Consider the following 55,459-nt stretch of genomic DNA (forward strand, 5'->3'; position numbering starts at 1 on the left):
CGGCTTCAAAAGCCTGAAAGAAGGCCAACAGGTTTCTTTCATCGCTACCCGCGGTCAGAAAGGCATGCAAGCTGAAGAAGTACAAGTTATCTAACTTGTAGCTTCTTTAGAAAAGAGCCCCGCCCTTAAAAGCGGGGCTTTTTTGTGGGCGCTTGTTTTTCAGGCGCAAAAAAAAGATCGCAGTCTGCGGCAACTCCTACGTTGATTCTTTGTAGGCGCCGCCGCAGGCTGCGATCTTTTGCTTTTACCCTACCAGGCCACGCCAAAGCCTGCGGTGTAACGTGTCTTGCTCAAATCGGCATCATCGGTACCGCTGATGATGTCGCGCTCAGCCTTGAGATTCAGCGAAGCCCAGTCGGTAACCTTGTAGCGCAGCCCCATTTCGGCATCCAGCGCGTAATCCGCCACACCGGACAACGGCTTGCCGACCTCACCGTTAGTGAAGAACTCGACCTTCTTGCCTATCAGGTAGCGGTTGTAGTCCCACTTCATCGCGACGGAGTAAAAGTTGTCCTTGCTGCCATCGCTGTATTCATAGTCCGTTCGGTTCAACAGCGAGCCGAGCGAGAACGCACCCAATTCGTCATCCCAGAACTGGTAGCCGGGGCCGGTACCCACGACTCGCTGACGTGACAACTCCTCAACGTGATCGCGTTTGTAGTTCAGGCGCCCCTGCCAGAACCACTGATCGGTCAAGAACCGGTCGAGTGCATACTCGGCGCGCCAGTTGTCGGTGGTGGTCACGTCATTCTGCACTTCGCGGTTGTATTCGCCTTCAGCGGTATGACGCCAGCGCCCATGACGCGCAGAGGTCTTGAAGCCGATGTCGTAATCATCAGTGTCCTTTTCGGCGCGCTGATAATCGAGTGCCAGGTCGACATTACCCTTCCACACCAGATCCTCAACCACCGGCTTGGGCTTGAGAATTTGCTGAATGCTCGCCAGCTCCACGGTTTTCGGCGCTTCGCCGTTAGCCAACGTGACCTTTCCGTCGCCTGCAGCGGTCAGCGATTTGGCTTTCTCACCGTTATAGGCGTCCTGTTTGACCAGCAACTCCTGGTCACTTTCCAGGGTCTTGACCTCTTTCCAGTTGATCGAGACCGCGCCAGCGTACTGGGTCTGAACCAACAGCTTACCGCCATCGAACAGGGTGATTTTACCGCTCAACTTGTCGCCGTTCTTCATCCAGACGGTGTCGGCAAGCAGGGGCGTGGACGCACTGAAAACAGCAAGGCACAGCAAGGTTCTGGAAAACATAAGCGAATCGAGGGCTCAAGTTTGCGAAAAAGTTCGGCATTATCCGTAGGAATAAGACCCTGACAAGGACTGACCGGACTATTTCTATTGAGTTCATTTCTCAACTGCACGGTCTGCGTTTACCCTTGAAAATATCGAACGAACACATTCAGGAACCGCGTACGTGACAGACCTGATTCACGAAAACGAGAGCGAAGCGCAAATCCGACGCACGGCGCTCTACTCGACCCTCGCCCAAGTGCCCGAGGGCAAGGTCGTCAGCTATGGTCAATTGGCTGACCTTGCCGGGCTGGGGCGTGCCGCGCGCTGGGTCGGACGCACCCTGAGTCAATTGCCCGGCGACACCAAACTGCCCTGGCACCGCGTATTGGGCGCCGGCGGTCGGATCAGCCTGCCGGCAGGCAGCCCATCGGGCGATGAACAACGTGCGCGTTTGCGTATGGAAGGCATCACCATCCTGAACAATCGCGTGGATATTCAGCGCCATGGCTGGCGTCCGGTAGAGCACAGCGGTTAGAGTGCGCGCTTTGTTTTCGCAATCTTGAGGCAGACTTCAGCCCATGCCCCGTAAAACCTGGCGCGCCGCGCTCGCCGCCTATGCCAGTCCTTCGACACTCGTGCTGTTGCTGCTGGGTTTCGCCGCCGGCCTGCCGTACATGCTGGTGTTTTCAACGCTTTCCGTCTGGCTGCGTGAGGCCGGTGTTGCCCGTGAAACTATTGGTTACGCGAGCCTGATCGGCCTGGCCTATGCGTTCAAATGGGTCTGGTCACCGCTGCTCGACCAATGGCGCCTGCCCTTGCTGGGCAAGCTTGGCCGTCGCCGTTCGTGGCTCGTGCTCTCGCAAGTGCTGGTGATTCTGGGCCTGATCGGCATGGGTTTCTGCGATCCGCAGAAGCATCTGTCCTGGCTGATCGCCATCGCCGTTGTTGTCGCCTTCGCCTCCGCCACCCAAGACATCGCGGTGGATGCCTATCGCCTGGAAATCGCCGACGACAGCCGCCAGGCCGCACTGGCCGCCAGTTATATGTCTGGCTATCGCGTCGCCGCCCTGCTGGCGACCGCTGGCGCATTGTTTTTCGCCGAAGGCTTTGGCTCCACCGGTTTCAACTACAAACATTCGGCATGGGCTGGCACGTATGCGCTGTTCGGCGCGCTGATGATTCCCGCACTGCTCACGACCCTGTTCATGCGCGAGCCGCCAGTGCCGCTGCGCACCCAATTGCAGGCCGGCCGCTACACCTTCATGCACCAATTGATGTCGGTATTCGTACTGATCATCTTGTTGGTGTCCGTGCCGGCGATGTTCACTCAGTTGTACAACACCGATTTCGCCAGCGTGCTGTTTGAAGGCGCCAGCCCGCTGGACCTGCTGCTCGAAGACCGCGCTTTCCTGCGCGCCATTCTCTACACCTTGCTCACCTGGATGTGCCTGTCGGCCATGGGGCGCCGTGGGCTTGCGCCCGTACTGACGCCAGTCAACGACTTCATTCTGCGCTACCGCTGGCAAGCCCTGTTGTTGCTCGGACTGATCGCTACCTATCGGATGTCCGACACGGTCATGGGCGTGATGGCCAACGTGTTCTACATCGACCAGGGTTTCACCAAAGATCAAATCGCCAGCGTCAGCAAGATTTTCGGCCTGATCATGACCCTCGTGGGTGCGGGCATGGGCGGCCTGCTGATCGTACGCTTCGGGATTCTGCCGATCCTGTTTATCGGTGGCGCGGCCTCGGCGGGCACCAACCTGCTGTTCCTGATGCTGGCCGACATGGGCCCGAACCTGAAGATGCTGGTGGTGACCATTTCCCTCGACAACTTCAGCTCGGGCCTTGCAACTTCGGCGTTTGTTGCGTACCTGTCGAGCCTGACCAACCTGAAGTTTTCCGCAACGCAATACGCCCTGCTCAGCTCAATCATGCTCCTGTTGCCGCGCCTCATTGGTGGTTATTCCGGGGTCATGGTGGAGAAGTTCGGTTATCACAACTTCTTCCTCATCACCGCACTGCTCGGCGTACCGACACTGGTGCTGATCGCCCTGCACTGGTTTCAGGAAAGCCGCCGCGAAGGCCCGACACCGACGCCGGAGCCCGTACCGACGCCGGTTGCGGAAGAATCGTAAGACGTTTCGCCAACGGCGGGAGGAATCCGGCCGTTACCCCAGTGCGCTGACCACACTTCTGTACGTCAGCAAAACTCGCCGGTACACTGCTCCGTCATTTCCAGTCATAGCAACCGACAACGGCCAACCATGCGCACCAGTCAATTTTTGCTCGCCACACAGAAAGAAACGCCTTCCGATGCGGTTGTGATCAGCCATCAGCTGATGCTGCGCGCCGGCATGATCCGCAAACTCGCCTCGGGCCTGTACACCTGGCTGCCCATGGGCCTGCGGGTTATGCGCAAGGTTGAAGCCATCGTTCGCGAAGAAATGAACGCTGCCGGCTCTCTGGAAGTGTTGATGCCGAGCACCCAACCGGCCGAGCTGTGGCAGGAATCGGGGCGCTGGGAAGAATACGGCCCTGAGTTGCTGCGCATCAAAGACCGCCACGGTCGCGACTTCTGCGCGGGCCCGACCCACGAAGAAGTGATCACCGATCTGATGCGCAACGAGCTGAGCAGCTACAAACAGCTGCCCATCAACCTGTACCAGATCCAGACCAAATTCCGTGACGAAATCCGCCCACGCTTTGGTTTGATGCGCGGCCGCGAATTCATCATGAAAGACGCCTACTCGTTCCACGCCGATCAGGCTTCGCTGCAGGCCACTTATGACCGCATGCATCAGGCGTACTGCAACGTGTTCACGCGTCTGGGCCTGAAGTTCCGCCCTGTTGAGGCTGACAACGGCTCGATCGGCGGCGCCGGTTCCCACGAGTTCCACGTACTGGCCGAGTCCGGCGAAGACGACATCGCCTTCAGCAATGGCTCCGACTATGCGGCGAACATCGAGAAAGCCGAAGCGGTGCCACGGGAAACTTCCCGCCCTGCACCGGCTGAAGAGCTGCGCTTGGTGGACACCCCGGACACCAAGACCATTGCTGCACTGGTGGAAAAATTCAATCTGCCGATTGAAAAGACCATCAAGACCCTGATCGTGCGCGCTGAAGAAGAAGGCAAGCTGATCGCACTGGTGATTCGTGGCGACCACGAACTCAACGAGATCAAAGCCGCCCAGCAACCTGGCGTTGCCAGCCCGCTGGTCATGGCGACCGACTCCGAACTGCGTGACGCCATTGGCGCCGGCGCCGGTTCCCTCGGCCCGTTGAACCTGCCGCTGCCAATCATCATCGACCGCTCGGTCGAACTGATGAGCGACTTCGGTATCGGCGCGAACATCGACGACAAGCACTACTTCGGCGTGAACTGGGAGCGTGACCTGCCGGTTCCGACCGTGGCTGACCTGCGCAACGTGGTGGCCGGCGACCCGAGCCCGGACGGCAAAGGCACGCTGGAAATCATGCGCGGCATCGAAGTCGGACACATCTTCCAGCTGGGCAACAAGTACAGCAAAGCGATGAAGTGCGAAGTGCTGGGCGAAAACGGCAAGCCAGTGACCCTGGAAATGGGTTGCTACGGTATTGGCGTGTCCCGCGTGGTGGCTGCCGCCATCGAGCAGAACAACGATGCAAACGGCATCATCTGGAGCGACACCCTGGCGCCGTTCCAGATCGCGCTGGTGCCGCTGCGTTATGAAACCGAACAGGTTCGCGAAGCCACCGACAAGCTGTACGCGGAACTGACTGCGGCCGGTTTCGAAGTGCTGCTGGACGATCGCGACAAGAAAACCAGCCCGGGCATCAAGTTCGCGGACATGGAACTGATCGGCATTCCACACCGCATCGTGGTCAGCGACCGCGGCCTCGCCGAAGGCAACCTGGAATACAAGAGCCGGACCGAAGGCGAGGCGCAAGCGCTGCCGGTGGCTGACGTATTGTCCTTCCTTCAGGCCCGTATCCGCCGCTGAAACCAGATAGAGACGTCATGTTCAAGCGAAACACCTTAGGCCTCGGTGGCACCGCCCTGTGCGGTGCCCTGCTGGTCAGCGGCTGTGCCAATCACATGTCACAACGCAGCGAGCACGAAGAGCGGGTCGAGCGCAAATTGCTCGATCACAGCCTGCAGATCGATGTCGGTGAGCCTAAGGTGCTTGAGCTGCCGCAGCGACGCGTGAAGATCAACGAGCAGAAAACGTTCGAAGTCACCGAGTTCGACGTCACCCGTCGTTACGATCGCTATACGCCTTACCAGCCCTGGCGGGAAATCTACGAGATCCCGTTGGGGGCAGTGGCGGTGGTCGGTGGCGTCGGCGCGAACGTGGTCAACGTATTCGCGCTCGGTAACTTGCCAGACAGCGTGACCAAGGACTGGCTCAGCTACGGCTTCGCCGGGCTCAACCCGTTCATGAACGTGCAGTCCAACGGTCGTGCGCAACAGAACCTGGCCGGCATCGATGAAGTCCAACGTGACAAACGTACGGAGTATTCGAGCCTGCCGTGGAGCGAGCGCTCGGTACAAGTCAAGGCTGGCAAACAGACTTTCGACATGACCACCGACCGCAACGGCGTGCTGCGTCTCAACCTGCTGGACAGTCCGTTTGCCGAAAATGACCTCAATCATGTCGGCAAATTGCAGATCAGCGTCGAAGACGCCAAGGATGACGTGCACTCTGACTCATCCCTGGTGATCAGCAGCCACCTGCGTGGCAAGTTGCTGGAAGCGCACGGGCTGATTTACGACGACCTTGAAGATGACGAAGTGAGCCAGTGGGTGCACCGAGTCAAACGTCTGTCGGAACTGGGCCTGGAAGAAGAAGCCAGCGAACTGGAACAAAGCCTGATCGAACTGACGCGTAACGATCCCGAGTTGCAGGCTGAGTTTCTCAAGTCCTTGACCAAGGATGCGGGACGCCTGGTGGCGGATCCAGGAGCCAATTAAAAGCTGAAAGCCTCGCGGGCAAGCCCACCCCCACATTGGATCTGTGTCTTGCACAAATCCCCTGTGGGAGCGGGGTTGCCCGCGAAGGCCGACCGATATTCATCGCAAAACTACCGCTCAAACAACTCCATCTGCTCAAACCCGCCACGCAAATCCTCAAGCCTCACGCCAACCCCCAGCAAACGTACCGGTTTGCCACCCCGATTGAACGCCTGCGTGAGCATCAACTGATAACTGCCAAGATCCCGCCCTGCCCCGGCCTGCTCCAGCGTGGTCTGGGTAAAGTCGTGGAATTTCACTTTGACGAACGGTTTGCCCGGCCGATAACTGCTATCGATTCGCGCCATGCGGGTTTTCAGGGTTTCCAGAAGCTCTGGCAGCTTGTCCAGGCAACTGCGCAGATCCGGCAGGTCAACATCGTAGGTATTTTCCACGCTGATCGACTGACGGCGACTGTCATTGTGGACCAGTCGGTCATCGATCCCACGGGCAAGACTCCAAAGTCGCTCGCCAAAACTGCCGAACTCGCGCACCAGCGCCAGCTTGTCCCACTCGCGCAACTGCATACAGTCGACGATGCCGAACTTGCCCAGCTTGTCGGCGGTGACCTTGCCGACACCGTGCAATTTGCTTACAGGCAAGCCGCTGACAAAATCTTCGACCTGGTCCGGCGTAATCACAAACAACCCGTTGGGCTTTTTCCAGTCACTGGCGATCTTCGCCAGAAACTTGTTCGGCGCCACGCCTGCTGAAACAGTGATGTGCAATTGATTGGAGACGCGGCGGCGAATGTCTTGGGCAATGCGCGTGGCACTGCCGCCCAAATGCGCACTGTCCGACACATCAAGGTAGGCCTCATCCAGAGACAGCGGCTCGATCAGGTCGGTGTAATCGGCAAAGATTGTGTGAATTTCCTTTGAAGCTTCTCGATAGGCGTCCATACGCGGCTTGACGATGGTCAGGTCCGGGCACAGCTTCAGGGCATGCCCCGAGGACATGGCCGAGCGCACACCATAGGCACGCGCCTCGTAATTACAGGTGGCAATCACCCCGCGCCGATCTGCCGACCCGCCCACCGCCAACGGTTTGCCGGCCAAGCGCGGGTCATCGCGCATCTCGATGGCAGCGTAGAAACAGTCACAGTCGACGTGGATGATTTTTCGCTGAGTCATGTCAGAAAAGGAAACGTGGCGAGCCGGATCGGCAGTATCTCACTGAGAACTGTATATAGCACCAGTGGTCTGAATGTTCTTTTCCATCTGTAGGAAAAGCCCTATGAATTTATTTTCTCAATCGAAAATAGACAACCAATAGAGCCGAAAGCCTTGCCCCACCTGACCTGTAGCGTGTTCAAACAACCAAAAAAAACGCTAACCAATTGAACCTCAACAGTTTTTATCCGGATTGAAGGTTGACAGCCCAGCGATCCTCTGTAGAATGCCGACACACAGACGCGGGATGGAGCAGTCTGGTAGCTCGTCGGGCTCATAACCCGAAGGTCGTCGGTTCAAATCCGGCTCCCGCAACCAAACATCAAAAAAGGCTACTCGAAAGAGTGGCCTTTTTTGTATCTGTGGAAAAAGTCCTTTCGCAACAATGATCTGTCACAGTGCAGTGAATCGTCCAGGATCATCAGGCCCACCGAGTTGCGACTATGCTTGAGTCGCGAACAAGACGTCTGCCATCCATGACTGCCCTCGCCGATACCCGGTGAGAGGCGTAGTATTTTGTGATTATTTTTTTCTACAGGGATTGGTAACTTGGCTGGATACCTCCATCCTGTCGCGCACAATCCAAGAGGTGATTGATGCGCGCCAACTCGTCTGATCCACAAGACACCGTCACAGCGGAACACCCGATCAAACCTGAGCGTCTGCGCTTGCTGGATCGGTTAAGCAAATACCGGCAACCGATTGGCCTGGCGGTCACGTTGCTGTTGTTTACCATTGCGCTGATTGCCTGTCGTCATCTGCTCGCCGAGCTCGATCTCGATGCCTTGCATGACTCGATTCTTGCCGTGCCCACACCCGCCCTCCTCGGTGCATTCGCCGCGACCGTGGTCGGCTTTATTATTCTGCTGGGTTACGAATGGTCGGCCAGTCGCTATGCCGGCGTGACATTGCCACCGCGCACACTGGCGCTCGGCGGTTTCACCGCGTTTGCGATTGGCAATGCCATCGGCCTGTCGATGCTGTCCGGCGGTTCGGTTCGCTATCGTTTATATGCACGACTGGGCCTGGGGGCGTCGGAAGTCGCGCACATGACCTTGTTCGCCAGCCTGTCGCTCGGCTGCGCCCTGCCCCCGCTGGCGGCTCTGGCGACCCTGAGCGATCTGCCCGCCGCCTCTCAGGCACTGGGCTTGTCCGAGGGACTGCTTGGTACGATCGCTGTGACTGTGCTGCTGCTCGGCGCAATCCTGATGATCGGCATCTATCGCCGGCGCCTGCCGGAACAACCTTATCGTGACAACCTGCTGGTCAAGGCCGGGCGCCGCACCTTGCGCCTGCCGGGTCGCCGCCTGACTTTCCTGCAACTGGTGATCACCGCCCTCGACGTCGCCGCTGCAGCGACTGTCCTGTATCTGTTACTGCCCGAAAGCCCGCCGTTTGGCGCGTTCCTGCTGGTGTACCTGCTGGCGCTGGCCGCTGGCGTACTCAGCCATGTGCCAGGCGGTGTCGGCGTGTTCGAAGCGATCCTGCTCGCCGCGTTTGCCGACAAACTCGGTGCCGCGCCACTGGCCGCTGCGTTGCTGCTCTATCGCCTGATCTACGTGGTGTTGCCGCTGCTGGTCGCCTGCGTATTGCTGTTGATCAATGAAGGCCAGCGCCTGTTCCAGACCCAGACCATGCGCGCGGCGTCCGGTCTGGCGGCGCCGATTCTGGCGGTGCTGGTGTTTCTGTCCGGCGTGGTGCTGCTGTTCTCCGGTGCCACACCCGAGATCGACACACGCCTGGAGCACATCGGTTTCCTGATCCCCCATCGTTTGGTCGACGCTTCGCACTTCGGCGCCAGCCTGATCGGCGTGCTCTGTCTGATGCTGGCTCAGGGCCTGCGCCGTCGCCTCTCAGCCGCGTGGATGCTGACCACCATTCTGTTGCTTGTCGGTGCCCTGCTCTCGCTGCTCAAAGGCTTCGACTGGGAAGAAGCCACGCTGATGACACTCACTGCCGCGTTGCTGGGTGTGTTCCGTCGCTCGTTCTATCGCCCAAGCCGCCTGACCGAACTGCCGTTCTCGCCGCTGTATCTGGTGGCCAGCCTCTGTGTGCTGGGCGCGTCGACCTGGCTGCTGTTGTTCGCCTATCAAGACGTACCGTACAGCCATCAACTGTGGTGGCAGTTCACCCTCGACGCCGACGCACCACGCGGCCTGCGCTCGCTGCTCGGCGCGGCGGTGCTGTTGCTGGTGATCGCACTGACCTGGCTGCTGCGCACCGCGCGCCCGGTGATTAACCTACCAACGCCCGACGAGATCGATCGTGCGGCGAAGATTCTGATGGCGTCCTCGCAACCTGATGGCGGCCTCGCGCTGACCGGTGACAAGGCGTTGCTGTTCCACCCCAACGACGAAGCGTTCCTCATGTATGCCCGCCGTGGCCGCAGCCTCGTGGCGTTGTACGACCCCATCGGCCCCGGCCAGCAACGTGCCGAGATGATCTGGCAGTTCCGCGACCTGTGCGACATCCATCACGCCCGTCCTGTGTTCTATCAAGTGCGCGCGGAGAACCTGCCGTACTACATGGACATCGGCCTGACCGCGATCAAGCTTGGCGAAGAAGCCCGGGTCGACCTGCATCGCTTTGACCTGGAAGCCAAGGGCAAAGAGATGAAGGATCTGCGCTACACCTGGAACCGTGGCACCCGCGACGGTCTGTCGCTGGAAATCCACGAGCCGGGGCAAGCGCCGATGGATGAGCTCAAGGTGATTTCCGATGCCTGGCTGACCGGCAAGAATGTGCGCGAGAAAGGTTTCTCCCTCGGCCGTTTCAGCGACGATTATCTGAAGCATTTCCGCATTGCGGTGATTCGCTTCGAAGGTCGTCCGGTGGCGTTCGCCAATCTGCTTGAGACCTACAGCCATGACTTGGCCAGTCTCGACCTGATGCGCGCGCACCCGGAGGCTCCCAAGCTGACCATGGAATTCATGATGGTCGGCCTGATTCAACATTATAAGAGTCACGGATACGCGCGCTTCAGCCTGGGCATGGTGCCGTTGTCGGGGTTGCAACCTCGACGGGGTGCACCGCTGACCCAACGTCTGGGCTCGATGGTTTTCCGCCGTGGTGAGCAGTTGTACAACTTCCAAGGTTTGCGCCGCTTCAAAGACAAGTTCCAGCCTGACTGGGAACCCCGTTATATGGCCGTGCCCGCCGGACTCGATCCGCTGGTGGCGCTGGCTGATACTGCCGCCCTGATCGCGGGCGGCTTGACTGGATTGGTGAAACGCTGATGATTCAACGCTCCCTGAAGTACATCCTGGCCGCACTGATTGTGCTGGCCGTGATTGCCGGCGGCGGTTACTGGTACCTCAAACGTCCGGCACCGGAACCGACCCTCGAACAACTCACGCCCGCCGATGGCCCGGCCATGACCCGTGTGATTCCCGGCACCAAGCCGAAAGCTCAGGTGTTGGTGGCAGTCAATGACGACCAGAAGCTCAGTGAAAAGCAACTGACCACCCTGAGCCGCAGCGCTTCGGCGCAGATCGTTCAGGTGGTTCTGCCCCAGGACTGCCTGCTGCAAAGCCGCGCCCTGCAGACGGGTCTGCGCGAACTGAACGGCCCGGCCACTCTGGTCAGCGGCATCGGCCCTGGTGCGGTGCTGGCGTGGCGCTGGTTGTCCGAGCAGAAGGACGACAAGGCCCAAGCCGTATCGGTTGGCCTGGCGCTGGAAAAACCCGGCTGCACCCACCTGCTGCCAAAATCCGCTGCCCACGGCCACTGGCTGGTGGCATGGAACGACAACCCGGACGACACCAGCGCCGGTTTCGTGCGCGATCAACCGAACGCCGAAACCAGTATCAGCGACTACGACATCAACCTGCCGCAAGTGCTGAACAACGAACTGCGCAAAATCCTCGTCGGCGGCGACAAGGCCAACGGTGGTCTGGCGATCCCGGTGGTTGAAGTCCCGGCCGGCCAGGCCAAAGACACCGTCACCCTCTTCCTCTCCGGTGACGGCGGCTGGCGCGACCTTGACCGCGACGTAGCGGGTGAAATGGCCAAGATCGGCTACCCGGTGGTCGGCATCGACACCCTGCGCTACTACTGGCAGCACAAGAGCCCGGAGCAAAGCGCGCTGGACCTGACCGAACTGATGCAGCATTACCGGCAGAAATGGGGCACCAAACGCTTCATCCTCACCGGTTACTCGTTCGGTGCCGATGTCTTGCCGGCCATCTACAACCGCCTGCCTGAAACCGAGCAGCAGCGCGTCGATGCAATCATCCTGCTGGCCTTCGCCCGCACCGGCAGCTTCGAGATCGAAGTCGAAGGCTGGCTCGGCAACGCCGGCAAAGAAGCCGCCACCGGCCCGGAAATGGCCAAGCTGCCAGCGGCCAAGGTTGTGTGCATCTACGGTGAAGAAGAGGCCGACGAAAGCGGCTGCACCGACAAGACAGCCGTCGGTGAAGCGGTGAAACTGCCGGGTGGTCATCACTTCGACGAGAACTACCCGGCACTGGCCAAGCGTTTGGTGGATCTGATCGAGAAGCGTCAGAGCAAGGACTCGGTCGCCGAAGAGTAATCTGAGCCGCGCCCACAAAAAGCCCCCGCCGCCTTACGGTTGCGGGGGCTTCTTACATTTCAGCAAACACCAAAAATCCAATGTGGGTGCGGGTTTGCTCAAGAATACGGTGGATCAGCCAGCAGATTCGTAAACTGACAGACTGCTTTCGCGAGCAAGCCCGCGCCCACTGGGAATGATGTCTGACGTTTAGTTTCGTTTACGTCTGGTCTCGCAATATCGGATGACGCCGACAGACCTTGTAGGCAAACTCCGAATCGCGTGTTGCGGCGCCATGCCGCCCTGTCGTGCTGTTTTTTGACGGGATACTCTCCGGACGTCGCTGACCTATTCAGCGATCGGGTGTGGTAACCCGGCGAAACCAGCGCAACAGCGCGTCCATCACGTTATGGCAGCTGTGCGTGGGACGCCTGCGGGCGTACCGGTTTCCTTGGTTCCCGGTTTACCACCCTGCGTACAGCTGCCTCCCTTTCGCGTGGTAACGAAAGTCGTGGCACTTCGAACCAAGGAGCAACACGATGAGCGAAACTGACCCGAACGGACCAGCACACGTTAAAACCATCGGCTTCACCCCCTTCCTCTACAAATCGGATCAAGCGTTTTTCAACGTTCGCTCCGGCATCCCGATCATCGATGCCTTGTCCCAATCCTCCGACCTGCTGTACCTCGCCAAATCCTTCGCAAAAGACGCTGCCTGCACCAAAGACACCGACCGCCACGCCTGGGCCGCGCATTACCTGACGATGATGGGCAAGGCTCTGATTGACGACGTGATACAAGCGCTGATCCCACGACCTACGCGGACAAAGAGCGAGTCTGAAGAAGATTTACCTGAAAGCCTGTAAAGGCAAACCGAGACCAAAAAGCCCCCGCCAGCCGCAAGGCTGACGGGGGCTTTTCAATGGAGCGAGGCTTACATCTCGACCTGCGTCCCCAACTCAATCACCCGGTTCAGCGGCAGATTGAAGAAGCGCAAATTGCCGTTGGCATTCTTCAACATGAACGCGAACAACGCCTCGCGCCAACGCGCCATGCCTTCGAGTTTCGAGGCAATCACCGTTTCACGGCTGAGGAAGTAAGTGGTGCGCATCGGGCTGAAATCCAGCTCGTCCAGATGACACAACTTCAGCGCTTGCGGCACGTCCGGCTCGTCGGTGAAGCCGAAGTGCAGGATCACCCGGAAGAAGCCTTCTCCGTAGGCATCCACTTCGAAACGCCGTTGCGGCGGCACCCGCGGGATGTCTTCGTAGACCACGGTCAACAACACCACTTGCTCGTGCAGCACCTGGTTGTGCAGCAGGTTGTGTAACAGCGCGTGAGGCACGGCGTCGGGGCGCGCGGTGAGGAACACGGCGGTGCCCTGGACTCGATGCGGCGGTTGCACGCGAATGCTGCTGATGAAGATGGGCAGGGGCAAGGCGCCTTCGTCGAGACGCTCGACCAGCAATTGCTTACCGCGCTTCCAGGTGGTCATCAGCACGAACAGCGCAATACCGGCAATCACCGGGAATGCACCGCCCTGGATGATCTTCGGCACGTTAGCGGCGAAATACAGACCGTCCACCAGCAAGAAGCCAATCAGTACCGGCACCGCGAGGATCGGTGGCCATTTCCACAGCAGCAGCATGACGGCCGACACCAGAATGGTGGTCATCAGCATGGTGCCTGTCACCGCCACGCCGTAAGCCGAGGCCAATGCGCCGGAGGATTCAAAGCCCAGCACCAGCAAGACCACGCCAACCATCAGCGACCAGTTCACAGCACCGATGTAAATTTGGCCCTGCTCGTCGCTGGAGGTGTGCTGGATGTACATGCGCGGGATGTAACCGAGCTGGATCGCCTGACGGGTCAGGGAGAACGCACCGGAAATCACCGCTTGCGAGGCGATCACAGTCGCCAAAGTCGACAGGCCGACCAACGGGATCAGCGCCCAGCTTGGTGCCAGCAGATAGAACGGGTTACGTGCCGCTTCCGGGTTTTCAAGCAGCAAGGCGCCTTGGCCAAAGTAATTGAGCACCAGCGCCGGCAGCACCAGCAGGAACCAGGCGCGGGCAATCGGCTTGCGGCCGAAGTGGCCCATGTCGGCATACAGCGCTTCAGCACCGGTCAGTGCCAGCACCACAGCGCCGAGAATCGCCACGCCCATGCCGGCATGCACCATGAAGAAACGCACGGCCCAGGCCGGGTTCAGCGCATGCAGCACCTCCGGCGTGTGGCTGATGCCGTAGACGCCAAGGGCGCCGAGCACCAGGAACCAGGTGACCATGATCGGCCCGAACAGAATGCCGATCCGCGCCGTGCCGTGACGCTGGATCAGGAACAACCCGACCAGCACCACCAGCGACAGCGGCACCACCCAATGGTCGATGCCTTCAAACGCCAGACCGACGCCTTCAATGGCCGACAGCACGGAAATCGCCGGCGTGATCATGCTGTCGCCGTAAAACAACGCCGCACCGATCAGCCCGCAAACCACCAGCAATGAACGCAACTTCTTGCGCTCACCCGCCGCACGCCGTGCCAGTGCAGTGAGCGCCATGATCCCGCCCTCCCCCTGGTTGTCGGCGCGCAGGACGAACATCATGTATTTGATCGACACGACCCAGATCAGCGACCAGAAGATCAACGACAGAATGCCCAGCACCCCGTCGTGGTTGACAGGCACACCGTAACCGCCGGAAAACACTTCTTTGAGGGTGTACAACGGGCTCGTGCCGATGTCGCCGTAAACCACCCCGACCGCCGCGACCAGCATGCCGATCGGCTTTGCCGTCGAATGCTCGGCGCCCGCCGCCTGACTACTTGCCTGCCCCATCCAACACTCCTGATTCCCAGACCGGCTTCTTCGAATGAAGCACTATGCTTTGTCGTGCAGCATGCGCTGTTTTACTTGCTGTTACAGACGATTTGTTGACTGTAAAAATTTGGCAAGGCCCAACGGCGCGAAGCATAGCGCAGCACTCGTCGTATTTCCCGGCATAAAGCTGGTCAAGTGCGTTGCACGCCGCTAGAATTGCGCACTTTTTGATCAGAGGCGCCATTCAAGCGCCCGTCTCTCGATTCCTGCGTCAGGCAATCGATGTCATAAAATACCGAGGTTAGACATGTCCACCACTCCTGCGCCGGCCAATCCAAAGGTTGGCTTTGTATCTCTGGGTTGCCCGAAAGCACTGGTCGACTCCGAGCGCATCCTGACCCAGCTGCGCATGGAAGGCTATGACGTGGTGTCCACCTATCAGGACGCCGACGTCGTGGTCGTCAACACCTGCGGTTTCATCGATTCGGCCAAGGCTGAATCTTTGGAAGTGATCGGCGAAGCGATCAAGGAAAACGGCAAGGTCATCGTCACCGGCTGCATGGGCGTGGAGGAAGGCAACATCCGCGACGTACACCCGAGCGTGCTGGCCGTGACCGGCCCGCAGCAGTACGAGCAAGTGGTCAACGCGGTGCACGAAGTCGTGCCACCGCGTAAGGATCACAACCCGCTGATCGATCTGGTGCCGCCGCAAGGCATCAAACTGACGCCGCGTCACTACGCCTATCTGAAGATTTCCGAAGGCTGCAACCACAGCTGCAGCTTCTGCATCATCCCCTCGATGCGCGGCAAACTGGTCAGTCGTCCGGTCGGTGATGTGCTGGACGAGGCCCAGCGCCTGGTCAAATCCGGCGTCAAAGAACTGCTGGTGATCTCGCAAGACACCAGCGCCTACGGCGTCGACGTGAAATACCGCACCGGGTTCTGGAACGGCGCGCCGGTGAAAACCCGCATGACCGAACTCTGCGAAGCCCTGAGCACACTCGGCGTCTGGGTCCGTCTGCACTACGTCTACCCGTACCCGCACGTTGACGAGCTGATCCCGTTGATGGCCGCTGGCAAGATCCTGCCGTACCTGGACATCCCGTTCCAGCACGCCAGCCCGAAAGTGCTGAAGTCGATGAAACGCCCGGCGTTCGAAGACAAGACCCTGGCACGCATCAAGAACTGGCGCGAAATCTGCCCGGACTTGATCATCCGTTCGACCTTCATCGTCGGCTTCCCGGGCGAAACCGAAGAAGACTTCCAGTACCTGCTGAACTGGCTGACCGAAGCCCAGCTCGACCGCGTCGGCTGCTTCCAGTACTCGCCGGTTGACGGCGCTCCGGCCAATGATCTGGATCTGGACGTGGTGCCTGACGACGTCAAACAAGACCGTTGGGAGCGCTTCATGGCGCATCAGCAAGCGATCAGCTCGGCGCGCCTGCAAATGCGCATCGGCCGTGAAATCGAAGTGCTGGTGGACGAAGTCGACGAACAAGGCGCCGTCGGCCGCTGCTTCTTTGACGCCCCGGAAATCGACGGCAACGTATTCATCGACAACGGCAGTAACCTCAAGCCGGGCGACAAGGTCTGGTGCAAAGTGACTGACGCTGACGAATACGATCTGTGGGCTGAACAGATCTAAGCATCACCCAGTACCTGTGGGAGCGAGCCTGCTCGCGAATGCGGTGGGTCACTTGCTGAAAATGTTGACTGAACCCACGCCTTCGCGAGCAGGCTCGCTCCCACAAAGGCAATAGTGTTGTATTGAAAAGCCCCGCTCTTTTTACGAGATGCGGGGCTTTTTTAGGTCTATCGTTTGTGGGGGAAGGACTCCCATCACACCTGACAAGAGGCTACCGGGCATGCGTCACCATTCGGTCATCCACACGCCGAAACTCAGCGACTATCAGGAACTGACCCGGGTCTGGGAGGCCTCGGTTCGCGCGACCCATGATTTTCTGCCGGACAGCTATATCGAACGGCTGCGCAATCTGGTGCTGACCCGCTACCTCGACGCGGTGATGCTGATCTGCACCAAGGATCGCGAGCAACGCATCACCGGTTTCGCCGGCGTTGCGGCGGGCAAGATCGAAATGCTGTTCATTGATCCCGACCATCGCGGCCAGGGTCTGGGCAAAAAACTGCTGAATTACGCCATGCAGCATTTGAACGCCGATGAACTCGACGTTAACGAACAGAACCCACAGGCGCTGGGGTTTTACTTCAAGCAAGGTTTTGAAGTCATCGGCCGCTCGGAAGTCGATGGCATGGGCCAGCCGTATCCTTTGCTGCATATGCGCTTGCGGCAGAACCCGCAGCGCTCGCAACACGGCTGATGCAACACAGAACGACCTGTGGGAACGGGCTTGCTCGCCAAAGCGGTGGATCAGCAGCCTTGGCGTGAACTGATACTGCGCACTCGTGAGCAAGCCCGCTCCCACCCTGAATTAACCGCCTGCAAATGGAACCGGGCTTAACCGGCGCCACACAGGTACAATGCCCACCCCTTTTTTGTTACGGCCCTGTCATGACTGACCCGATTCGCCTCTCCAAACGCCTCATCGAACTGGTGGGTTGCTCCCGCCGCGAGGCCGAGCTGTTCATTGAGGGCGGCTGGGTCACCGTGGACGGCGAAGTGATCGACGAGCCGCAATTCAAGGTCGGCGACCAGAAGGTCGAACTCGACAAGGACGCCAAGGCCACCGCGCCGGAGCCGGTGACCATCCTGCTCAACGTGCCGGCGGGCATGGATGCGGACAGCGCGATGCAGACACTGAGTGCTGAAACCCTCAGCGAAGAGCACCGCTTCAGCAAACGCCCGTTGCGTGGCCATTTCCTGCGCCTGACTGCCAGCACCGACCTGCAAGCCAAGGCCAGCGGCCTGCTGGTGTTCACCCAGGACTGGAAGATTCTGCGCAAGCTCACTGCCGACTCGGCCAAGATCGAGCAGGAATACATCGTTGAAGTCGAAGGTGACATGGTCGCTCACGGCCTTAACCGCTTGCAGCACGGCCTCACCCACAAGGGCAAGGAACTGCCGCCGGTCAAGGCCAGTTGGCAGAACGAAAACCGCCTGCGCTTCGCCATGAAAAACCCGCCGCCGGGGATCATCGCCCAGTTCTGCGAAGCGGTTGGCCTCAAGGTTGTCGGCATCCGTCGCATCCGCATCGGCGGCGTCTCGATTGGCAAGGTTCCGGTCGGTCAATGGCGCTACTTGTCCGGCAAAGAGAAGTTCTAAAGCTTCGATTGCCGCCACACATTCCGGCATTGCGCCCGCGCGATGCCCACAACGCTTATCAGGATTACCCACATGATTCATAACGACGTTTTGCGCAGCGTGCGCTACATGCTCGACATCAGCGACAAAAAAGTCGTCGAAATCATCAAACTCGGCGGCATGGACGTGGACCTCGCTGACGTAATCACCTGGCTCGACAAGAAAGAAGAAGACGAAGAAGGTTTCGTGCGCTGCCCGGACGAAGTCATCGCGCACTTCCTCGACGGTCTGGTGATCTTCAAGCGTGGCAAGGACGAAAGCCGTCCGCCGCAGCCGATCGAAGTGCCGGTGACCAACAACATCATCCTGAAAAAGCTGCGCGTGGCCTTCGAACTGAAAGAAGACGACATGCATGCCATCCTCAAGGCTGCCGAGTTCCCGGTGTCCAAGCCCGAGCTGAGCGCGCTGTTCCGCAAGGTCGGCCACACCAACTACCGCCCGTGCGGCGACCAGTTGCTGCGCAACTTCCTCAAGGGCCTGACCCTGCGCGTTCGCGCCTGATCGCTCTTCAGCGGCGGCGATATCCAATCGCCGCCGCTGCGCATGACCGTTCATTCCTTGCAAAAATAGTGGCTCCGCTTTTCGCGGTTGACGACTAGGGTGTACTCATCCCTAGCCCTCAGGACTTGCCATGCACACGTACTTTTCCCTGAAAGGCCGCACCGCTCTGGTGACCGGCGGCACCCGTGGTATCGGCAAAATGATCGCCAAGGCGTTTGTCGAGGCCGGCGCCCATGTGTACGTCTGCTCCCGGGATGCAGAAGCCTGTCATCAAACCGCCGAAGAACTCAGCGCCCTGGGCATCTGCCATGGCGTGGCGGCGAATCTGGCGATTGAACAAGGCGTCCAAGAACTGGCCGCGCGACTGGGCGAGCAGATCACCCATCTGGATATTCTGGTGAACAATGCCGGCACGACCTGGGGCGCCCCGCTGGAGAGTTACCCGGTCAAGGGCTGGGAGAAAGTCATGCAGCTCAACGTGACGTCGGTGTTCACCTGTATCCAGCAGTTTCTGCCACTGCTGCGCAAAGCGGGGTCGGCGGCCAATCCGGCGCGGATCATCAATATCGGCTCGGTGGCCGGAATTTCTTCTTTTGGTGAGCAGGCGTATGCCTATGGGCCGAGTAAAGCGGCTTTGCATCAACTGTCGCGGATTCTCGCGCGCGAACTGGTGAGCCAGCACATCAACGTCAACGTGATTGCACCAGGTCGGTTTCCGAGCAAGATGACCCAGCATATTGGCAATGATCAGCAGGCGTTGGCCGAGGATACGGCGCTGATTCCGATGAAGCGCTGGGGGCGTGAGGAAGAGATGGCGGCCTTGGCTATCAGTCTGGCGAGCACGGCAGGGGCTTATATGACGGGGAATATCATTCCGCTGGATGGAGGGTTCAGCCTCTGATATCGGCGGCGCGGTCTTCGCGAGCAAGCTCGCGCCCTCATTTGCAATGCGTTCTCTGTGGGAGCGAGCTTGCTCGCGAAGAGGTCAGCCCTGCCAGCACCCGTCTTGAGGACTGCCGGGGTATCATGCCCGCCCGATCCCGCTTCTGACTTTAAACCATGACTTACAGCGTCTCCCCCATCGGCTTCGTGCGCTCCTGTTTCAAGGAGAAGTTCGCCATCCCTCGTCAGCCACAACTGGCCCCCGCCGCCCGTGGTGTGCTGGAACTGGTGGCGCCGTTCGATCAGGGTGACGCGGTGCAGGGGCTGGAGCAGGTCAGCCACGTCTGGTTACTGTTCCTCTTCCATCAAGCGCTGGAAGAAAAACCGCGCCTGAAGGTCCGCCCGCCTCGCCTGGGCGGCAACAAGTCGATGGGCGTGTTCGCCACACGCGCCACCCATCGCCCGAATGGTATCGGCCAATCCGTGGTGAAACTGGACAAGGTTGAAGCTCATCGTCTGTTCATCTCCGGCATCGATTTGCTCGATGGCACACCGATCCTCGACATCAAGCCCTACGTGCCTTACGCCGACATCATCGACAGCGCCTCCAACAGCATCGCCAGCGCCGCGCCGCAACTGATCGACGTGCAGTGGACGGACAGCGCTCTGCAACAGGCGCATGCCCACGCGCAACGCCTTGCCGAGCCACTGGTCGAGTTGATCGAGCAATGTCTGGCCCAGGACCCACGCCCGGCTTATCAAACCCCGGCGCCGGAACGCGAATACGGCGCGCAATTCTGGGATCTGGATGTGCGCTGGCATTACCCGACACCTGCGCAGATTCGCGTCCTCGAGGTCATCCCCGCCGAAGCATAAACCCCGAAAACGAAAAAACCCGCGTGACCTTCTCAGGCAACGCGGGTTTTTTACTGTCACACCACAAACCCAATGTGGGAACGGGCTTGCTCGCGAAGGTGGCGTGTCAGTCAACACAACGGCTGAATGTTCCGCCCTCTTCAGGAGCTCGCTCCCACGGGTTTTGACGGTGCTTACTTCTCGACGAACGCACGCTCGATCAGGTAGTCGCCCGGCTCGCGCATACGCGGCGACACGGTCAGGCCGAAGCTGTTGAGCACTTCGCTGGTCTCGTCGAGCATGCTTGGGCTGCCGCACAACATGGCGCGGTCGTCCTGCGGGTTGATCGGCGGCAGGCCGATGTCGCTGAACAGTTTGCCGCTGCGCATCAGGTCGGTCAGACGACCTTCGTTCTCGAACGGCTCGCGAGTGACGGTCGGGTAGTAAATCAGCTTGTCACGCAGCGCTTCACCGAAGAACTCGTTCTGCGGCAGATGCTCGGTGATGAATTCGCGGTAAGCGACTTCGTTCACGTAGCGCACGCCGTGGCACAGGATGACTTTTTCGAAGCGCTCGTAGGTTTCCGGATCCTGGATCACGCTCATGAACGGCGCCAGACCGGTACCGGTGCTGAGCAGGTAAAGGTGTTTGCCAGGCTTCAAATCGTCCAGCACCAGCGTGCCCGTAGGCTTTTTGCTGATGATGATCTCGTCGCCTTCCTTCAGATGCTGCAACTGAGAGGTCAGCGGGCCATCAGGCACCTTGATGCTGAAGAATTCCAGATGCTCTTCCCAGTTCGGGCTGGCGATCGAGTAAGCGCGCATAAGCGGGCGGCCATTGGGCTGTTGCAGGCCGATCATCACGAACTGACCGTTCTCGAAGCGCAGGCCCGGATCACGGGTGCACTTGAAGCTGAACAGGGTATCGTTCCAGTGATGAACACTGAGGACACGCTCGTGGTTCATGTTGCTCATGTACGTTTGACTCCTGGATATTGGGTCTGCGCTTGCTCTGGGCTTGATAAATGCCGATGGTGCGCAATTGCATCGCATTCTAATAGCGCCGACAATATCTGTTAACTGGATTATTAAGATAAGGGTTATCGGTTATATCGATATGCGATTTACTCTCCGTCAACTGCAAGTCTTCGTCGCCGTCGCCCAGCAGGAAAGCGTGTCCCGTGCTGCGGGTCTGCTCAACCTCTCGCAATCGGCCGCCAGCACCTCCATCACCGAACTGGAGCGCCAATCCAGCTGCCAACTGTTTGACCGCGCCGGTAAACGGCTGAGCCTTAACGCTCTGGGCAAACAGTTGCTGCCGCAAGCGGTGGCGTTGCTTGATCAGGCCAAGGAAATCGAAGACCTGCTCAACGGCAAATCCGGTTTCGGCTCGCTTTCTGTAGGCGCGACGCTGACCATCGGCAATTACCTGGCGACCCTGCTGATCGGCGGCTTCATGCAGCGCCATCCGGAAAGCCAGGTAAAGCTGCACGTACAGAACACGGCCAATATCGTGCACCAAGTGGCCCACTATGAAATTGATCTGGGTCTAATCGAAGGTGATTGCAACCATCCGGACATCGAAGTGCAGAGCTGGGTCGAGGATGAACTGGTGGTGTTCTGCGCCCCGCAGCATCCGCTGGCCAAACGCGGCAGCGCGACCATGGAAGAGTTGACCCATGAAGCATGGATTCTGCGTGAACAAGGCTCCGGCACGCGACTGACCTTCGATCAGGCCATGCGTCACCATCGCAGTGCGTTGAACATCCGGCTAGAGCTGGAGCACACCGAAGCGATCAAACGCGCAGTGGAATCAGGATTGGGGATTGGCTGCATCTCGCGGCTGGCGCTGCGCGATGCCTTCCGCCGCGGCAGTCTGGTGGCGGTGGAAACGCCAGATCTGGATCTGGCGCGGCAGTTCTACTTTATCTGGCATAAACAGAAATACCAGACTTCGGCCATGCGCGAGTTTCTCGAACTGTGCCGCGCTTTCACCGCCGGGGTGCAGCGCAGCGACGAGATCGTCTTGCCAACCATCGCTTAAAGCAGAATCACGGCCCACACCAGGGCGATCATGCTCAGCGCGACGAATTGCGCCGCGCTGCCCATGTCCTTGGCGTTTTTGGACAGTGGGTGCAATTCCAGCGAGATGCGGTCAATGGCCGCTTCCACCGCCGAGTTCAGCAACTCGACGATCAGCGCCAACAGGCACACGGCGATCAATAGCGCCCGCTCAACCCGGCTGACATTGAGGAAGAACGCCAACGGAATCAGCACCACATTGAGCAGCACCAATTGACGGAACGCCGCTTCGCCCGTGAAGGCCGCGCGCAGGCCATCGAGCGAGTAACCGGAAGCGTTGAGGATGCGTTTCAGGCCAGTCTGGCCCTTGAAAGGTGACATAAAGTAGAAACCAACCAAAAAGGAGTGAGAAAGCTAGATCAACAACAGTCAAAAAAGCGTGAAGACGCCAGCCATTATTGGCTCGCAATTGACTCAAGTTGTTGCAGAAGCAAAGCAGCCTGCGTGCGAGTGCGCACATTCAACTTGCGAAAGATCGCCGTGACATGGGCCTTGATGGTCGCTTCCGACACGCTCAACTCGTAGGCAATCTGCTTGTTCAGCAACCCTTCGCAGACCATCGTCAATACGCGAAATTGCTGCGGCGTCAGGCTGGCAAGGCCATCGCTGGCAGCCTTGGCCTCAGCCGAAACGCTGACCGCCTCGAACGCTTGCGGTGGCCAGAACACGTCGCCATCAAGCACTTTGCGCACGGCTTCCTGAATCACGCTCAGGCCACTGGACTTGGGAATAAAGCCACTGGCGCCAAACTCGCGGGACTTAACCATCACAGAAGCTTCTTCCTGCGCCGAAACCATCACCACCGGAATCTGCGGGTATTGGCCGCGCAACATCACCAACCCGGAAAATCCGAAAGCGCCGGGCATGTTCAGGTCCAGCAGGACCAGATCCCAGTCAGACTTTTCAGTCAGACGCGTTTCCAGTTCGGCGATGCTCGCCACTTCCACCAGGCGCACATCCGGGCCAAGGCCCAGCGTAACCGCTTGATGCAGTGCGCTACGAAAGAGGGGGTGATCATCGGCAATCAGGATGTCGTATGTGGCCATTTTTCAAATGATCCTGTTTTTGATGGCCGGCCCGGTGCATTCGGGTCTGGCCAAAGCAACTCAAGATGCCGCTTTGTAGCGGTATCCACAGGGGCACGTTCAACGCCAATCACTTGCAAACACGGCGTTTCAAACCTTGGCCGCACCCTAATCGGCGCCAAGCATGCCCAGCGAAGACAGGGCGGTCAAGCAGCACGGCCAGCGCGCTGTACAGTATGGGCCACTATTGGGCCAACGCTGCTTGCGGCTTTCGTATAAAGGGTTGCAACTCGGCGTGGGCCGGGGTCGATTCGTTCATGTCCAATTGCTGTTTGGCACCGAGGTAATGCTGGCTGAACACGTCGAAATAGGCGTCCAGCGCCGAGGCGGCGTCCGTATCGCCCGCCAGCTCAAGGCACAACGCTGCCACTTCGGCGGTGCACAGGTGCTCGCTTCGGGTTGAACGGCGCAAGCGGTAGCGCGACAGTTTGTCGGGCAGCAGACTGAGAATCGGCAGGCGATCGAAGTACGGACTCTTGCGGAAGATTTTCCGCGCCTCGGTCCAGGTCGCGTCTAGCAGAATGAACAGCGGCCGCTTGCTGCCATCAACCGCGACGGTATTGGTCACTCGCGACGGCTCGACGTATTCGCCGGGAAACACCAGATACGGCTGCCATTGCGGATCGTTGAGCAGCGCCAACATCTGCGGGTCCGGCTCGGTGCGCGACCAGATGAACGCATGGTTATCGCTGACCACATCGGCAATCAGCCAACCGGTGTTGCTCGGTTTGAACACTTCCTTGCCGGTCATGATCAGACACACGCCGGAACGGGTTTCGACGCTTGGCCGCCAAGCGCACAGGCAATGACTGATGATCACCCGGCAGTCGCGGCACCGCTCGGAGCGAAAACCTCTCGCCTGAATCGGCTTGATGCCCGCATCCTCGCGCTCATCGCGCAGGCGGGCTACAGCGTTGGGGGCATGATTCATCGCGGGCACGACCGGCAGACAGGAAAACTCGACACGAACAACACTCGGCAGGGCAATAAAGGCCGGCAGTTTACCAGAGCGGCGGGCACAAGCCTGTACCGTCCAGACCGGCTCCCCTATAATTCGCCGCCACTGAACGCACAGCCCCGTGGCTGGTCGAACCACCAGCCACCGAATCAGGAGAGTTTCATGCTGCGCCTTATCGTTCCCACCGCTGCCATTGTGCTGGCGTCGTCCTTCACCGCTCAGGCTGCGTCCTTGAGTGAGCAGAATCTGAACAGAGAGCTGCGCAACGTCGCCGCCCAAAGCAGCGTCGGCACGCCACGGGCCATCAATGAAGACATTCTTGATCAGGGCTACACCGTTGAAGGCACGCAGTTGATCAATCACCTGAGCGTGCAAAAGAGCCACGCCGAGAAAATGCGCGCTGATCCCAAAGCCGTGTATTTCCAGCTTGGCGCCTCGGTTTGCAACAACCCCTCGTTCCGCAAGTTGATGGCCAAGGGCGCGATCATGCGTTACGACTTCACCGAAGTGAAAACCAACAAAGCGATCGGTTCCGCCAGCTACCAGGAATCGGATTGCCCGAAAGCCGCACCGGCGAAGAAGAAGTAATCATCGCGAATTGGCGCGCCGCTGTTCATCCTCGGCGCGCAGTTCGGCCAGCAAGGCCTGTAAATAGTGTGAGCGGCGCTCTCCTCCCGCCAACCGCCGGCAACATTCATCTTCGAGACTGACTTGATGGGTCTCGGCCGATGCTTTCAACATCCGATACAGCTGCGTATCGATTTCCAGAACCACTCTGGGCATATGTCCCGCCTCCTTGCCAACCGCAAATCCTTCAATAGCGTGCACCTTGCGTACTGTCGTTGACGCAACGTTGTCGTACGGTGCCTGTAAATCAGTTAATCAGAGGGTTTGCCGCTCGGCGCACGTTCGGACGAGCGGTGCTGTCATCGCGTAAAAATCAATAAGCGATTGCCAGTCTGGACGTGCGGCGCAATGATCGAGTCGGCGCAATCGCGCACAAGGGTCTAGATTCAGAGTATTCCCGATCACTTGTTAACGGCAGAAAAGGAACTGCCGACTGTGTGTTTTTGCAGCGCGGCACTGACGCCGCTCGTCAGGGCCACAAGCTCTGTGCAGAAGGAGACGTTGAATGCCTTACCAACCGAATGACCTCTTAAGCCGTCATTTTCAGGAAAGCGGCCCCGACCTCGTCATCAAGGTCGAAGAACAACTCAACCGCGTTTCACCCAATAGCCCCAATATCCCTATCTATCGCGACATGATCCTGACCGTGCTGCGTATGGCTCAGGAAGATCACAATCGATGGAATGCCAAGATCACCCTGCAAGCCCTGCGCGAGTTGGAGGAGGCGTTTCGGGTGCTGGAGCAATTCAAGGGCCGACGCAAAGTCACCGTCTTCGGCTCGGCGCGCACGCCGGTCGAACATCCCCTGTACGCCATGGCCCGGGAACTCGGTGCAGCGCTGGTGCGCTCGGAAATGATGGTCATCACCGGGGCAGGTGGCGGCATCATGGCCGCCGCGCATGAGGGGGCAGGTCGCGATCACAGCCTGGGCTTCAACATCAACCTGCCCTTCGAGCAGCATGCCAATCCCACCGTGGGCGGCACCGGCAATCTGTTGCCCTTCCACTTCTTTTTCACCCGAAAGCTGTTCTTCGTCAAGGAAGCCGATGCACTGGTGCTGTGCCCTGGCGGCTTCGGCACACTGGATGAAGCACTGGAAGTGCTGACGCTGATACAGACAGGCAAAAGCCCACTGGTGCCGGTGGTCTTGCTGGATACACCGGGTGGCACCTTCTGGCAGGGTGCGATTGATTTCATCCACCAGCAACTGGCAGACAACCACTACATCCTGTCGACAGACATGAAGCTGATGCGGCTCGTCTACTCCGTCGAGGAGGCAGTAGAAGAGATCAACCAGTTCTACAGTAACTTCCACTCCAGCCGCTGGCTCAAACGTCAATTTGTGATCCGCATGAACCACAAGCTCAGCGACCAGGCGCTGGCGCATCTGCAGGAAGCCTTTGCCGATTTGTGTTTGAGCGACCAGTTCCATCAACACACTTACAATGGTGAGGAACACGACGAGGCACAGTTCAGCCACCTGACGCGATTGGCCTTCGCCTTCAATGCCCGCAATCACGGACGCTTAAGGGAGCTGGTGGACTACATCAACTTGCCGGAAAACTGGGCCCATTCCAAACCGCAAACCGCGCAACGCAACCGAGAGCCCTCGAAGGTAATTTGAAGGCAAAAAAAAACGGCCCGCTATTTTCATAGCGGGCCGTTTTTGTTTAACCGTTTTAATCGTCCATCCCTCTGCCGCTGAACAAGCGGTTGATCATCTCCATCGAGAAGCCCCGATACGCCAGGAACCGACCTTGTTTGGCCCGCTCTTTGGCATCAATCGGCAGATGCCCGGAGAACTTTCGCTGCCACGTTTCCTGAAGTTGCTCCTGCCACCTGATACCACTTTCGCGTAAGGCGAGTTCGATATCGGCACGTTGCAAACCGCGCTGGCTCAGTTCCTCACGGATTCGCAGAGGGCCATAACCGGAACGGGCGCGGTAGGAAACAAAGCTTTCAAGGTAACGAGACTCCGAAAGCAGCCCTTCTTCCGTCAAGCGGTCCAGGGCTGTTTCGATCATCTCCGCCGGAGCGCCGCGCTGTCGCAGTTTACGCGTCAGCTCGACTCGACCGTGCTCACGACGTGCGAGCAGGTCCATGGCAGTTCGCCGCACCGCGACGAGGGTATCGAGTACAAGTGTCATTCAACGACTTCAAACGTCGACATCGGCCATATCGTCAACTTTATCCTTGGCCAGCGAAGCCTTGACGTCTGCTGCGGGAGCCAGCAGCTTGTCACGCAGTTGTTTCTCGAGCTTGGTGGCTATTTCAGGATTGTCCGCGAGGAACTTGGCCGAGTTGGCCTTGCCCTGACCGATCTTGGTGCCTTCATAGGCATACCAGGCGCCGGACTTCTCGACGAAACCGTGCAGCACACCCAGGTCGATCATCTCGCCATTGAGGTAGATGCCCTTGCCGTAAAGAATCTGGAACTCGGCCTGACGGAACGGCGAAGCCACCTTGTTCTTCACAACCTTGACGCGGGTTTCACTACCCACCACTTCGTCGCCTTCTTTCACTGCACCAGTACGGCGGATGTCGAGACGAACCGATGCGTAGAACTTCAACGCATTACCACCGGTGGTGGTTTCCGGGCTACCAAACATCACGCCGATCTTCATACGGATCTGGTTGATGAAGATGACCAGGCAGTTGGCGTTCTTGATGTTACCGGTGATTTTACGCAGCGCCTGTGACATCAAACGGGCTTGCAGGCCGACGTGCATGTCGCCCATTTCGCCTTCGATTTCAGCCTTAGGCACCAATGCCGCCACGGAGTCGACGATGATCACGTCAACAGCGTTGGAGCGCACCAGCATGTCGGTGATTTCCAGGGCCTGTTCGCCGGTGTCCGGCTGGGAAACCAGCAGGTCGTCGACGTTTACACCCAGTTTGCCGGCATACTCAGGATCGAGGGCGTGTTCGGCGTCGACGAATGCGCAGGTCGCGCCGGCTTTTTGAGCCTGGGCGATCACGGACAGCGTCAGTGTGGTTTTACCGGAAGATTCAGGACCGTAGATTTCAACGATACGGCCTTTTGGCAGGCCGCCAATGCCGAGTGCAATGTCCAGACCCAGAGAGCCAGTGGAGATGGATGGGATCGCCTGACGGTCCTGATCGCCCATACGCATTACGGCACCCTTGCCGAATTGACGTTCGATCTGACCCAGGGCCGCAGCCAAGGCTTTCTTCTTGTTGTCGTCCATTAAAGTCCTCACGTAATCAATAAGGCCTGACGGCCAACACCTGTATAAGTAGCCAGTATTATTCCACAGCGTTCGTGGATCGCCTACCCCTGATTTTCGATTTCTCTTGCCGCTAGTCGCAGGAGCCCCTCTAGCGCGGCCTTCACCGTTTGTCGGCGGACTTCATCGCGGTTACCGGCAAAGTGCTGAACCTCGCTGGAAACCGCTTCGCCGACGCCCCACGCCAGCCACACCGTGCCCACAGGCTTGTTCGGTGTACCGCCGTCGGGGCCGGCCACGCCGCTGACGGCCACGGCGAACCGCGCCAGGCTTTTGTCCTGGGCGCCGCACACCATGGCCTCAACCACTTCACGACTAACCGCACCCACCGTTTCGAACAACTCGGCCGGCACATTCAGTTGCTGGGTTTTCTGGCGGTTGGAGTAGGTCACATAGCCGGCCTCGAACCACGCCGAGCTGCCCGGTATCCGTGTGATGGCTTCGGCAATGCCGCCGCCGGTGCAGGATTCGGCCGTGGTGACGTGGGCATTGAGCACTTGCAGACGTCGGCCCAGCTCGGCGGCCAATTGAGTGATCTCTTTCAAGGTGCTCTCCGGATCGTGTGGAATGCGTACCACCGTACACGAGCCGGATGCGCTTTCAATACACAGACTCATTCAAAATGTTCAGGCGCCAATGCTCTGACATAGGCCTGACAGGCCTGCAAGGCAATCAGTCCGCGATCGCCGGTGTCGGTGATGGCGACAATTCGTTGAGCATGCGCCGGGTCAAGTCGGGCGCGTACGGTTGCATGATCCACGCCGCCGGTACCGGCGGTGGCTGGCACCCGGCAGCCTTGGGCAACGTCGCCGGTGTCGAGAAGGACTGACAGGCGCACATCAGCAGTGGCAAGACGATCGCGCAGGCGATCCTGATCACGTTGGGCATCGCTCATCGCTCGATAGTGGGTTTGTTCACTGGCCGCAAGGCGTTGCTCCAGCGCCAGACGTTTATCCTGTTCGGCCTGTTGTGCGGTGGCGGCGGCCGTGGTCTGTTGATTGAGCGTTTCGGCGTTTAACCGAGCCTGCTCGGCCAACTGCCGACCGTAACGCCAGTCCTGAAACTGCCAGGCCAGCGCCGCCGCCCCCAAGGCCAGCAGCAAGACGCCAATCACTCGCCAGGGGATTGGCATAGCACTGCCCTCGCCCGCGCCCAAATGTCCAAGCGGTCCTGCAAACCGTTCAACCCGCCGTTGATGCGGCGGGTGATGGTGTTGAACTGTTCGCGGTCGGCCAGTTCGTTCAAGCCGTTCTTTTCCCAAAACCATGCCGCAGACTCGGCCGCCCATTGCGGTTTTTCCAGCAGCTCAGGCAAGGACAACAGGCGTTCATCACCGAACAGGCCAAGGCTGCACTGACGATAGTTGGCGCGCCCGGTGATCTGGATCAGCCCACGGCCACGGTATTTTTGCCCATCGCCGTCAGCCTCTGGCGTGTTGCCTAAACGTAACGCCAGGGTCCCGGTGTCGTATTTGCTCAGATATTGGTTGCTGCCCAATTCGCGCACGAACTGCAACTGCCCCGACTCGTGGCCGATCTGCGCGAGGAATGCAGCGATACGCTTGGGCGAGTCGATGCGATGCCTGGCCATGGCGTTATTGAGCGCAGAAACAAAAACGCCCGCTTGGGAGCGGGCGTTGGGAATGATGTTGATAAGGTTGTTTTCAGTTATTTGCATAATGCGTAATCCTCCCTGGATGCTCCGATTGAATCATGGTTGGGGGTTAATGCCTGCCAGCCATTGTTTGCCGGAGTTTTCGGGAACCGGTATTGACCTTGATGCCTGCAGATTCAAAGCGCTCCTTCCAACCAGCGCGGCGCTGCCGGACGATGCTCGCTGAACGGGAAGAAGGAACCCTGAGGCCAGTCGCGTAATTCACGGCGATAGGTTTGCAATTCGGCGTATTGCTCGGTGGTCAGTGTGGTACCGCCACCGTCTTCCAATTCATCGCGGTCACGCGCCACTAAGCCGTCGGTGGCGGCTAATTGCGCAGTACGCCAGCGGCGCTCAATGTCGGTTGCTTCTTCTGCCGACGGCGGCGGTGGATCGACAAGAATGGGGTAGCCGTTATCCGCGCGCACTCCAATCACTTTTGCAGTGACGGCCAGTTGTTGCAGCAGCGAAATCCAATAAGTCTGAGGAATCTCGATGACATCAGCAGGAATGTCGGAGGAGTTGATACCCGGTACATAAACGCCCCGGGTGCTGGCGCTGAACAAAACGTTATGCAAATTCATTCAATAGCCCTTCGCGAAATAATTGATTCCCCAGCCCGCTGCAAGGTTACCGCCGAAATCACGAACCTTGAGCTTGCAGCCTTGTTGCTTTCCTGAGCCCGCGAGCAGGATGACCATTGCCCCGTCGCCGCCCGCATGGGTGGCCACTAGTGAAGAAAACGAAGTAGGGAAGGAAATTGGAAATGTGATGTCGACTTCGCCCTTGGCATCCGTTGTGCCGACGCCCCATTGGTCTATGTTGCCGCTGGCAAACCGTTGATAGCCGACGTTGCCGTTAATGCCGGAATGGGCGGTGGCGAACCGATCGCTGACCGACCCTCCGTACAGCCGCCATTGGTTGGCAAGTTTGATCAGACACGCGGAATCACCGAGACCGAGCTTCAACGAACCGATCGTACCGTTACAGGTTTCAATTTGTTCGTTAGCGGCGGGATTGATGGTCAGCACACCGTTGCCCGCATTGATTACGTGAAGTGTGCTGGCATGGGTGATGCCATTAATGGAGGGCAGCGTTGCCGTGATCGGCGTTGCACTGGAAAAACTCGCCACGCCCCCAACGTTGGCCATGGTCAGGGCAGTGCTCGTCGCGTATGAAATGAATCCGGAAAACTGCAATCCCGCGCGGACCACGAACTCGGTAGTAGCGACCGTTCTCCCTTTATCAAACTGCGGGGCAGTCACGAAGAGGTTGTTACTGCGCAGCGCACTGAGTAGTTGATTATTGGAGGCCTCCGTCGGGGTCAGGCCCGCGCCTTGGATGACCGTCAACAATTCCTGCGTAACACCATTGCCCCAACTGGCCGGAATCAATGATCCCGGTTTGCCCGTCAACAAATCCTCATCTACGAACTTGCCATCCACCAACCCGGCGCTGGGAACACTCTTGGGATAATCCATGACTCATCTCCTGATCTAAAAATACATTCGCGCGGGGCTTTATCCCGCATCGGCCTACAACCATTGCGGCACTCTCGGTCGAGACACCGCTGCCGGGAAGGCGCCGGATTCGGGCCAGTCACGCAACGCTTGCCGGTACTCAAGCAGCTCCAGATATTGCTGGGCCTTGAGCGTCGTGCCCCGGCCGAGTTCCTGTTCATCGCGATGGCGAGTCACCCACCATTCGGTGGAGGAAAGACTGGACTGACGCCAAGTGCGCGCCGCTGTCAAGGGCTCTTGTTCTTCGACTGCGGCCTTCGGGATAACCACAGGATTTTCTGTTACGAGCGACGGCTCATTGCCAGGAAGAAGTTCGCCGACCGGCGCACCGATTTCGACCTTCATGCCTTCCGGAACCGCCACCATCGACTCGACGAAGGCTGGAGCGAACAGTTGGGTGATAAGGTAGTCACCGGTATCGATCAGTTCGACCGCAACACCGTTTTCCACTCGTGCATAACGGGCCATTACTCGTACTCCCAGATTTCACAAAAGGCGTTGCCGCCAGCGCCGCTGAGCACTGACGCGGAAGCATTGGTCGAGCAAGAACCGCTACCACCCGAGCCACGACCGCCAGAACCACCTGCTCCATTTACGCCCACGCGGGTGGCACCACCATCAAACGGGCTGGCGCCCCCCGCCCCGGCAAGCACTCCCCAATTGGCGTTGTACATCCCGTAATCACCGCCAATGCCTCGAGCATTGGAAAGACTGCCACCGGTCACGGCCTGCCCTCCGGCGCCACCCTGAACAAAACCGACGGCCGTTGCCGTTACAGCACAGGTAAGAATTTGCCCACCTGCTCCACCCGCCGCGCTCATGTAAGTACCAAAGGATGCGCCTCCACCCGTCTGCCCCATCGCGTTACGCGCTGCGCCACCTGCACCCAGCGAAACTGGCACACCGGCCAACATTTCCGGGATCACGTCATACAGGCTTTCCGCATAGGCTCCCGAACCACCGCCGCCGCCGATACTTTGATAATTCGCAGCGACAGGTGCACAACCGCCGCCGGATCCACCCGCCCCCACCAAGCGAACGCGAATGCGTTTGGCTTTGGGATTGGGCTTGTAAACCGTAATCCCGACCGTCTCGAATTGCCTGACCGCCAGTAGCCGCCCCACCGCGTCGGTGATGCCGTAGCCACTCAAGCTCGTCGGGGTGTTTTTCAGTTTGGTGAAATCGACCAGGGCCCCGATCGCCGTCGCCAATTGATCGGTTTTGGCTTCATCCGGCGTCAGTCCGGCCGCTTTGATCGCATTGAGAATTTCCTGTGTCACGCTGTTGCCCCAGGCAGCAGGGATCAACGAGCCCGGAGTTCCGGCCACGGGGTTTTCATCAACGAAACCGCCGTTGACCAGGCCCACACCGGGGATGGTTTTTGGATAGTCCATTGCACTTCTCCCTGTGCAGCAATCAGCTGTCTACGGTTACGCCAGGCACAGTCGGCCAAGTGATTTGTTCGGGGAAACCGGCCTGTTTTTCAACACGGTTGAGTTCAACGCTGTAGAGCTTCCATTCGAGCAGCAGCAGTTGTTCGTCATGGTTGGCATCGCCGATGTCCTCGGCATATTGAAGGGGGGCGATGCGCAGGACGGCTTCGCGCAGCAGAGTGTCGCGCTGAGCGCAAACGGTTCGCTTGAGATCCGCCAGTCGGGCGGGCTCATCAATCTGCCAGGCATTGTCGGCCCAAACATGAAACCCGCCCGGCCACGGCATCGTAGTGAAGCCTTCCGGTAAGTTGCCCAACGCTGTCCAGGTTTCCCGGATGCCCGTGTCGGTACGATAAACATCGCCGCGCAAATCGACCTGCTGTCGCAAAGCGCCGTTAACGTAGGCCCAGGCAAAACCGGACGGCGCTGGAGAAAGCTCGATGCTCAACGTCACGGCATTGCCTGGCAGTTGCAGACCGATCCCCGGCACGAGCGGAAACTCAATAGGGCCCGTCAATGCACCGCTGTCGTCTATCAGGTAATTGAACATGTGCACCTCAGATCAGTTTGATACGGCCAGGAAAAGCGATATTTCGCGGACGTGTCTCCGCCGAAAAATTGCCGACAGTGCCGATGAAGGTATCGGAATCGAATGCCGGATTCGGATACGTCGTCGCGATGGTTCCGCTGGTAGGATAAAAATTGACGTCGCTGGAAACATTCCAGACCGGATCAGGGATCGCAGGCGCGGGACGATTGGAGGACCCCGTGCTGGTCGGCAGATAGTGGTTATGGCTTTGCAGGGCATGGCTCTGCAGACTGCCGGCGAGCCGCCCGACATCCACGCTGCGGGCTTCATCAAGGACTCGCAGAAACTCCCCGCGAGCCTCTGGAATGCGAAAGGTCGTCACACCATCGCCGCTGGTCCAAGCACCCTCTCTGCCAAAACGTGCAGCTTCCGTCGTCAAGGTTCCTGAGGCCTGGGCAAAGTCCCACAGCCAAGGCCACTCCGCGCGTTTGAAAAAATAACCATTGAGCAGGCCATAACCGCCGGGGTGGAGCGCTGTGGAAGTTTCGAAAGAGAGTCGGCCCAACGGGGTATTGTCGAAACGCGCTACCGGCCACCAACTGCCCGCACCGTCACTGCGCAGCTGCCACCAGTCACCACTGCCCATTAGCACCAGAAACGGATAGCCGCCCGCCGACAGATGGGTATGAAAGCGAATCCGGTCGCTGCCCGAAGCCTGAACTACCAAGCGGTTAACCGAGTTGTCCACTCGGCGCACAATCACGTCGCGCACGCCGAGCCCTGGGTCCGCAGCGGGGAGCGTCACGGTCATCGCGCCCGGACTGCCATCAATCAAAACCAGGCCGAGCTCTTGCGCCTCGAGCACCTTTGAAGCGGTAATACGAGTAATCTGCGTACGCATCGGACTGGCTTTGCCAACAATCGCCTGTATCGCCTTGAACAACTGGCTGTTATCCGCTTCAGAAGCCACCAGCCCACCGCCGCTAATCACGCTCAGGAGTTCCTGAGTCACACTGTTGCCCCACACCGCCGGAATCAAAGAACCCGGCGTGCCCGCCACCGGGTTTTCATCGACGAATCGGCCATCGACCAGGCCGACGCTGGGGACGCTTTTTGGATAGTCCATAGGTCTTTTGTTCCTCTGAAATACAAATGAACCGCGTCCCGAGCGCTGCCATTGCAACCTCGTCCACGGTCAGTTTCTGAAAATAAAAAGCCCACGGTGAAGTGGGCTTGGCTGAAGCAGGTTGGCGTCTTAAATGGCCTGTTGGCTGACCATTTCGCGGATCGCCACAGTGGCCTCATCGGCAACATTGCGAGCCAGATCGATCTTGCCCTTGGACGCCTGCGCGCGGATTTGCTCTTTAGCCTTCAGGCGCAAAGTCCGCAGCGTCAGCAAGTGGTCGGTGAGCTGTTCGGCTTTGCCGAGAATCTGCTCGGCTGCCTGTTTCGCCGTGCGACCTTTGGCGACCCAGGCAGCGACCGACAGTGGCACTTCCTTTTTCGGGTAACCGGCGTCCTGATAGGCCTGCGCGTCCGCTGCGGCCTGGGCGTATTCCATGGCTTTGAGCGGGTCGCCGGCCAGTTGTGTGCGGGCACTGTCGGCGACTGCATCGACCCTGGCACACAAACGTTCGGCTTCCTGCTGTTCCAGCAACGCGACTTTTTCCGGATTGACGACCCACTGTTCACCGTTCCAGTCATGGGCGGCAGACGGCTGCGCGGGGCGCAACTCACCGTCAATCTGATGGAGTTCCTGAATGACGATCATCGAATGAGCTCCCACTGCAACTGGACGTTCACGGCGTCCCCGAAATTGATCGCGATGCCCGCGCTGTAGTCGGTCAACGGATGACTTTTGATCCCCATGCTGAAGAGCAATTCATCACTCTCGGCATTGGATTGCCCAAGATTGTGCTCGGCCTGATAGGACTGCCAGAGCGAGCGCAGGTTGGCGTGATCAAAACTGGCGGTCAGCGTCGAGACCGTGACGTCGTTGACGATATTGTTGGTGAATATCACGCAAGGTTGCAGAGTGGCCGGGTTCCAGCCTCCCGCATTATTGGAAACGCCCGTTGAAACGGGGGAAAGGTAGCTGTAGTTGCCCCCAGCCCATCCGGTCGCCGGAAACGCAACGCTGGTAACGGCCGTCGATGAGGGCGTCGGATTGCCTACCACCAGCCGCGCTGCACGGGCATGGGGGTCCAGTGGCAGAAACACCGCACCGGTGCCGTTGACAGTTTGAGTCCAGGTCAAGCGCGCTCGGTTGTAGATCGCACGCACCGTCGGCACGGAGCCCGGCGCACCGGTGACCACCCAGGCCAAACACATGTCCAGCACCGAACTCTGGAAACCACCGCCAGCAGCGCCGTTGGCCGTTCCTTTCAGAGACTCGGGCGCCACGTCGAAAATCGTCCCGCGCTGGGTATAAAAACTCAGCACACCGCCCACCACCTGCGCCCGCAGAAAGTAGCTTGAGCTAGGCAACAGGTCTGCACTGCTCCAGGCCTGAGTCGTGAACGTACGCGAACGCCCCAACTGACCGGCCACCACTTCCTGGCCAATGCTGACGTAAACTCCCGCCGGCACCGACACTCTCCCGCCATTGGCCGATCCGGCTGCAGGCGTGATGGGTAACCGGGCATCTGCCGTGGCAACGGTTGGCAAAGGCAATGCCACCAGCGGCAACGCCAGATCCTGATTCCATCCCTTGGCAGTCACCGACTGAATCGCCTGCAACAACTGATCGTATTTCTTCTCGTCCGGCGTCAGATCCCCGGCCTTGATCACGTTGATAATTTCCTGCGTAACCCCATTCCCCCACTCCGCCGGAATCAACGACCCCGGCGTCCCCATCAACGGGTTCTCATCAACAAACTTCCCATTCACCAAACCGGCGCTGGGCACACTCTTCGGATAATCCATCCCATCACTCCCTAGTCATAATTGATGTGCACCTTGGTATGCGCCGGTGCGCTGCGGTGGATCAGGCATTCCAGTGCCGAGCCTGGGTTCACGCCGAAGCGCTCGCCCCAGTAACTCGCGCCGAATCGCCGGCCGAGCAGCAGGCGGCCGCCGGTATTGAGCGTCCACATGAACTGCGCTTCCCACGTGCCCCAATGCGCGGCACCGAAGCGCGCGCGGCCCATGCGTGGGGCTTCGTGTTCGGTGATGGTGGCGTTGGGGTAGCCTTGGCTTTTGGCGATTTCGAGGTAGTAGCCGACGGCCTGGCTGCCGACCGCGAGCAAGCGGCGGCGTACGGCGAGGCGGCGGTCGTCGAACAATGGCGTGGCGCCCAGACATGGGTCGGGCAGGTCCATCACCCGCTCCCAGTCCGGCACCAGCTCGCTGACGCCGGCCGGGTCCATTTCGTTGAGCAGGTCGGCGGCGCGGGCGTCGAGGCGGGCCAGTTCGACGGCGACGCCTTGCAGCACTTCTTCGAGTTCCGGCACATGCTCCGGGTCCCATGCCGGGCCGCTCGGCAGCAGGGCGCGCAGTTGCGCCTGATATTGCGCGGCGGTTCTTATGCCCCCCATACGCAACCTCCGAAGGTCAGCAATTCGCTTTGACCGGCCGGTACATCAGCGGCCGGTGCGGTCAACGTGTGATCGTATTCACCGCCGGCACTGCTGATGGCTTCGCGGATATGGCTGATCAGCAGCGGCACGCCCAAGTCGGCTTCACGGTTGTGCAGGTCGCGCAGTTGCGCTTCGACGGCGGCGCGCACAGCGGTGGTGTCCGGGTTGACGCTTTTGAAGCGATAGACCACCGGCACCTGGATCGGTCGCTGCACATGGACCTCGGCGGTCACCGGGCGCAGCGGTTCGATGTAGTCCTGAACCTCGGCCAGTTGCTCGTCGTTGGGCACCGGTTGCGGATCTTCATCACGCATGATGAACACCGTTACCGTGCCCGGCCCGAGCAAACCACCCCGGCACCATGCGCGCGTCACGCCCGGCACTTCCAGCGCCCAGGTCTCGTAGTCGCTGGCCGAGCCGCCATGCGGGATAACGCGATAGGAACGGATCACCCGCGAGCGCAGCGACTCCAGGCTTTCCCGCGCCACCCCACCACTGAGACCCGGCGCCAGCACCAAGAAACTGTTGCCGACGACACCGGCAATCGGTTGCACCGGCGTCAGTGCCAGACCCGCATCAGCATTGCCCAGGCTGCCGGCGTCGAGTGCGGCGATGGTGGTGCTGTTGCTGCCATTCACCGTGGTGCGCGAAGCGGTGACTTTGTAGGTGCGACCATCGCTTGATTGCAGCAGTGTGTCGGCGTCCAGAACAGCGCCGGCCGTCGCGGTAAAACTGACGCTGCCGGTGGCCACTTGCGCGGGTTTGCGCGGCTGATTCAGGCGCAATGCGGCGATGCGTTCCAGGGTCGATTCATCGGCTTTGTCCGGCAAAATCTGCTCGGCAATCCAGTCGAGGTAACCGTACAGGCCATAAGCGGCGCCGCCGAGGGCACGGGCCAGCACTTGCGCATCGGACTGGCGCAGCGAATCGCCGGCCAGGTCGCTTTGGGTGCGCTTGATCAGCACCGGCAGCGAAGGGGTTTCAAACGGCATAGATCACCTGCCAACTGTTATCGGGGTTGATGTCCAGACGTTCGCCGTCGGCCAGGGTCAGGACCGTGCGCAGGTTCAGACGCTGGGCGTCGAGGCGTTCGCTGATGATGTCGATGGCGCTGCAATGGCCGTCGTCAATCAGCCATTGCAGGGCTTCGCGGGCATAGAATTCGGCGTCCATCTGGGTCTGGCGGGTCAGCTTGACCCGGCGCAACAGCCACAATCGCGAACCGATGCGGTCGTCGGCGACGGTGGGAAATGTGTCGCCCCACCAGCCGTAGCGTTCGTCGTCGTCGAGGGCGTCGTCATCGGCGGCACGGCGCCAGGTGAACAGGCTGATAAGCACGGCGCGGGTCAGCGCAGCGTGGAGGTTCTGACTGATCAACATCATTGGCCTCCTGCCGGTGCACCGGTCTGGCCGTTGCCGGCCTGTACACCGACGTGCACATGTTTGATCTGGCTGATGCCGCCAGCCAGTTGGTCGCCGCTGGAAACGATCTTGCCGGTCTGGTTGATCACCGGCGTATCGAAATTCACAGCGGTCGTGGCGCGGATGTTCAGGGTGGCGGTTTCGATATCGATGATCCGGCCACGCTTGAAGTGAATCTTGTCGCCTTCGTCGGTGTAGATCGCCACTTCACCGGAGGCCAGCGATTGCAGGCGATAACGGCGGTCGGCGATCACCAGGGCGATGGCGTGTGAACGGTCACCGCCGATAAACGTGACAACACCTTCAGCGCCGGCCAGTGGGTTACTGGTAAAGCCGTAAGGTTCGAAGTGCTCCATGTCATCGTTCACTTCGCCAGCGGTGAGGCGCATTTGCAGCGATTGCAGCTTGGATGCCGAATGGGCGAGCACGACAGTGCCGCGCGCCAGCAGGCGTGTCAGTAGGCTCATGAATTGTCCTCAAAGAGCAGCCCCGACACGAACAAACGTGGGGGCGGGCTTGCTCGCGAAAGCGGTGGGTCAGTCAAAGGGATGTTGGCGTTGCCGACACTTTCGCGAGCAAGCCCGCTCCCACAGGGTCGGGTGTCAGGCTCAGGTTTTTTTCGGGGGGATTGGATCGGGATCGAAGGTATGCGGCGGAGCCACTTGCAGGGTCGTCACCGAGCCCTGCGCCGACAGCGAATACGTCACTTTGGAGATCAGCATGTCGCCATCGAAATCGAGCACCGGATCCTTGACCTTCACCAGCGTGTTATGACGCCACAGATCACCGTTGGACTGGCGCCATCCCTGCACTTGATAAGTGGTGGACTGCGCCCGGCCCATGCGGGTGGCGCTCTCCCATTGGGCCCGTTGCTGGGCCAGCTCGAAAGTCAGCGCCGTGCCCTCGTTAATAATCGTGGTACGCCGCCGCTTGAAGGTCAGGTCGGCCGCCGTGGATTCAACTTCGCTGACCGCCGCCCCGCTCTTCTTGTCCGAGCCTTTCTGCTGGCCGATCACTCGGTATTCGGAGAACACCTGGCTTTGATCCATCGCTGCATTGGCCGACAAAATATTCTTGCCCAACTCCAGCGCATCGCTAGCGCGCCCGCCACTGCCAGGCTTGGCCAACACCAACCGGCCCTGCTCGTCATCGGTGGAAAACACCCGCAACAGCGAGAGCAAACGGTCGATCGACTGAAAGACTGTTTCTCCCGGCACGATCGTGTGTTTGGTCAACCGTGCGGTCTCGGGGATTTCGTTGACGACCATCAGCGAATACTCCATCGCCAGTGCCTGCACGATGCTCAGTAACGGTTGCTCCTGCCATTGATTGGGTCGGTTGGTGGCGGCGCAATCGACCAGGTCCTGAGTCTTGGAACTGCCCTCGATACTCAGGCTGATCTGCCGGCCGTCATAACGAATCGGCGCCTTGAAAACGTAACCGGTGAGCACCAGATCCTGGCCGATTCTCACTTCGCACGGGTCGCCCGGTTTGATCCGCTGATCCACCGTCTGCCCTGGCCATTGCCAGGTGATGTCGAGTTTGAAAGTACGGAACTGGCGCTCCAGATCAGCGCTGATTTCCACGCTTTTCCAGCCGCCGTATTCCATGTTATTGACCGTCAGCGTGACGCGGTTATCCATCTCGCTCATGGCTTACTCCCTGGACACGTTCACGTCGTTAGGTGAAAAGCCCGGATGGTTCATCGCATTGCTCTGAGTCACTTGAGTCACCCGTGTAGCATCGGCAAATTGCTTGTAGGCCACGACCAGCGCCGGCAGGCTTTCCTGGAACGATTTACTGATCTGTCGCACACCGGATGACGCCACAGCCTTGAGATGCGCAATCAGCGCTTCCTTCACATCATTGATTGCCTGGTGATGCTTGGGATCGGCCTTGTCCAGCATCGGATCAATGGCCGCCCCGATAGCCTTCTGCAGAGCTTTCATCTCATCGGTCACCGGTACTTCCTGACGGGTCACCGGTTGATCCGCCTGCTGAGCCACCGACGGTGTCGATGACAATTTCACCGCAGGGGTCGCTATCGGCATCGACGCCACCCATTGCGCCACTTTCACCAGCAGCGTGTCCTGCACCAGATCGGCCATGGCTTGCGCCGCCGCGTTGGTGTCCTTACCGGTGGTGATCTTCGGCGCATCAGCCTTGCGGATGGCTTCGAGTTGTTGGGACACGTCGGCAATCACGCCACGGTAGCCTTCCTTCGCGAATTCCTTGAGTTCTTTGATATCACCAAGCAAGCCCTTGAACTCGGCCGCCACTTCCTTGGGCAATTCCTTGACCGCTTTGACCAGTTCGGTGATTTGCCTGTACTGCTCGATCAGCGGTTTGAGCTGTTCCTTGATCACCTCGTACACCCCGGTAAGGCTGTTGCGCAGATTGGCAATGCCGATTCGCGCAGCCTTGATCAGAGTCATCGCCTGTTCGAAACGCGCCACTGCCGAACCCAACAGTGTGTCGGCTTTGGCCAGCAGCACTTTCTGGGTGCTGACGGTGGCGGTCGGAAAAGGCAGCGGTTTATCGGGGTAAAACTTCAACGCAAAAGTCACCAAGCCGCCGTCCTGGCGGGTGTGGGTCATGTCGCATTCGCCGACCTTGACTTGCAAGCGGCCGAGCCATGGGTGCACCAGCTCACCACTGCCCGCCTCCAGTGCCTTGAGCAACTTGTCGCGCTGCTCCAGGCAGTCGGCACCGATGATGAACGCCGTCAGATCATGGGTCTTGGCCTGCTGACCAAGGTCCTCGAAAAACGGCAGATCGCGTTGCGGATACTCATGCAACTGACCTTTGCGACCGACCGGGGTTTTCGCCTGATCGATCCAGAACCCGACACCGCGAAACGATGCCGGCAACAAACGGTCACGCCAGTTCATTGGAACCTCCTGCCGACAGCGAGCGATAGCCAATGCGCGAAGACAGCGCCAGGCCCGGTTGATTGGTTTGCGGTTGATCGGTGCGCAGCCCCGCCGGCGCATTTTCGAAGCGCACGGTCAGGCCGCCTTCGAGTTGCGTACGGTTGTTGGCGGCGCTTTGCTGGATCAGGGCGCTGGAGGTTTGTGGCAGCGAACCGCCCTGCAACACACCGTTGGACGATGTTTGAGGGCTTGCGCCAAAGAACGCCGGCGCCAGTTCCCCCTTGCCTTCTGCATTGGTCTGATGTTGCGCCTGAGTCAAGGTTTCGACTTTGCCGGTGACCTTGGCGATCAACCCGGCGAAACCACCGTCGAACAACTCCTTGATCGGCGCAATGACGGTTTGCAGCTTTTGCCACAACTCGCCGAACCACTCGGTGATCGGCCCCCAGTTCTTGATGATCTGCCCCAACGGCGTCCATTCGAACATGTTGTGCAGAAACTCCAGTACCGGCGCAGCCAGCGCCTGCACCACACCCCACAGCGCCGAAAATACTTCGCTGATCGGCTGCCAGTACGTCGCAATCTGTTCCAGCGGCGACCACTCGAACAGGCTCTGGAAGAAGCTTTTGATTTGCTGAGCCGAAGTTTGCAATGCGGCCCAGACCGGTTCGAAGAAGGCCACGATACTGCCCCAGTTGTTGACGATCATCCCCAGAGGGGAATAGTCGAACAACGTGCCGAAGAAGTCCTTGATGGCTTGTGCCGCCGGTTGCAGCGCCGTCCAGATCGAGGCAAAGAACCCGGTGATCGCCCCCCAGTTGTTGATGATCATCCCCAACGGTGTCCAGTCGAACAGCCCCTTGAGGAACGCCATCACCGGCACACTCAAGGCCTTGAGCAATTCCCAGATCGCCGAAAACAGACCGGTCAGCGGCGCCCAGTTTTCCAGGATCATGCCGGCGGGCGTCCACGAGAACACCGATTTGAAAAAGTCGATCACCGGCGCGGTGACGGTTTTGACCTTGTCCCAGATGCCCGAGAAAAATCCCGTGACCGGGTCCCACAGCGCCGCCAGTGCATCCAGCGGTCGCCAGTCAAGGATCGAGCGCAACGTCGCCATCGCACTCACACCGATGTTTTTCACGCCCTCCCACATGCCCTTGAAAAAAGCGCTGATCGGCGTCCAGTTGGCATAAATCAAACCCGCCGCCAACGCGATGCCCATCGCGATCAACATGATCGGATTGGTCTTGAGCACCATGCTCATGACGTCCATGACCTGGGTCATACCGGTGACGGCGGTTTGCATGGCAGAGAAGGCAATCGCCCCCGCCGCCAGGCCTTCGACCAGTTTCGGGTTGTCGGCGAGCAGGCTGCTGACCTGGTTCAGCATCGGTTCCAGCCCGACCACCAACGCGCCGACTGCCGGCACCAACGCCGCATCCACGGCAGCCGAGACCTTCTCCATCGCCGCACTGAACACGTTCATGTTCTGCGCAGCCACTTTCGGTGCGGCAGGCAGGTCGACGGTTTTCGCCGCCTCGCTGACTTCGGTCAATTTGCCCTGAAATGCCGCCGCCGACTTGATGCCGTCCACGAACGGCGTGATCACGCTGCCGCCCTTGAACAGCCCGCTGATGTCCAGCTTGCCGAGGCCGGTCTGTTCGAGGTTCTTCTTGAAGCTATCGACTTTCACTCGCAGGGCGCCGAGTTTGGGCGACAACTCATCGATGCCGGTAATCAGCACCGATGTTTTGGGGTTGCTATCTGTGTCTGCCATCACTGCACCTGCTGCATCGCGTTGATCCGTTGCGCGTGCTCCAGCGATTCGCGGAGCACATCCAGTGGCCTGGCCATCATCTGTTCGGGGTCAACCTTCCAGAACCAGGCCAGGTCATAGGCGACGGCAATCAGGTCGGTGATGGCGCCGACGCCGCACTCATGAAAAAACTCGCAACGGCCCAGCTCAGCGCGTTGAGGTCAGCCAGATCCAACTGGTTGACCGACGACGGCGGAATGCCGGCGCACACCGCGATGTATTTGGCCGCGACGTCCATGTCGAGGCTGACCTCTTCGCTCTTGTCGATCTTGTACGGCAGCGCCTTGATCGCTCGCACTTCCTGCACCGTCGGACGGCGCAGGACGAGTTCGGTCAGGGGCTCGCCGTGAGCTTCGATCGCAACTTGAAGCTTCACGGCGCCGCTCATTGCCAGGTCCCCTTGATGCCTTCGAATTTCAGTTCGATGGTGGCGTCATCGCCTTTGGAAACGGGTTCTTCGACAAGGTACGCACCGGCCAGCACGTAGACTTTGCCGTTGCTGAATTCGCAGGTGACGGTGATGTCCGTGCCTTCGATCAGCTTCTTCAGCGGGAAGTCGGCGGTGTGCAGCGCGGTCACTTTGAACGACGGCGCGATATCGGTTTCCTTGTAGAAGCCGGGTACGACGGTTTCGCGTTTGACCGCCATCAGCGGGGCTTCGCAGCCGCCATTGATAGTCAGTTGCGCGCCGTCGACTTTGACGTAGCAGGTGCCTGCAATCAGTTGACCCATGGTGTTACTCCCTTCAATAAAAAAGCCCACGCGAGGTGGGCTGAATGCTTGACGCTAAACGCGGTTATCAAGCCGCGTCGTCGTACTGCAGACGGAATTGGTTGAGCAGTGCGAACACGCGCAGACCGTTGATGTAATCCGGCGGGAACAGCACGTTCACGCGGCTCGGGTCCTGCACATCGCGCTCGACGATCAGGTGCTCGGCGAACAGCTCGGCGTTCTCGACGTGGCCTTCCAGTTCGAGCTTGGCGTACTGGGCAATCAGCTCACCGCGAATGGTGCTCGGGGTAACGATTGGCTGGCCGGCGCCGAAGCGGGTGCCGTCGGAGGCCAGTTTGTGGCGACCGTATTTGCTGGTGATCACGCTTTGCAAACGACGCACGATGAACGCCGACTGGTGCATGGTTTCGCTGTCCAGGTAGGAGTTGTCGGCCTGGCCGTAAGCGTTCTTCTGGTAAGTGGTGATCGAACGCTGGATGCGCACGTAACCGCCTTCGTAGTAAGCCGTGGCGATGCCGTAGTTGAGCAGCGACTGACGCTCGGTCAGGGTGAAACGCTCGCTCGCCGGCGCCGGATCGACACCCGGCAGGCTGCCGCTCTGGGTCGGACGGCTGGCGTCGGCGGAGATGAACACCGACGTGCGTGCGGCCAGTGCAGCGGCTTGAACCCAAACCGGTTGCGGTACGCCCGGCTCCAGCGCCTGAATGGTCATGTGCTGGTCGTTGCGGGCCTGGCCAGCGGCGACCAGAGTGCCGACAGTGCCGCGCTTGGCGCTGTAGACGTGACCGAACAGTTGCTTGGCCCAAGACCAGCGACCGGTGCTGTCATCCATGACCGCTTGCCAGGTGTTGAGGGTCGACAGATCCGACCATGGCAGTGCGATGAATTCGAACGGCTCATCGCCCAGCGCCGCGACCGCAGCGACCTGATCCGGTACACCGACGCCGCCGGTCATGGCGGTAATCGCGGTGGTCAGGCCAGCCGGGGTTTCTTCGCCGTTGCTCTTGCCCAGGCGATTGAATTGCAGGCTGATGTCGTTGCCGCTGTCGCCAGTCCATTTCGCGGACAGGGTCACTACACCTTCAGCAGCCGCAGCGCTGACCGGCAGATCGGCGGTGGCGTTGATTTTCTGCGCCAGCGCAGTGGCCGCTTGTGCCGCCGTGGCACCGTTGACCACGGTGGCTTGCACACGCACACCACCAACATACAGGTTGAGCACGCCAGCCTGAGTCGCGGTGCCGGTCAGGGTCAACACGCCTTTGGCGATAGCGCCTTCAACGTTGTGCAGCGGCAGGCACCAGATCTCGCCGATCGGGTCAGCCTTGCGGAAGGTCTCGTACATCGAGGCGAGCATCGAACCTTGGCCGCCGATGCTTTTCGCCAGCGCGACGCTGGAGACCAAAACCAGTTTGCCGACTTCGGTCGGCGCGATGTTGTCGTTGACCTGGGCCACGATCAAACGGCGCATGGCCGAGGTCGCGCTATTGGCGGCCGAGTTGTCCATTTCGGCATAGAACAGCGGTACACGAATGTCCGCGGGGATATTGCTGAATCCGATCGCCATTATTTGGCTCCCTGTGGTTTAGCCGCTTTTGCGGTTTTGAGTGTGATATCGCCGTCGGTCAGACGTCGGCGCCACCAGGCGCTGTCCAGCACTTCACGGCCTTCAAGAGGCAGCAGATCGCCCGCCTCCGGGTCTGGCACGGCACGACCAGCGGCCGGCACTACGGTGATGCGATTGCTCATGGGGTTACGTCTCCAGAGAAAGTCAGTTCCACGCGCCCATCGGGGCCCGGGCGTTTCAGGTTGGGGTCAGCGGGGTCGATCGCATCGACCCGCACGGTGGCCCCGGTAAAGGACGACAAACCGTCCAGTTCACGTTCGTGCCAACTTTCCGCAGGCTGACTCGGCAGATTGCGGCCAAGCTGGAACTCGGCAAAAAAGCGCAGCCGGTAAAAGACGCGGCTGCTGTTGATCGACACCATCTCGCCGCCGTCATAAACGATGGCGCTGTAGTCGGCATCGGCTTTGAAACCCACCAGCGCACGCCACAGTTCGGCGCGCAGGTCGTGCAACAAATCCAGCGCTTTTGTAGCGTCGCTGGCGTCAAGCACCAGAACGATGTCGAAGCGGTCGCGGATCGGTTGGGTGGTGAGGTTTTGGGCGGTGCTGTTACTGGCGAGATCGGCCAGCGGTGTGACGTGGGCCGAAGGTGTCGGCAGATCGGCGTTGCCTTGCAGCAACGCCAGATCGACACCGACGGCAATGTGATTGGCAAGGCCAGGGCATTGCGCACGCAACTGCGTGAGGATCGGGGTGATCTTCATGGTGGTGTTCCAGAATGATGGGAATTACCGCAGGCCCCCATGTGGGAGCGGGCTTGCTCGCGAAGGGGACGGCGCATTCAACATCGATGGTGACTGACACAACGCTTTCGCGAGCAAGCCCGCTCCCACATTGAGTTTGTGCAGGGGTCAGGTCTTGGAGTCGAGGCCGGTTGCCTCGATCAAGCAGCGATAGCTTTCCTCGCGCTTGCCGCTGGCGGTGACCTTTTTGATCGACCAGCGACCGCGCATGAAGTCCGGCCAGGTGTCATCGAGCACCAACAGGCCTTCGGCGGCCAGCAGCGGATCGCCTGGGCAGGTGACCTTCAGCTTGTATTTCTCGCGCAGCATCTTGCGCACTTCGGCTTCGCCGATGGCTTTGGCTTCTTCTTCACTGGCCTGTTTCTGGCGAATGACCTTGTAGGGCTCGGAACCGGTTATCACCTCGCGCAGTTTGCCGGCGGCGATGTCCCAGAAGCAGGTCTTGCATCCCAGGTTCTGGGTACGAGCCGTCTCTTCCAGTGTGGCGCTGATGAAGGCGTGATCACCCGGGCGATTGTTGCTGGTCACCGACAGCCTGACGTTCGGTATCACCTGGCCCGAAAGGTTTTTGAGCTGCGCAGGTTTCGCCAATACGTAGAGGTCGTTGAACGGTTTGGCCACCGCGTCGTACTTGAGCGCCAGCCGCGTGATGAAGCTCATGTCGGTTTCGTTCGACTGATCAACATGAGCAATCCGGATCAGCGCCAGCTCGGGATCGACGCGCGGCGAAAAACCGTGCGGCGAGACCAGTTCGCGAAACAGTGCGCCAAGGGTGGTGGGGCCATGACTGGCCGTGCGCCGTTCCTTGAATCGGGTCTCATCCTTGCCGCTGAAAGGCGCTGCAGTAGCGACCAGCGTCAGGCGCAACGGGAACAGCGTTGGGGTCAGTCGAGTCACCTTGAACTGGCCCTTTTCGACCAGCCCGGACTCCAGATAGCCAACCCGCAGGCCGATTTTTCCGCCCAGGGTCGGCAAGCCTTCAAGGCCTTCCAGGTCGATCACCAGTGTCAGCTGATCGGACTCCATCCCGGCAGCATCAATGTGTTCCCAACTGATCAGGCGCTGGTTCAGCAGGGCATGGTTGGCCCCGTAGATTTCGATCGCCGGTGTAAATCCCTGTGCCATGCAACCTCCTTAGTCCCACGCCAAAATCGGCTTGATCGCGGCGGGTCTGCTGTCGAGTTCCGGCAATGTCACCCAGATGCCCGCGGGCAGGATCGGGCCGTGCTCGGCCAGGGTTGAATTGAGTTTCCACAACGCTTCTTCGGCCTGATCGTCTGACCGGCCCGACTCGCGGTAAAGCAGTAGATTGACCGAATCGCCGGCCATGCTTCGGACCTTACGCATTGTTGAACTCCGCCAGTTCAAGGGTCCAGTCGACCACCATCGCCGTACCATCATCGATGATGCAGGTCTGGGTTTCCTGAACCATGGTGATTCGCCACAGGCCCCAATTACGGCCGATGCCATCAATCAGCGGTAGCGGCACACGAAGGGCTTGCAGCGCCCGCAGCTCATCCAGCCGATCCATAGCCACGGCGTACATTGATTTACCGGTGATGGTCAGGGTTTCGGGTTTCTGGCCAATTTGATGGGACTTGGGTTTGCTGGTGAGAATCTGCAGTTCCGTCCAGCCGCCGTCGGACTTGCGCAGAAAACTGCTGTAGGCAAAGCCGCGTGACAGGCCAAAGATGAAACTGCCCAGGGCCATTTGTTGTTTCATGTGGCGACTCCATCGGTCAGGGCTGCGTCACGACGTGTGGCGAGGGGATTGGTCGGCATGATCTGGCCCAACTGCCCCATGGTTGTTTGCACCACCAGATTGGCCAGTGCCTGGGCGCTGGTCTGGTCCTGACCATTGATGTTAATGGTTGAGTTGAACGTGACCGGCTGGCTGGCGGCTGTGGTGGCAGGTGCCCCGGGGATCGTGGAGGTCGCCGAGGTCGCGATGAGGTCTTTACTGACCTGTGCAGGTGAGCCGAGACGATCGACTTGTGTCCCTAGCTTGTCGCCCAGGGAATCACCGATCGCGCCCCCTGCCATGCTTCCGAGCCACCCGCCAATTGCCGTGCCCACACCGGGCAAAATCAACGTGCCAAGTGCTGCACCGACGGCGGCCCCAGCAGAAGACCCGGCCAACGAGGCCCCGGACGACACGACGGCACGCTTATCGCCCTTCATGACGCCGGTGACCATTTCATATCCGGCACTGAGCAACCGCAGCGGCGGTGCCCGTTTGGCAAGCAGTCTGCCTGCCCTGGCGTAAGAACCGGACAGTGAAGCGGCCGGTGCAGGACTGACGGCTGATGACCCAGCAAATGCCGTCATGCTTGCCGGCCAGGACGTGCCGGACATGCGGGGCAGAACGGGTCGTGCGGGCGACGCCGGCGGTGCACTGATCCGTGGTGGCCGAGGGGTCACCGTGCGGGGGCTTTTCCCGCCTCGACCGGTTTGTTCACGTCTGACTCGAGGCTTGATGCTTGACCGGCGAGGCTTGAGTTTGTCGCCCGCCCCACCGCCCAGCGGTTTACAGCAGCAGTCATGGCCCGCGCCATTTCCGGCAGACGTTTTCTTGGCTTTCGGGTCTTCAATATCGGCAATCAAACCGCCAAGACCGAACGGCAATTTTGAAGCGACGCCCTTGAGCAGTTTGTCGGTGAAATTGCCGAATGCCTTGGCCATCACCGCCACCACGATGGCCGACAGTCCAACGCCCGCAAGGGCCAACGCCGTCGAGGTCTTGGGATGGGCTTCAGCCATATCGGCCACGCCATTAGTCATATTCGTCAGCGAGTCCAGCGTGCCGGTCGCATCCGGCGCCAACGCCGTGATCAGACGATTGAGACTGGCATCGAACGCGTTCCAGCTTCGCTGAGGGTCTTTGCCCGCAGGCTCGGCACTGCGTTCAATCGCGCCGCTGTAAGCCGGTGTCAGTGGATCATTAGGCTCGAGCAATGAAAGCGGCGCCTGTGCCTCCCCGGGCTTGCCCATCCACTGGCGCACGCCCCCCTCACCCTTGAATGGCGATGCGAGGCTGCTCTGGGTCGCTTGCGAGGGCACAAGCGTCGACGTTCCTTCCAGTTTGGCCGGAGCGACCAGCGAAAACGCTTTTTGCAGGTCTTCGGGTTTCGCCAGCAGTTTGCGTACACCGTCGTCGCCACTGAAAAGTGTCTTGATCAGCTCCGTTTGCTGCTCTGCCGGTTGTTGCTTAAATGCCGCCAACGCTTTGACAAGGTTGTCCGGTACGTTTTCGGTCAACTTGCCGGGATCAAGGCCCAACGCCTTCCACGCCGACTGCTCGGCCGCCGAGCCTTGGATGCCTTTGCCCAGGGCTGCGCTGATACTTTTCACCGCCGCGCCGGCATCGGCTTTGTCGACATCAGCGTTGAGCAACGCGGCTGACAGCGCCGCCAACTGCTCGGGCAGGATCGCCACTGCAACGGCCGACTCGCCGGATTGCTGCACGACCGAGCCGATGTCGGCAGCCGTCGCATTCAGTCCGCTGTTGCCCAGATGCTGAGTCGCATCGGCCAGCAGCTGACCTTGAGTGCGATCCAGTTTCATCGACACTTGCCAGGCCGACAGCATTTCACCGGCCGACTTCAGGCTGATGCCGAACGCCGACGCATTGACCGCTGCATCCTGGGCAAAGTCCAGCAGCACCTGTTCCTTGTCGGCGCCCTTGAGACCCGCGCCAATCCCGGATCGGCCAGCCGCGACTTCGACCTGCACCAGATCCACGACCGTCGCCCCACTGCCGGCAACTCGTTTGTCGGTGGCCAGTTTAAGGTTGGCTTTCGACAGCGTGTCGAGGTCGCCACTCAGGCCTTGAACCTGCTTGATCTGGGCCATGGCGGCTTCCAGGGCCATGTCCGATTGCAGGTAGGCCGGAGGCGAGCGTTGTTCAATCTCAGCCTTGAGCTTTGACTTGCTCTCACCGCCAGCCGCCGGCGCGGCAATTACCATTGGCACCTTGAACGATGCCAAGGCTGTGTTCAGCCCCAGGACAACGGCGCCGAGTTTGATCTGTTCACGCACCAGACTGCGGATGTCCAGGCTGGCCGTGATCAGCGCCTCTTTCAGTTCGGACAGTGGTTTGATCAGGCTGTCTGTGGCCGATCCCCCTGCCGACAAACCGGAACCCGCGCCGCCGGTTTGCGCGGCGTAAATCAGCGAAAACGATGTGTCTGCCATGCCGCTCTACTCCTGTTTCACGCCAAGGCGAGTGATCGCTATGTCGTAGCGGCGCAACGCCTTTTCGGCGTCCCATTCCAGAATCTCCGCCTCACTTACCGAGTAAATGAGCGGGACGATATCGAGGATTACTTCGATGTCGCGTTCCGAAAGTAGGCCGCCGGCTGGTTTAAAAAATCGTCTATGCGCACCTGCAACTGGGTCCAGTCCGGGACGGTCAAGTGAGCCAGATCGGGGATCATCAGGCCGGCGCAGTGGGCGGTGATGAACTCGGCGCGTTCCTTGGCCGATTTCAGTTTCTTCATCACTTTGGTGGCGCGCAGTGCGGGCATTTCCAGGCTCAGCGAGGTCACGGTGCGGCCGGTCACAGCGAGCGGTTGCAGCAGTGGCACCTGATCGGGGTCGTCGGACTTTTGCGCGTCTTCGACTTGTTCCAGAAAGTAAGACGCCGGACGGGTCGACATCTCGTGCACGTATTGGGCAATGCTCACATAGTCCGGGCGTTTGAGCTGATCGAGCTCCTTGACCGACAGGCCAGTGGCGAGCAGCGCCAGTTCGAAGAACTGATCGTCTTCATCATCGCCGGCGCGTTCCAATGCTTCTTTTTGCGCGGCGTAAAACAGTGGCTTGAGCTGGATCGTTTCGATCTGCGCACCGTCGTCACCGGTGATCGGCGACAACAGGTCATGCTGGGGTGGCATCCACGACATGAATGAATTCCTTGGTGATTCTTGAGGAGGGTGTTGCTAAACATCGGCCAGTCACACTGGCCCAATGTGGGAGCGGGCTTGCTCGCGAAGGCGGCCTGTCAGATGAATGAGTGTCGACTGTCACACCGCATTCGCGAGCAAGCCCGCTCCCACAGGGTCAGGTGCCGGGCTGGCTTACAGCGTTACGGCATCAGCACCGCACGACGCGCATCACCGAGGATGTCGACGCCGTTGAGTACGAACTTCTGGGTGCGCACGTCGATGTCGATCACCGGGATGCCGTTTTCCAGGCGGGTGTAGGTGCGGCAGGAGAAGTCCAGGGTCGTCAGGGCTTTGCCACCCATTTTGATAGCGTCTTCACCCATGGTTTTGAGCTTGCCGCCGATGGTGTGGTAGGTGAACCAGGTATTGCCGTCCTGATCCTGACCGGCTTCACGCACGTTCAGCAGGATGTCGTCACCCAGTTTCACGCCCATGGCGAGCAACACTTCTGCGCCCGTGCCTTGCAGCTTGATCTGAGCATTGAGCGCCTTGGCACTCTTGGCCATTTCCTCAATGATGAAACGGCCACCGGTCATGTTCTCCATCTCGAAATCAATCTTCGGCGGAGTAAATTCTTCTACGGTCGCCGACAGCGGCAGGCCTTGCAGGGTGGCCGCGATGGCCTGTCTTACGCGGTTGGTAAACATTAGAGAACGTCCTCCAGGAACTGCTCGATGATTTCATCGCGGGCGTTGAGTTGATAAACCATGTGTTCGTTCGGCGCGTAACGGCCGTAGTCGATGACCACGTACCAAGTGCCGTTCTTGTACTTCTCGACGCTGTTGAGTTCCGGGTGCAGATACACGCTGCCGCCCGGAATGGTTTCGTCGGCGACCAGGGTTTGCAGCCAGTCGTTGATGCGCTTGACCTCTTGATCCATGAACGACTTGGTGAGGTTCTTGGCCATGGCTTTCTGGCCGGCCTTGACCAGCTTGCGGCTGATCGCATCTTCGAGGCCGACGTAGCTGATGAACTTGCCGGTGATCGAGCGGTTACCCAGTAGCGAGAAGCCGCCGAGCACGGTGCGGGCGTAGTAGCTCACGCCGTAACGGTTGAGCAGATCGCCTTCGGTGGAGGTGTCGAGGATGTTGTATTCCACAACGCGGGACACGTCTTCGGCGTAGGTCACCTGGTTGCCCGGGCTCTCCCACTGCTTGACCTTGGCCAGCGCGGCAATTGCCAGACTGGAAGGCGCGAGGAAGACGTTTTTCTTCGCGGCTTTCGAGTACACGGCCGGCATGTTGTGCACCACCAGGCAACGGTCGAAACCGAGATCCGCGCCGCCCAGTTCCTGGCTGTACAGCACTTGATCAGCAACCGAGGCGTCCTTGCCGTCCAGCACCACACGGGCCTTGATGCGCTTGCCGAACGAAGCGAACTCGCTGGCCACCGCTTTGGTGCCGGTGAAGCCCGGCGCGCCGATGATGGTCAGGTCTTCCGGGACACTGCCCAGTGCGGCCAGCCCCAGCTTGCGGCCGGTCGCCGGCTCAACGCCGCCGATCACTGCGTTGACGGTGTCGGCCGGGGTCGCGCCCGCTTCGACGATCACCACGTACACCGGCACCTTGACCACTTTGAGGATCTGGTAAACCGCGTGATACAGAGTGCCCTCTTCCGAACCGGTCGGATCCAGCAGCGCGTGAGTGGTGAAGCTGTTGATGCGGAACGGGGCGTTACGCGGAATCAGCGGATCAGCCTTCGGCGCGGTGCCGACCAGACCGATGACGTTGTCACCCAGGCCACCCATGGCCTCGGGGGATTCGGTGGCATTGACGGTAATGCCGTTGTGCTCGAAGTTCAAAACCTCAGCCATGTTCAGTCAGCCTTCTTGGCAGCGGCCTTTTTGGCCTGGGTGGTAGGTGTTTTCAGTTCCAGTCGACCGGCGGTGTGCAAAGCACTCGCCTCGACGTCGAGCAGATCAAGGTCTTGACCGACGCTCGACCAGTGCCCACCGCCGGTGGGGAATGGGACGAGCACGGTGTAGGTTTGGCGGGTTGCCATTTTTCGTTTCTCCATAAACGGGAAAGCCCCTCGTGGCGAGGGGCTTGGCGGGTGTTGAATTGCGGATATAAGAACGCCCCGGCGATGCGGGGCACTTACCAATTTTCAGGATTTAACTTCAATCAGACGTAACACTTTCAGTCAGGAAAACTCCTCAAGAATCACTACGCCAGAGGCGCCCTTTGCCCCCGTTCTTGCAGGACTGGAAGGAGAGCATGCAACTCCGCCCCCACCGGATCCATAACCTGATCCCGGAGAGGCGGGGATATTGTTTCCTGCGTCTCCTCCACCGGAGCCGAGCGGGCTGCTCGCCCCATGACCAGCGAGTGCCGATAAACCCACGATGATGGCTGGAGCTCCCGACTGGCCTGCACAATTCAAGATGTTACCTCCGATGGAGATCGCTCCCGCTGAACCACCCGGCACCAAAGCGAAAGCGTTGTTTGCAACAGCACTTCCAGGCACACCCGGCGAACCACCTGGAGAAGAAATTAGCTCGCCTAACGACGTGGTCCCCCCTGTGCCTCCCGCCAATCCGGCCGCACCAGCAGTACCTCCTGCTCCAATGAGCACCGTTTGACCTTGTCCAATTTCCTGTGCGGAAAACAATGCCTCGGCGTAACTGCCTGACGCTCCACCTCCGGATGCGGAAATTTGAGTTGCCGACGTTGCAGCCGAACCTCCAGAGCCGCCTCCACCACCGACTATTCGTATCCGGACTTTTTTCATTCCAGGTGTCGGTATGTATGTGCCATTAGCGGTGAATTTTTGAATGTTAAGCAATCGGCCGATTTCATTGCTCTCGACCCGTTGAGCCAACGCGGCGATATCGATGCTTCCCTGATTGATCGGTGCGTTCCAGGCTTTGATGCACCACAACACAGCCAAGTTGCGCGGGCGAGTCGCACCAAAGGCTATCTGGTCATTGTTTGATACGGGGGCACTTGTGTTTGGGGTGGAGACTGTATATTCGGCTCCCGGGTAATCCGCAGCATTGACAGTGTCATATCCCATATTAGACAGGGCAGTGACTGGTGACGTAACAGAGTTCCTGTCTGAAACATTCGCTACCGAAGTGCCTATGTCAAAAATGTGTTCAGACCCCTTCTGCCAACTGCCAACTGCCCGACCAGCATCGACTCCACGTCCGTGATCCCAACCACGAAGAAACTCACCGCGCGACTCAGGAAGCCGGAAGTTACCTACGCCTTCATCGCCCTTGTTGTAAGTGGTACCGAGATAAGCAGCCAGATCCGGATAAGTCGCAATGCTCTGCACACTACCATCCAGCTCCAGATAACCGGGTGCAACGATCCCCGTAGGAAATGCCAGAACAGCACCCACCGGAACGGCGGACTTGAGTCGTTCAACTTCCTTGGCCAGCGCGGCTACATCGAGGGTTCCCTGATTGACCGGGGCGTTCCAGGCTTTGATGCACCACATGACGGCGATGTTGCGGGGGCGGGTTTCAGAAGCCGCACCAAAGTTGTAGGTCCTGACGCGACCAATAGTCAGCTCGGCGTTGTCACCTTCCGTACGTAGAATCCAGTCCGCGGCCGTATCCTTCAACACTACAGTTGGTGTCTCCCCATTTGGGTCAACAGCCTGCCCACCTCCCGACCCGGTCGGAATGGAATGGTAGTGCGCCTTTAGACTGTCAGATTGAAAGCTACCGGCAGCACGCCCGGTATCCACACCACGCCCATGATCCCAACCACGCAAAAACTCGCCACGCGCCTCGGGTAACCGGAAATTCCCGCCCCCCTCATCACCCTTGTTGAACTTGCCGCCCAGATAGGCGCTCAAGTCCGGGTAAGTCGCGCTGCTCCTGACGCTGTTATCCAGCTCCAGAAAACCCGGCGGCGGCGCATCCACGGGAAACGCTACAATCGACCCCACCGGCAACGCCGAGGCCTTGGCAATCAACGCTTCAACTTCAGCCTTGGTGTACGAATCCTTGATGCCAAATCCGGCCAGCGTTTCAGGGTTCGCACCCGCCGACGCCCGGCCATATTCATCAACTGTCAGACTCTTGTAAGTCCCGGCAGTAATCCCGGTGCGCCCTGCCAGCATCTTGAACGTCAGCGCAGTTGTACCTAGGACAATTGGTGCATTGGTAGTCAGGTGCCACAGCGAATCACCGTTGGCCGTGCCCTCCTCCACCATGACCGTCAGGCCCGGCGTCACCTTGGCGCTGGAGTTGGCGTCGGTCGCCCGCACCCAGTCACCGTTGGCGACAATCCACAGGCCATTGTCCTTGGCCAAAGTCTGATTCGCCAGCAGCACACGGTCGCTGGCAATCACCGCCACACCGTCGATCTGCTGCGCGCCGTTCAAC

The 55,459-nt window shown here is 59.6% G+C and carries 59 protein-coding genes, 1 tRNA gene and 1 pseudogene (1 of these 61 cut by a window edge); 18 read left to right on the forward strand and 43 right to left on the reverse strand.

Annotation, left to right across the window (positions count from 1 at the left end; genetic code table 11):
- A partial coding sequence (locus ACIOU6_RS15425) for a cold-shock protein (protein WP_147469748.1) occupies window positions 1-94 on the forward strand: 94 nt, incomplete at its 5' end.
- Between the two features lie 155 nt (window positions 95-249).
- Here the strand turns inward: ACIOU6_RS15425 and ACIOU6_RS15430 are convergent.
- The gene (locus ACIOU6_RS15430; RefSeq protein ID WP_221731464.1) at window positions 250-1,257 is read right to left on the reverse strand and encodes a DUF481 domain-containing protein; all 1,008 of its coding nucleotides are present in this window, start codon (window positions 1,255-1,257) and stop codon (window positions 250-252) included.
- Window positions 1,258-1,420: 163 nt separating this feature from the next.
- Here ACIOU6_RS15430 and ACIOU6_RS15435 point away from each other — a divergent pair, with 163 nt between their 5' ends.
- The 4 genes from ACIOU6_RS15435 (at window position 1,421) to ACIOU6_RS15450 (ending at window position 6,193) form a co-directional block, all read left to right on the forward strand.
- On the forward strand, window positions 1,421-1,774 hold the full coding sequence (locus ACIOU6_RS15435; protein ID WP_339430615.1) for an MGMT family protein: 354 nt from the start codon (window positions 1,421-1,423) through the stop codon (window positions 1,772-1,774).
- Window positions 1,775-1,817: 43 nt separating this feature from the next.
- Entirely contained in the window at window positions 1,818-3,377 is a 1,560-nt protein-coding gene (locus tag ACIOU6_RS15440; RefSeq protein ID WP_221731466.1) for an AmpG family muropeptide MFS transporter, read from the forward strand.
- 129 nt (window positions 3,378-3,506) lie between these two features.
- A complete protein-coding gene (locus tag ACIOU6_RS15445) occupies window positions 3,507-5,222 on the forward strand; it encodes a proline--tRNA ligase (protein ID WP_401137589.1) in 1,716 nt (571 codons plus the stop codon).
- A 17-nt stretch (window positions 5,223-5,239) separates the two neighbouring features.
- Window positions 5,240-6,193, forward strand: coding sequence for a hypothetical protein (locus ACIOU6_RS15450; protein ID WP_221731468.1), 954 nt, complete (start codon window positions 5,240-5,242; stop codon window positions 6,191-6,193).
- A 110-nt stretch (window positions 6,194-6,303) separates the two neighbouring features.
- On the opposite strand, the gene dinB is transcribed toward ACIOU6_RS15450, so the two are convergent.
- Window positions 6,304-7,365: a DNA polymerase IV gene (gene dinB, locus ACIOU6_RS15455; protein ID WP_221731469.1), complete on the reverse strand. Its 1,062-nt coding sequence runs from the start codon at window positions 7,363-7,365 to the stop codon at window positions 6,304-6,306.
- Between the two features lie 280 nt (window positions 7,366-7,645).
- On the opposite strand from dinB, the gene ACIOU6_RS15460 reads away from it, so the two are divergent.
- From ACIOU6_RS15460 to ACIOU6_RS15475, 4 genes are all read left to right on the forward strand, one after another.
- Window positions 7,646-7,722 (forward strand) — tRNA-Met (locus tag ACIOU6_RS15460).
- A 278-nt stretch (window positions 7,723-8,000) separates the two neighbouring features.
- Window positions 8,001-10,640 carry a bifunctional lysylphosphatidylglycerol flippase/synthetase MprF gene (gene mprF / locus ACIOU6_RS15465; RefSeq protein ID WP_401137593.1) on the forward strand — a complete coding sequence of 880 codons (2,640 nt, stop codon included), beginning with the start codon at window positions 8,001-8,003 and terminating at the stop codon, window positions 10,638-10,640.
- Window positions 10,640-11,935, forward strand: a complete 1,296-nt coding sequence (locus ACIOU6_RS15470; protein ID WP_401137596.1) for an AcvB/VirJ family lysyl-phosphatidylglycerol hydrolase — start codon at window positions 10,640-10,642, stop codon at window positions 11,933-11,935. Before mprF ends, ACIOU6_RS15470 begins: the two co-directional genes overlap by 1 nt.
- A 518-nt stretch (window positions 11,936-12,453) precedes the next feature.
- Entirely contained in the window at window positions 12,454-12,780 is a 327-nt protein-coding gene (locus ACIOU6_RS15475; protein WP_221732518.1) for a DUF3077 domain-containing protein, read from the forward strand.
- 68 nt (window positions 12,781-12,848) lie between these two features.
- Here ACIOU6_RS15475 and ACIOU6_RS15480 read toward each other — a convergent pair whose 3' ends face one another.
- On the reverse strand, window positions 12,849-14,750 hold the full coding sequence (locus tag ACIOU6_RS15480; RefSeq protein WP_401137598.1) for a potassium transporter Kup: 1,902 nt from the start codon (window positions 14,748-14,750) through the stop codon (window positions 12,849-12,851).
- Window positions 14,751-15,039: 289 nt separating this feature from the next.
- Here ACIOU6_RS15480 and rimO point away from each other — a divergent pair, with 289 nt between their 5' ends.
- A complete protein-coding gene (rimO, locus tag ACIOU6_RS15485) occupies window positions 15,040-16,377 on the forward strand; it encodes a 30S ribosomal protein S12 methylthiotransferase RimO (RefSeq protein WP_221732516.1) in 1,338 nt (445 codons plus the stop codon).
- 5 nt (window positions 16,378-16,382) lie between these two features.
- Here the strand turns inward: rimO and ACIOU6_RS15490 are convergent.
- Window positions 16,383-16,490, reverse strand: a pseudogene (locus tag ACIOU6_RS15490) (metal ABC transporter ATP-binding protein); the annotation flags it as partial.
- Between the two features lie 107 nt (window positions 16,491-16,597).
- Here ACIOU6_RS15490 and ACIOU6_RS15495 point away from each other — a divergent pair.
- From ACIOU6_RS15495 to tsaA, 5 genes are all read left to right on the forward strand, one after another.
- Entirely contained in the window at window positions 16,598-17,071 is a 474-nt protein-coding gene (locus tag ACIOU6_RS15495) for a GNAT family N-acetyltransferase (protein WP_221732515.1), read from the forward strand.
- Between the two features lie 191 nt (window positions 17,072-17,262).
- Window positions 17,263-17,973 (forward strand): rRNA pseudouridine synthase, encoded by a 711-nt coding sequence (locus ACIOU6_RS15500; protein ID WP_401137601.1) that lies wholly within the window; start codon window positions 17,263-17,265, stop codon window positions 17,971-17,973.
- A gap of 72 nt (window positions 17,974-18,045) precedes the next feature.
- Complete coding sequence (locus ACIOU6_RS15505) at window positions 18,046-18,513, forward strand: DUF1456 family protein (protein WP_401137604.1); 468 nt, start codon at window positions 18,046-18,048, stop codon at window positions 18,511-18,513.
- A gap of 130 nt (window positions 18,514-18,643) precedes the next feature.
- Window positions 18,644-19,414, forward strand: a complete 771-nt coding sequence (locus ACIOU6_RS15510; RefSeq protein ID WP_401137607.1) for an SDR family oxidoreductase — start codon at window positions 18,644-18,646, stop codon at window positions 19,412-19,414.
- Between the two features lie 158 nt (window positions 19,415-19,572).
- Window positions 19,573-20,271, forward strand: coding sequence for a tRNA (N6-threonylcarbamoyladenosine(37)-N6)-methyltransferase TrmO (tsaA, locus tag ACIOU6_RS15515; protein WP_221732511.1), 699 nt, complete (start codon window positions 19,573-19,575; stop codon window positions 20,269-20,271).
- 173 nt (window positions 20,272-20,444) lie between these two features.
- Here the strand turns inward: tsaA and fpr are convergent, their stop codons facing one another.
- Complete coding sequence (fpr, locus tag ACIOU6_RS15520; RefSeq protein ID WP_002554680.1) at window positions 20,445-21,224, reverse strand: ferredoxin-NADP reductase; 780 nt, start codon at window positions 21,222-21,224, stop codon at window positions 20,445-20,447.
- A 142-nt stretch (window positions 21,225-21,366) separates the two neighbouring features.
- Here fpr and ACIOU6_RS15525 point away from each other — a divergent pair, with 142 nt between their 5' ends.
- Window positions 21,367-22,293: a LysR family transcriptional regulator gene (locus tag ACIOU6_RS15525; RefSeq protein ID WP_221732510.1), complete on the forward strand. Its 927-nt coding sequence runs from the start codon at window positions 21,367-21,369 to the stop codon at window positions 22,291-22,293.
- Here the strand turns inward: ACIOU6_RS15525 and ACIOU6_RS15530 are convergent.
- The 3 genes from ACIOU6_RS15530 to ACIOU6_RS15540 all read right to left on the reverse strand — a co-directional run bounded on the left by ACIOU6_RS15530 (window position 22,290) and on the right by ACIOU6_RS15540 (window position 24,347).
- Complete coding sequence (locus tag ACIOU6_RS15530) at window positions 22,290-22,652, reverse strand: diacylglycerol kinase (RefSeq protein ID WP_221732509.1); 363 nt, start codon at window positions 22,650-22,652, stop codon at window positions 22,290-22,292. The two genes, ACIOU6_RS15525 and ACIOU6_RS15530, sit on opposite strands and share 4 nt — an antisense overlap.
- A gap of 74 nt (window positions 22,653-22,726) precedes the next feature.
- A complete protein-coding gene (gene erdR / locus ACIOU6_RS15535; RefSeq protein WP_221732508.1) occupies window positions 22,727-23,377 on the reverse strand; it encodes a response regulator transcription factor ErdR in 651 nt (216 codons plus the stop codon).
- Window positions 23,378-23,600: 223 nt separating this feature from the next.
- On the reverse strand, window positions 23,601-24,347 hold the full coding sequence (locus tag ACIOU6_RS15540) for a tRNA-uridine aminocarboxypropyltransferase (RefSeq protein WP_221732507.1): 747 nt from the start codon (window positions 24,345-24,347) through the stop codon (window positions 23,601-23,603).
- Window positions 24,348-24,536: 189 nt separating this feature from the next.
- Between ACIOU6_RS15540 and ACIOU6_RS15545 the strand changes: the two genes are divergently transcribed.
- Window positions 24,537-24,962 carry a PA3611 family quorum-sensing-regulated virulence factor gene (locus ACIOU6_RS15545; protein ID WP_401137620.1) on the forward strand — a complete coding sequence of 142 codons (426 nt, stop codon included), beginning with the start codon at window positions 24,537-24,539 and terminating at the stop codon, window positions 24,960-24,962.
- Here the strand turns inward: ACIOU6_RS15545 and ACIOU6_RS15550 are convergent, their stop codons facing one another.
- On the reverse strand, window positions 24,963-25,157 hold the full coding sequence (locus ACIOU6_RS15550; protein ID WP_221732505.1) for a hypothetical protein: 195 nt from the start codon (window positions 25,155-25,157) through the stop codon (window positions 24,963-24,965).
- Between the two features lie 349 nt (window positions 25,158-25,506).
- Here ACIOU6_RS15550 and ACIOU6_RS15555 point away from each other — a divergent pair, with 349 nt between their 5' ends.
- A complete protein-coding gene (locus tag ACIOU6_RS15555) occupies window positions 25,507-26,625 on the forward strand; it encodes a TIGR00730 family Rossman fold protein (protein ID WP_401137623.1) in 1,119 nt (372 codons plus the stop codon).
- A gap of 55 nt (window positions 26,626-26,680) precedes the next feature.
- Here ACIOU6_RS15555 and recX read toward each other — a convergent pair whose 3' ends face one another.
- The 34 genes from recX to ACIOU6_RS15725 form a co-directional block, all read right to left on the reverse strand.
- Window positions 26,681-27,148, reverse strand: coding sequence for a recombination regulator RecX (gene recX / locus ACIOU6_RS15560; RefSeq protein ID WP_221732503.1), 468 nt, complete (start codon window positions 27,146-27,148; stop codon window positions 26,681-26,683).
- A 9-nt stretch (window positions 27,149-27,157) separates the two neighbouring features.
- Complete coding sequence (recA, locus tag ACIOU6_RS15565) at window positions 27,158-28,210, reverse strand: recombinase RecA (protein WP_221732502.1); 1,053 nt, start codon at window positions 28,208-28,210, stop codon at window positions 27,158-27,160.
- Window positions 28,211-28,293: 83 nt separating this feature from the next.
- Entirely contained in the window at window positions 28,294-28,794 is a 501-nt protein-coding gene (locus ACIOU6_RS15570; RefSeq protein WP_401137625.1) for a CinA family protein, read from the reverse strand.
- Between the two features lie 68 nt (window positions 28,795-28,862).
- A complete protein-coding gene (locus tag ACIOU6_RS15575) occupies window positions 28,863-29,381 on the reverse strand; it encodes a lysis system i-spanin subunit Rz (protein WP_221732500.1) in 519 nt (172 codons plus the stop codon).
- The gene (locus ACIOU6_RS15580; RefSeq protein ID WP_401137627.1) at window positions 29,360-29,926 is read right to left on the reverse strand and encodes a glycoside hydrolase family 19 protein; all 567 of its coding nucleotides are present in this window, start codon (window positions 29,924-29,926) and stop codon (window positions 29,360-29,362) included. Before ACIOU6_RS15580 ends, ACIOU6_RS15575 begins: the two co-directional genes overlap by 22 nt.
- 113 nt (window positions 29,927-30,039) lie before the next feature.
- Entirely contained in the window at window positions 30,040-30,486 is a 447-nt protein-coding gene (locus ACIOU6_RS15585; RefSeq protein ID WP_401137630.1) for a hypothetical protein, read from the reverse strand.
- Complete coding sequence (locus ACIOU6_RS15590; protein WP_221732497.1) at window positions 30,487-31,383, reverse strand: gp53-like domain-containing protein; 897 nt, start codon at window positions 31,381-31,383, stop codon at window positions 30,487-30,489. It abuts the gene before it with no gap.
- Between the two features lie 54 nt (window positions 31,384-31,437).
- Window positions 31,438-31,890 (reverse strand): phage tail assembly chaperone, encoded by a 453-nt coding sequence (locus ACIOU6_RS15595; RefSeq protein ID WP_401137633.1) that lies wholly within the window; start codon window positions 31,888-31,890, stop codon window positions 31,438-31,440.
- Entirely contained in the window at window positions 31,890-32,816 is a 927-nt protein-coding gene (locus ACIOU6_RS15600; RefSeq protein ID WP_401137635.1) for a hypothetical protein, read from the reverse strand. Before ACIOU6_RS15600 ends, ACIOU6_RS15595 begins: the two co-directional genes overlap by 1 nt.
- A 22-nt stretch (window positions 32,817-32,838) precedes the next feature.
- Window positions 32,839-33,405 (reverse strand): tail fiber assembly protein, encoded by a 567-nt coding sequence (locus tag ACIOU6_RS15605; protein ID WP_401137638.1) that lies wholly within the window; start codon window positions 33,403-33,405, stop codon window positions 32,839-32,841.
- Between the two features lie 7 nt (window positions 33,406-33,412).
- Window positions 33,413-34,510: a phage tail protein gene (locus ACIOU6_RS15610; RefSeq protein ID WP_401137640.1), complete on the reverse strand. Its 1,098-nt coding sequence runs from the start codon at window positions 34,508-34,510 to the stop codon at window positions 33,413-33,415.
- 129 nt (window positions 34,511-34,639) lie between these two features.
- Window positions 34,640-35,155: a phage tail protein gene (locus ACIOU6_RS15615; RefSeq protein WP_401137643.1), complete on the reverse strand. Its 516-nt coding sequence runs from the start codon at window positions 35,153-35,155 to the stop codon at window positions 34,640-34,642.
- The gene (locus ACIOU6_RS15620; RefSeq protein ID WP_401137645.1) at window positions 35,152-36,309 is read right to left on the reverse strand and encodes a phage tail protein; all 1,158 of its coding nucleotides are present in this window, start codon (window positions 36,307-36,309) and stop codon (window positions 35,152-35,154) included. The genes ACIOU6_RS15615 and ACIOU6_RS15620 overlap by 4 nt, the downstream gene beginning before the upstream one ends.
- 11 nt (window positions 36,310-36,320) lie before the next feature.
- On the reverse strand, window positions 36,321-36,920 hold the full coding sequence (locus tag ACIOU6_RS15625; protein WP_221732491.1) for a YmfQ family protein: 600 nt from the start codon (window positions 36,918-36,920) through the stop codon (window positions 36,321-36,323).
- Window positions 36,908-37,954, reverse strand: a complete 1,047-nt coding sequence (locus ACIOU6_RS15630) for a baseplate J/gp47 family protein (RefSeq protein WP_221732490.1) — start codon at window positions 37,952-37,954, stop codon at window positions 36,908-36,910. Before ACIOU6_RS15630 ends, ACIOU6_RS15625 begins: the two co-directional genes overlap by 13 nt.
- Entirely contained in the window at window positions 37,944-38,342 is a 399-nt protein-coding gene (locus ACIOU6_RS15635; RefSeq protein WP_221732523.1) for a phage GP46 family protein, read from the reverse strand. The genes ACIOU6_RS15630 and ACIOU6_RS15635 overlap by 11 nt, the downstream gene beginning before the upstream one ends.
- Window positions 38,342-38,851: a phage baseplate assembly protein V gene (locus ACIOU6_RS15640; protein WP_221732489.1), complete on the reverse strand. Its 510-nt coding sequence runs from the start codon at window positions 38,849-38,851 to the stop codon at window positions 38,342-38,344. The genes ACIOU6_RS15635 and ACIOU6_RS15640 overlap by 1 nt, the downstream gene beginning before the upstream one ends.
- 141 nt (window positions 38,852-38,992) lie before the next feature.
- A complete protein-coding gene (locus tag ACIOU6_RS15645; protein ID WP_221732488.1) occupies window positions 38,993-40,036 on the reverse strand; it encodes a phage baseplate assembly protein in 1,044 nt (347 codons plus the stop codon).
- Window positions 40,037-40,039: 3 nt separating this feature from the next.
- On the reverse strand, window positions 40,040-41,275 hold the full coding sequence (locus ACIOU6_RS15650) for a DNA circularization protein (RefSeq protein ID WP_221732487.1): 1,236 nt from the start codon (window positions 41,273-41,275) through the stop codon (window positions 40,040-40,042).
- Complete coding sequence (locus tag ACIOU6_RS15655) at window positions 41,262-43,037, reverse strand: phage tail protein (protein WP_401137650.1); 1,776 nt, start codon at window positions 43,035-43,037, stop codon at window positions 41,262-41,264. Before ACIOU6_RS15655 ends, ACIOU6_RS15650 begins: the two co-directional genes overlap by 14 nt.
- A 130-nt stretch (window positions 43,038-43,167) precedes the next feature.
- Entirely contained in the window at window positions 43,168-43,464 is a 297-nt protein-coding gene (locus ACIOU6_RS15660) for a phage tail assembly protein (RefSeq protein WP_007908778.1), read from the reverse strand.
- Complete coding sequence (locus ACIOU6_RS15665) at window positions 43,461-43,808, reverse strand: phage tail tube protein (RefSeq protein ID WP_007908779.1); 348 nt, start codon at window positions 43,806-43,808, stop codon at window positions 43,461-43,463. Before ACIOU6_RS15665 ends, ACIOU6_RS15660 begins: the two co-directional genes overlap by 4 nt.
- A 67-nt stretch (window positions 43,809-43,875) precedes the next feature.
- Entirely contained in the window at window positions 43,876-45,372 is a 1,497-nt protein-coding gene (locus ACIOU6_RS15670) for a phage tail sheath subtilisin-like domain-containing protein (RefSeq protein WP_221732485.1), read from the reverse strand.
- Window positions 45,372-45,554: a DUF2635 domain-containing protein gene (locus tag ACIOU6_RS15675; protein WP_221732484.1), complete on the reverse strand. Its 183-nt coding sequence runs from the start codon at window positions 45,552-45,554 to the stop codon at window positions 45,372-45,374. Before ACIOU6_RS15675 ends, ACIOU6_RS15670 begins: the two co-directional genes overlap by 1 nt.
- Window positions 45,551-46,135: a hypothetical protein gene (locus ACIOU6_RS15680; RefSeq protein ID WP_221732483.1), complete on the reverse strand. Its 585-nt coding sequence runs from the start codon at window positions 46,133-46,135 to the stop codon at window positions 45,551-45,553. Before ACIOU6_RS15680 ends, ACIOU6_RS15675 begins: the two co-directional genes overlap by 4 nt.
- A 147-nt stretch (window positions 46,136-46,282) precedes the next feature.
- The gene (locus tag ACIOU6_RS15685) at window positions 46,283-47,299 is read right to left on the reverse strand and encodes a phage late control D family protein (RefSeq protein ID WP_401137655.1); all 1,017 of its coding nucleotides are present in this window, start codon (window positions 47,297-47,299) and stop codon (window positions 46,283-46,285) included.
- 9 nt (window positions 47,300-47,308) lie between these two features.
- Window positions 47,309-47,521, reverse strand: coding sequence for a tail protein X (locus tag ACIOU6_RS15690; protein ID WP_401137657.1), 213 nt, complete (start codon window positions 47,519-47,521; stop codon window positions 47,309-47,311).
- Window positions 47,514-47,897, reverse strand: coding sequence for a phage tail protein (locus ACIOU6_RS15695; protein WP_007964328.1), 384 nt, complete (start codon window positions 47,895-47,897; stop codon window positions 47,514-47,516). The genes ACIOU6_RS15690 and ACIOU6_RS15695 overlap by 8 nt, the downstream gene beginning before the upstream one ends.
- On the reverse strand, window positions 47,894-50,368 hold the full coding sequence (locus ACIOU6_RS15700; protein ID WP_401137660.1) for a phage tail tape measure protein: 2,475 nt from the start codon (window positions 50,366-50,368) through the stop codon (window positions 47,894-47,896). Before ACIOU6_RS15700 ends, ACIOU6_RS15695 begins: the two co-directional genes overlap by 4 nt.
- Before the next feature lie 128 nt (window positions 50,369-50,496).
- A complete protein-coding gene (locus ACIOU6_RS15705) occupies window positions 50,497-51,078 on the reverse strand; it encodes a phage tail assembly protein (RefSeq protein WP_401137663.1) in 582 nt (193 codons plus the stop codon).
- Between the two features lie 182 nt (window positions 51,079-51,260).
- Entirely contained in the window at window positions 51,261-51,767 is a 507-nt protein-coding gene (locus tag ACIOU6_RS15710; RefSeq protein ID WP_305441673.1) for a phage major tail tube protein, read from the reverse strand.
- On the reverse strand, window positions 51,767-52,933 hold the full coding sequence (locus ACIOU6_RS15715; protein ID WP_221732477.1) for a phage tail protein: 1,167 nt from the start codon (window positions 52,931-52,933) through the stop codon (window positions 51,767-51,769). The genes ACIOU6_RS15710 and ACIOU6_RS15715 overlap by 1 nt, the downstream gene beginning before the upstream one ends.
- A 2-nt stretch (window positions 52,934-52,935) precedes the next feature.
- Window positions 52,936-53,121, reverse strand: a complete 186-nt coding sequence (locus ACIOU6_RS15720; RefSeq protein WP_003222199.1) for a hypothetical protein — start codon at window positions 53,119-53,121, stop codon at window positions 52,936-52,938.
- A 141-nt stretch (window positions 53,122-53,262) separates the two neighbouring features.
- A protein-coding gene (locus ACIOU6_RS15725) for a phage tail protein (RefSeq protein ID WP_401137668.1) crosses the window boundary here: on the reverse strand, window positions 53,263-55,459 show its 3' portion. The gene runs 533 nt beyond the window's last position; 2,197 of the gene's 2,730 nt are visible here — the last part of the coding sequence; its start codon lies off the right edge, out of view — the gene reads right to left on this strand; the stop codon is at window positions 53,263-53,265.

It is taken from the genome of Pseudomonas sp. NPDC087615 (assembly GCF_044743445.1).
GTDB classification, from domain to species: Bacteria; Pseudomonadota; Gammaproteobacteria; order Pseudomonadales; family Pseudomonadaceae; genus Aquipseudomonas; species Aquipseudomonas baetica_A.

Bases quoted from the DNA above. Each gene is read 5' to 3' on its own strand.
- ACIOU6_RS15430 (WP_221731464.1), bottom strand. From the start codon at position 1,257: ATGTTTTCCAGAACCTTGCTGTGCCTTGCTGTTTTCAGTGCGTCCACG.
- ACIOU6_RS15440 (WP_221731466.1), top strand. From the start codon at position 1,818: ATGCCCCGTAAAACCTGGCGCGCCGCGCTCGCCGCCTATGCCAGTCCT.
- ACIOU6_RS15445 (WP_401137589.1), top strand. From the start codon at position 3,507: ATGCGCACCAGTCAATTTTTGCTCGCCACACAGAAAGAAACGCCTTCC.
- ACIOU6_RS15450 (WP_221731468.1), top strand. From the start codon at position 5,240: ATGTTCAAGCGAAACACCTTAGGCCTCGGTGGCACCGCCCTGTGCGGT.
- dinB (WP_221731469.1), bottom strand. From the start codon at position 7,365: ATGACTCAGCGAAAAATCATCCACGTCGACTGTGACTGTTTCTACGCT.
- mprF (WP_401137593.1), top strand. From the start codon at position 8,001: ATGCGCGCCAACTCGTCTGATCCACAAGACACCGTCACAGCGGAACAC.
- ACIOU6_RS15470 (WP_401137596.1), top strand. From the start codon at position 10,640: ATGATTCAACGCTCCCTGAAGTACATCCTGGCCGCACTGATTGTGCTG.
- ACIOU6_RS15475 (WP_221732518.1), top strand. From the start codon at position 12,454: ATGAGCGAAACTGACCCGAACGGACCAGCACACGTTAAAACCATCGGC.
- ACIOU6_RS15480 (WP_401137598.1), bottom strand. From the start codon at position 14,750: ATGGGGCAGGCAAGTAGTCAGGCGGCGGGCGCCGAGCATTCGACGGCA.
- rimO (WP_221732516.1), top strand. From the start codon at position 15,040: ATGTCCACCACTCCTGCGCCGGCCAATCCAAAGGTTGGCTTTGTATCT.
- ACIOU6_RS15495 (WP_221732515.1), top strand. From the start codon at position 16,598: ATGCGTCACCATTCGGTCATCCACACGCCGAAACTCAGCGACTATCAG.
- ACIOU6_RS15500 (WP_401137601.1), top strand. From the start codon at position 17,263: ATGACTGACCCGATTCGCCTCTCCAAACGCCTCATCGAACTGGTGGGT.
- ACIOU6_RS15505 (WP_401137604.1), top strand. From the start codon at position 18,046: ATGATTCATAACGACGTTTTGCGCAGCGTGCGCTACATGCTCGACATC.
- ACIOU6_RS15510 (WP_401137607.1), top strand. From the start codon at position 18,644: ATGCACACGTACTTTTCCCTGAAAGGCCGCACCGCTCTGGTGACCGGC.
- tsaA (WP_221732511.1), top strand. From the start codon at position 19,573: ATGACTTACAGCGTCTCCCCCATCGGCTTCGTGCGCTCCTGTTTCAAG.
- fpr (WP_002554680.1), bottom strand. From the start codon at position 21,224: ATGAGCAACATGAACCACGAGCGTGTCCTCAGTGTTCATCACTGGAAC.
- ACIOU6_RS15525 (WP_221732510.1), top strand. From the start codon at position 21,367: ATGCGATTTACTCTCCGTCAACTGCAAGTCTTCGTCGCCGTCGCCCAG.
- ACIOU6_RS15530 (WP_221732509.1), bottom strand. From the start codon at position 22,652: ATGTCACCTTTCAAGGGCCAGACTGGCCTGAAACGCATCCTCAACGCT.
- erdR (WP_221732508.1), bottom strand. From the start codon at position 23,377: ATGGCCACATACGACATCCTGATTGCCGATGATCACCCCCTCTTTCGT.
- ACIOU6_RS15540 (WP_221732507.1), bottom strand. From the start codon at position 24,347: ATGAATCATGCCCCCAACGCTGTAGCCCGCCTGCGCGATGAGCGCGAG.
- ACIOU6_RS15545 (WP_401137620.1), top strand. From the start codon at position 24,537: ATGCTGCGCCTTATCGTTCCCACCGCTGCCATTGTGCTGGCGTCGTCC.
- ACIOU6_RS15550 (WP_221732505.1), bottom strand. From the start codon at position 25,157: ATGCCCAGAGTGGTTCTGGAAATCGATACGCAGCTGTATCGGATGTTG.
- ACIOU6_RS15555 (WP_401137623.1), top strand. From the start codon at position 25,507: ATGCCTTACCAACCGAATGACCTCTTAAGCCGTCATTTTCAGGAAAGC.
- recX (WP_221732503.1), bottom strand. From the start codon at position 27,148: ATGACACTTGTACTCGATACCCTCGTCGCGGTGCGGCGAACTGCCATG.
- recA (WP_221732502.1), bottom strand. From the start codon at position 28,210: ATGGACGACAACAAGAAGAAAGCCTTGGCTGCGGCCCTGGGTCAGATC.
- ACIOU6_RS15575 (WP_221732500.1), bottom strand. From the start codon at position 29,381: ATGCCAATCCCCTGGCGAGTGATTGGCGTCTTGCTGCTGGCCTTGGGG.
- ACIOU6_RS15580 (WP_401137627.1), bottom strand. From the start codon at position 29,926: ATGCAAATAACTGAAAACAACCTTATCAACATCATTCCCAACGCCCGC.
- ACIOU6_RS15585 (WP_401137630.1), bottom strand. From the start codon at position 30,486: ATGAATTTGCATAACGTTTTGTTCAGCGCCAGCACCCGGGGCGTTTAT.
- ACIOU6_RS15590 (WP_221732497.1), bottom strand. From the start codon at position 31,383: ATGGATTATCCCAAGAGTGTTCCCAGCGCCGGGTTGGTGGATGGCAAG.
- ACIOU6_RS15595 (WP_401137633.1), bottom strand. From the start codon at position 31,890: ATGGCCCGTTATGCACGAGTGGAAAACGGTGTTGCGGTCGAACTGATC.
- ACIOU6_RS15600 (WP_401137635.1), bottom strand. From the start codon at position 32,816: ATGGACTATCCAAAAACCATCCCCGGTGTGGGCCTGGTCAACGGCGGT.
- ACIOU6_RS15605 (WP_401137638.1), bottom strand. From the start codon at position 33,405: ATGTTCAATTACCTGATAGACGACAGCGGTGCATTGACGGGCCCTATT.
- ACIOU6_RS15610 (WP_401137640.1), bottom strand. From the start codon at position 34,510: ATGGACTATCCAAAAAGCGTCCCCAGCGTCGGCCTGGTCGATGGCCGA.
- ACIOU6_RS15615 (WP_401137643.1), bottom strand. From the start codon at position 35,155: ATGATCGTCATTCAGGAACTCCATCAGATTGACGGTGAGTTGCGCCCC.
- ACIOU6_RS15620 (WP_401137645.1), bottom strand. From the start codon at position 36,309: ATGGATTATCCGAAGAGTGTGCCCAGCGCCGGTTTGGTGAATGGGAAG.
- ACIOU6_RS15625 (WP_221732491.1), bottom strand. From the start codon at position 36,920: ATGGGGGGCATAAGAACCGCCGCGCAATATCAGGCGCAACTGCGCGCC.
- ACIOU6_RS15630 (WP_221732490.1), bottom strand. From the start codon at position 37,954: ATGCCGTTTGAAACCCCTTCGCTGCCGGTGCTGATCAAGCGCACCCAA.
- ACIOU6_RS15635 (WP_221732523.1), bottom strand. From the start codon at position 38,342: ATGTTGATCAGTCAGAACCTCCACGCTGCGCTGACCCGCGCCGTGCTT.
- ACIOU6_RS15640 (WP_221732489.1), bottom strand. From the start codon at position 38,851: ATGAGCCTACTGACACGCCTGCTGGCGCGCGGCACTGTCGTGCTCGCC.
- ACIOU6_RS15645 (WP_221732488.1), bottom strand. From the start codon at position 40,036: ATGAGCGAGATGGATAACCGCGTCACGCTGACGGTCAATAACATGGAA.
- ACIOU6_RS15650 (WP_221732487.1), bottom strand. From the start codon at position 41,275: ATGAACTGGCGTGACCGTTTGTTGCCGGCATCGTTTCGCGGTGTCGGG.
- ACIOU6_RS15655 (WP_401137650.1), bottom strand. From the start codon at position 43,037: ATGGCAGACACAGATAGCAACCCCAAAACATCGGTGCTGATTACCGGC.
- ACIOU6_RS15660 (WP_007908778.1), bottom strand. From the start codon at position 43,464: ATGAGCGGCGCCGTGAAGCTTCAAGTTGCGATCGAAGCTCACGGCGAG.
- ACIOU6_RS15665 (WP_007908779.1), bottom strand. From the start codon at position 43,808: ATGGGTCAACTGATTGCAGGCACCTGCTACGTCAAAGTCGACGGCGCG.
- ACIOU6_RS15670 (WP_221732485.1), bottom strand. From the start codon at position 45,372: ATGGCGATCGGATTCAGCAATATCCCCGCGGACATTCGTGTACCGCTG.
- ACIOU6_RS15675 (WP_221732484.1), bottom strand. From the start codon at position 45,554: ATGAGCAATCGCATCACCGTAGTGCCGGCCGCTGGTCGTGCCGTGCCA.
- ACIOU6_RS15680 (WP_221732483.1), bottom strand. From the start codon at position 46,135: ATGAAGATCACCCCGATCCTCACGCAGTTGCGTGCGCAATGCCCTGGC.
- ACIOU6_RS15685 (WP_401137655.1), bottom strand. From the start codon at position 47,299: ATGGCACAGGGATTTACACCGGCGATCGAAATCTACGGGGCCAACCAT.
- ACIOU6_RS15690 (WP_401137657.1), bottom strand. From the start codon at position 47,521: ATGCGTAAGGTCCGAAGCATGGCCGGCGATTCGGTCAATCTACTGCTT.
- ACIOU6_RS15695 (WP_007964328.1), bottom strand. From the start codon at position 47,897: ATGAAACAACAAATGGCCCTGGGCAGTTTCATCTTTGGCCTGTCACGC.
- ACIOU6_RS15700 (WP_401137660.1), bottom strand. From the start codon at position 50,368: ATGGCAGACACATCGTTTTCGCTGATTTACGCCGCGCAAACCGGCGGC.
- ACIOU6_RS15705 (WP_401137663.1), bottom strand. From the start codon at position 51,078: ATGTCGTGGATGCCACCCCAGCATGACCTGTTGTCGCCGATCACCGGT.
- ACIOU6_RS15710 (WP_305441673.1), bottom strand. From the start codon at position 51,767: ATGTTTACCAACCGCGTAAGACAGGCCATCGCGGCCACCCTGCAAGGC.
- ACIOU6_RS15715 (WP_221732477.1), bottom strand. From the start codon at position 52,933: ATGGCTGAGGTTTTGAACTTCGAGCACAACGGCATTACCGTCAATGCC.
- ACIOU6_RS15720 (WP_003222199.1), bottom strand. From the start codon at position 53,121: ATGGCAACCCGCCAAACCTACACCGTGCTCGTCCCATTCCCCACCGGC.